Here is a 57,671-nt window from a genome sequence, read left to right as displayed (position 1 = left end):
CAATTAGCCGGTCAAGAGCAAGCTGGTACTTGGCTTAGTGAGCAGTCACTATCAAGAAACCTTCTATTCACTGCCGCATTTATTATTTTAACCGTCTCTATTATCTCTAAGGGCGTAGAAAACGGCATAGAAAAATGGTCTAAGCGCTTAATGCCTGCTCTGTTAGGGATTTTGTTTATGCTAATCATCTATGTAATGACGCAAGATGGCGCAATGGAAGGTCTAAAGGCGTATTTAGTGCCAGACTTTTCATCGATTTTAAACCCTGAGTTATTAGTGAATGCACTAGGACAAGCATTTTTCTCATTGTCGCTTGGTACCAGCGTAATGATCATCTACGGCTCATACATTAGCAAAAAAGAAAACCTAGTATCGTTAGGCGCTTATGTGACTTTAATCGATGTGTTCATTGCCTTTGTAGCCGGTTTACTCATTATTCCAGCTATGTATGTTGCTCAAGCTCAAGGCGTACAAATTTTCTCTGCTGAAGGCGCACTACTTTCAGAAGATACCTTAGTATTCCAAGTTCTGCCGGCACTATTCACTAGCATGGGTAATGTGGGTATTTTTGTTGGCTTTGCATTTTTTGCGTTAATGAGTATTGCAGCGTTAACCTCATCGATTTCGATGCTAGAAGCACCTGTTTCCTATGCTGTTGAACGCTTTGCGTTAAAGCGTGTGCAAGCTACATGGATCATTGGCGGTATTATTGCGCTCATTAGTTTTACAATTGTCTTTAACCTAGGCACCTTGTTTGGCTTTGTGATCACCTTAACCACTAAGATTGGTCAACCGATTCTAGGCTTAATGTGTTGTATTTTTGTTGGTTGGATTTGGCATCGCGCGTCACTGCTAAAAGAAATTCAACAAGGATGCCCTGAAGCTGCCAATAGCTTCTTCTGGAAAGTATGGCCATGGTATATCAAGTTTATTTGCCCACTAGCCATTTCGCTCGTATTTGCTAACTCTCTGTTAAGCTAACAAATGTTTATGTTTGAAGTGGCCATTTAGGCTACTTCAAACACATATCTTGATGTGGAATGCCATCTTCTAGGTAATCATCGCCCACATTTTCAAAACCAAATTGCTGATAAAACCCTGTTAAATAACACTGAGCACCAATCATAATCGCTTTGTCAGGCCAATGCTCTTTACATGTGTCTATCGCAGTTTGCACCAACTTACTCGCCAAACCTTCACCACGAAATTGCTTTGCTACCAGCACTCGACCAAATGCGCTAAATTGCTCACTCTTTTTATAGCATCGTGCATAGGCTGCCACCTGCTGACCTTTAAACAAGAACACGTGCTGGGTCAGTTCATTGTTATCCACTTCGTCAATTTCTGGGTAAGGGCAAGTTTGTTCTACCACAAATACATCAACCCGCGCCCGTAAAATGGCAAATAATTCATCTTTAGTGAGTTCACTATAACTTTTAACAGAAAACATAATGCTCCTTTATGAAGACAAAAAACCCAGCCGTAGCTGGGTTTTAACTCGCTATTCAGTCGTTAATCTTTAAGCAAATAATCGCTCTAGCTGATCACACAGCTGCGACAGATTTACATGATCATGCTCAATGGTTAAATCGACATAACCATCCCCTCTAAAGGCACGGTCAAGTTCAATCAATACATGAGTTTTGTGCGCTTCAGGCACAAACGACAACTCTATCTCTTGTAAACCAAATAGGCTTCGGCTATTTGGGCGATACTCTAGCTCTTGATAACATCCCGAATGTGATTGGAATGTAGGTGCTCTTAAGAAGCCTTTTTCAACATCCGCTTTCACTAGGCTAAAACCAAGCCGATCCATCGCTTCCATTAACGTGCTTACGGCATCATTAGGATAAATGTGAAGTGCATCACGATCAGTTGGATCAAGTGCTAAATCAATATCTAGGCCTGTTTCAAGCCACACATGTGATTGGTTATAACCAGCGTTAATTTCAGTGATCGGTGTTTCTGAATGCAGTCGCGCTTCAAATGGAATATGTTTTTCAGCACCTGCTGCAATCGTGCCGATATCTGTAATTCGCCACTTTTCAATTACATGGTTTGTAAAGTACTCACCATCTTCACCTTCGACTTTAACACGTGTCATCAGTGCTAAGTCTAAACCCGATATGTCTTGATCAACATCGCCGCCTTTAATAACAATAACGGCATTAAATTTTTGACCCGGTTGTAAATGCTCTGTCTCAAGTACAGTGTCAACTTTTGCTGCACCAATACCTACTGATGCAAGGATTTTCTTAAACATCTTTTCTCCTTAAGCCAGCTTCTAACCTATGGCTTAAATTCCTTTGTTAATGCATCTTAACCACAATTAAAAGCTAATGTCAGCGAAAAAATGATGCTTTTGGCGGATTAATCGATAAATCATGTATAAGTGCTTATTTTTTGAACTCTTACTGTCTGATATTGTTTTCCAACTACAAATATTTCGCTACACTTCTAACAAATGAAGTCAAAAGAAAAACTATGGAACTAATCTACTTTGCTACCGCGTTCGTTTGTGGCTTTGCTGTTTATCAGTTAAAGCTGCCACCTCTTATCGGCTTTTTATTAGCGGGTTTTGCACTCAACCTATATGGATATAAGACAACCGAGCTGCTGAATACGTTGGCAAGCTTGGGTGTTACTTTGTTATTGTTTAGCATTGGTCTTAAGCTCAAAGTATCAAACTTAATAAAACCACAAGTTTGGGCGCCCGCCTCAATGCATATTGTTTTAAGCAGTACGCTATTTAGTGGTTTTATGTTGTTGCTAGGTGCCCTTGCACTGCCTTTATTTAACGAACTTACTTGGCAAAGTGCATTGTTAGTCGGTTTTGCTTTTAGCTTCTCAAGCACCGTTTTTGCTGTAAAAGTGCTTGAAGAACGCGGTGAAATGGCTAGCCTCCATGGTAAAATCGCCATTGGTATTTTGGTTATGCAAGATATCTTTGCCGTTGTCTTCTTAGCCATCAGCACAGGTAAAGCACCTAACATTTGGGCTTTGGCATTATTAGTAGGTTTACCTATTTTACGCCCTGTGATGTTTTGGGTATTAAACCGCTCAAAGCATGGTGAGTTATTACCCCTGTTTGGTTTTTTCTTTGCGCTAATTATTGGCTATCAGGCCTTCGAATTTGCAGGTCTTAAAGGTGATTTAGGTGCGTTGATTATCGGTATGATGTTCGCATCCCATAAAAAAGCCGGTGAATTATCAAAGTCACTCCTTAATTTAAAAGACGTGTTGCTGGTTGGTTTTTTCTTAAATATTGGTTTGAATGCAGAGCTGACCAGCCATGCCGTGATTGTTGCACTCATCATTATTTTAGTTTTGCCTGTAAAAGTTGCACTTTATTATGTGCTGACAAACGCGTTTAAATTACGTGCTCGTACTTCACTATTAAGCGCGTTTAGCTTAGCTAACTACAGTGAATTTGGTTTGATTGTCTGCGCCGTTGCAGCCACCAGCAATCTAATCACGTCTGAATGGCTAGCAGTCATGGCTATCGCTGTGTCAATCACCTTTATACTCGCATCACCTTTAAATAAACGCTCGAATGAAGTGTATGTAAAAATTGAACATTGGCTACTAAAATTTGAAAGTAACAGCCGTCTTGCAGAAGAGCTGCCAGTGAATCTAAATGACACTAAAATCGTGATCTTTGGTATGGGTCGAATTGGTACAGGTGCCTATGAAACAATCAGCCAAACTCACCCTAACCTTGTCGCTGGTATCGATATTAAGCCGGATGTTGTTGATAAGCATATTAAACGAGGCCGCAGAGTGTTACTTGCTGATGCCACTGACCCTGACTTTTGGCAGCGGGTAAACCACTCACATGTCGGTATGGTGATGCTTGCAATGCCAAAACACATGCAAAATATTTTTGCCTTAGAGCAACTGCGTGCTTCTGGTTATGAAGGTCAAGTTACAGCGATTGCAAACTACCCAGATCAGCAAAAAGAACTAGAGGATATGGGTGTCGATTCTACTTATAACTTCTATTTAGAAGCTGGTAGCGGCTTCGCAGAGCATGTAAAACAAAAACTTTTCTCTTAATGTAAAAAATAATTCTCGGTACCTTTTCATGGTACTGAGAATTATTTTCACTGTATTCAGTTAGTTGGCTAACTAGTTTTCACGACAAACCAAATCAGTCCCTTTATTGGGTCAAGCTTATTTACAAAGCTTTACATCCAGATTAGCAATCAGGCTAAAAAAAAGAGTAGAATTAATTTCAAGGTACTTAGCTAAGTATCTATTTTTAACACAAAAAAGTTTAACAGTGTGGTGTAGTACCGCTGTTTTTAATTCAGCACTGTTAGATGGATTGAGGTTGTTTAAATGAAAGATAAGTTTACCAACGAATTTTTAGCAAACACGGATGACGCACGTGCTGGGAAACTTTCAGATATTCAGCAGCAACTTGATGAGTTACAAAATAATGGCATGACTGCAATGGATATCAGAACAGTGCTATTCAACAAGATGCTCGATGTATATCAAGTACCAAGTGATCATTTTCTTCGTGACGGTGAGACACCAGAACGAATCGACGACCCAGCTATTGTCGTTAAGCTAAATAAACTTGGCTTCACGAAAAAGCGTCGTCACCAGCTACACTAATACGCCGTAATTAATTAGTGGTTGTTATTCTGAGGGCCTACATCCCTCACTAAATAGGCTGTTTCTTGCCCGTCACAGCCTATTTTCTCTCCTCTTTTTACCGTATCATCTAGCTTTAAAATTTCTTTGAGATAAAGATGGATACAGCTCAACTCAAACGCGCCATAAATACTAAGATGCCATTTGGAAAGTACGCTGGCCGCCCTTTATTGTTGCTGCCAGAGCCTTATTTAGTGTGGTTTAAACAGCAAGGATTTCCTGATTCCCAGTTGGGTGCACAGCTAGCAATGATGTATGAAGTGAAGCTCAATGGCCTTGAAAAAATGCTAATGCCATTATTAGATGAAAAATAATTAAACTTTTTTCGAACTTTTATAATTAAGTGCGGTCTATTACTTTGCTACTTGTTTATTTTTGGTTTTAATCTTTAAAAAGCGCCCTAGGCGCTTTTTTTATGCCTGCAATTTAAAGCGAGTTACTTTTAAACAAATGGATAGTAAATTTAGCTCCACCTAATGGTGAGTCACACACCTCAGACTTCCCTTGATGCCAACTAACAATTTTAGCGACAATGGCAAGCCCTAACCCAAAGCCGCCAGTTTTCTTGTCACGACTTTTATCTAAACGAGTAAATGGCTTAAAAATACTTTGCCACTCAGATTTAGCGATCCCTGGGCCGTCGTCTTCAACACTTATTTGTATTGAATCCCCTAATTCTTCAAGACTTACATGAATTTTATGGTTTGCGTATTTTTGTGCATTGCCCAATAGGTTTTGAATACAACGCGCCATAAAATGCTCGTCACACTCGTAGTAAAGCTGCTTGGGTGCAGTCAATGCTACCTCTATATCTGTAGCAAACTCGAGTTTATTCACCACACTATTGATAAGCGCTGTTAGGTCACAGGAACGGGGCTTTAAGCTTGGTTGGTGTGAATCAAGTCGTGCGTATTCAAGCATTTCTGACACCAGTGCTTCAAGCTCTGTAATATCAGCCTGCATGTTATCAATGTAAGTATAGGATTTTTCATTCTCGATTTGCTCTTCGAGCATGGCAACAGCAAACTTTAAACGCGCAAGGGGCGTTCTAAACTCATGAGAAACGGAAGAAGTTAGTTCTTGCTGCGCAGCCAGTAAATACTGAATACGCTCTTGCATCGCGTTTAGGGTATCAGTAATCGGCAGAAAAAATGATTTTGAGGCATCGTGAAGCTCAAAGTCTTGCGATCCTCCTACAGCTTCACAGGCGAGCGTCAATTTATTAAAGTCACGCCAAAGCAATAGGCTCCAGAGTCCAATTGGCAAGCCAATCACGGTCAATAATAAAAAGTAAGGCCAAACAGAGCTAAAGTTTGGATTTTCAACTGAAAGTGGGCCTACATGTAAAAGCTGAGTGTCATTAAGGGCTATGTACCAAACCACTTTTTGTTCTTGATTGAACAAATACAGGTAATGGTCATTTTTAAGCTGTGTTTTTAGGTCTTCAGGAAGTGCTAGATCGGTGAGGTTAATTATCTCGCTTTCGAATTCTTGCTGGAGTGTCGCTAAACCATTTTCAGTTTGGCTTAATAACCACAGAGATTTACCAAATTCTTGGTCAAGGGCTATTTGTTGTTGGGTTTCTTCGTAGGGCCATAACTGCTCTATGACCCCACTAACTAGAAACAGAGAAACTATTATATAAAGATACAAGCTAGCAAATAGTTTCCCCATTAAAAATTACATATCCCATGCGTCAGATACAAAAAGGTAACCCTGTCCCCAAACTGTTTTAATTCGGTATGGTTTATCACTGTTATCACCTAATTTCTTACGGATACGCGATACACGTACGTCAACGGTTCGGTCTAAACCATCATATTGACGACCAATCATGTGTTGATGAACATGCTCACGACTTAACACTTCACCAGCATTTGACGCAAGCAACCAAAGCAGCTCAAATTCATGAGAAGTCAGGGTAATTTCACTGCCTTTAAGTGTAACAATGCGGCTAGTTTTATCAATGGTTAAATCGCCAAAGCTAAGCTCTTCTGGCGCTTTGTTTGTAGCTTGACCGCGACGTAACAATGCATTGATACGTGCTAACAATACACGAGGTTCTGCAGGCTTAATTACATAATCATCTGCGCCAAGTTCAAGGCCAATCACTTGGTCAAAGTCCTCACCTTTAGCTGTCAGCATTAAGATAGGTAAGCTAAATTTATCACGTACCTGACGGCAAACGCTAAAGCCATCTTTACCCGGTAACATGACATCTAAAATCATTAAATCAACTGGGTTGTTTTCAAGGTATTCAAATACTTCGTCGCCGCGTTCAAGGACCGCAACATCCAACCCATTATGTTGAAGGTAATCACGTGTTAACTGCTGTAAGCCGAGATCATCTTCAACAAGTAAAATCTTTGCCATTGGTTGCTCCTGAATTAAAAAAAGCTCCACGGTGAGCGTAATCTACGCCTCGTTGTTTTTGCTTCGGTGCTTTGCACTTCGACTTTTGCGGTCGCAATTTTGCTCCCCGTGTGCGGATTGACTAAGGAGTATATTGTTTCAACCTGAACCCGCGCTTTATGGCTGTAAAGCCCTTTTTTGCTGTCGTTCCAGCATTGAATTTGTTGGTTATTTTGAAACAAACACAGATCTTGAGGCAGCTGTGTTTGCCAGCTGATTTTTAACTCAAGATCACAAAATTCGTGCTGTTGTAATACAACACACACTTTTGGCGTGATATCAAACTGAGTCGCTTGCGCATGGCTTGGGGTAACCCAAATAACAGCAACAAACACACACAGACTAAAAACAAAATACTTCATATTAAAAAATATGATTGAATCCTATAAATGCAGTCATCGAGTACGTGTGTTCAAAAAGCGGACTGTCATCCACGGCTGAGTAGTCATAATATGCTAAATGAAAACGAAGAGAGTTAGCCTCACTCAGGGGCCAACGGGCGTCGATTTTAGCATAAGGTTGCCAACTACTGCCAACATCTATTTCCCCATATGAGGACTCTTTAGCCGATAAACCATAAAAATAATCATTTAGTCTGGCTGATTTGTACCAAACCCCTAAGCTAGGTGCGACAGATAGGTTTCCTATTCGGTGATGTGACTGCCATTGTAATGCACTACGAAGACCTTTATATACACCTGAAACATCGGCTAGTGCCTGTAAAGAAATCACATGATTATTATGAATATAGTGATAGCTTAAGCCAGCATCTAATGCCCATCGTCTCTTTTTAATATCGTTTGTCGATACCGACTTTTCTGCCAGTTCATTACTGGTGGTCGATTCAACAATAAAGCTATTCGATGTTTGCAGTGCAAAAACATTGCTTGGGTGAAAATCAATAAAAAAACGAGTCTCAGGGTTGAACTCGGTAACGAAATTAACAACATGAGTATCGCTTTCTTGGAATGAATAACCTAAACGGCCATTATCAAAGAACCATTTTTCACCATAAAAAGCGATTTCAGGCAGCACAATTAATGGTAAGTTATCACCACCATGAAGTGGGTTCGTGATCACCCCAGCTCCCGTATTAATACTTAGGTGCCACTGCTGGGTATCGATCTGTTGATTTGCCACACGGCTTTCACGTTCAGTGCGCGTTGAGTCATCGGCGCTTGCTTGACTTACTAGCATGCCTATCAAGACACAAACCGCTGCGCACATCCTGATCGTTTGAGATTTCATTGTTATTTTACGACCAAAGGGGTTTTGCAATAAGAGCATAATATCAAGATGTGAACAAACTGTCGTTGCAAGGTTACAACTATTCACAAATTTGATACATATATCGGTTAAGTTTGTTACTCTTCGACGATTTCGATACGATTTCGGCCATGCTCTTTGGCTAAATAGAGTGCTTTATCGGCTTTTGCTATGAGTTGTTCTGGATTACTATTTTTAGCTTTTATAGCAATACCAAAGCTAGCAGTGACTTGGCTTAACACCTTATTAGATTTAGGGTCTTTAATTTGTAATTTGGTTACAGCTTGACGTAATTGCTGAGTGAAGTTAGTCATGTCACTAATACTGGCAAACTGTGCGGTGAAGCAAAACTCTTCACCACCATAACGATAGGCCTGACCAACACTAGATACATGTTTAAGTAGTTTTGCCGAAACTGCACGCAAAACTTGATCCCCTTTTTGATGGCCAAAGGTGTCGTTAAACTGTTTAAAGTGATCGATATCGACCATAGTAAGAACGGCGACTTCTGCTAGGTCATTGGTTTGACAAAACCGCGTGATATCTTCATCAAATTTACCGCGGTTATATAGCCCAGTAAGCGGGTCTTTTTCGGCTTTACTTCGTGACCTAACAAGCTCTTGTTTTAATTCTGTAATTTCTGAGTAAGCCAGCGCAAGCTGATTTTGAAAATCTTGTGCACGACTTTGCAAAGCTGCCGACTCGTCACTTAAGCGCTCTACACAATCAAGTACATCATCAAAGCCGCTTTCCTGACTTATATCTGCACTAGTTAGTGTGTCACGGCATTCTTGCAGGGCTTCATTAAAATCTGCTGAGTAACTAAGTGCTTCATTGATATCTTGGTGAACTCTGCCTACAACATCATTAAAGCCGCCAGATAGCTGATAAAATAGTGCCAAGTCGTCCCGAGATAAATACTTGTTGAAAAGCTGCTTTGCCTGCTCATGGCTACAGGTATTGTGCTTTTTAATAATACCATCAAGCTCTTCGTTTAAGTCTTGGTTCTTTTCGCTAACATAACAATACCAAAGCGCATAATTAAGCGGAGTAATTGGCATTTTGTACTTAACCATTAGAGGAATTGCGAGCTTCAGACAGTGGCTCGAGTAGCTTAAAGAGTGTTCGGCTTGCGCTGAAAGTATCATGAGTCTAGGCCATGAAAGTTTTATTATTTTAAAATACGGTATCAACCCCATTAAAAAAATCAATGAAAAAGGATTTTACAAACGTAAAACCAGCAAAAACCACGAATATTTTTTACAAAAACCAATACTAAATAATTAATTTAAATTAAGCCATTTGTATCAACATAATATATTTAACAATAAAGTGTTAGTGACTAGCTCTTAAGCTAGATTGCTTGCTGAGTAAGCGATTGAGCAATACTCCAAATTGCGTTGAGTGCCGGATCATGGCGCTCTTTATTTAAAACAGCTAGACCAATTTCAAATCCTGCAATAGTCTGCTCCGCATCACTCACTATTTGTACTTTATCTTTAAGTGGGCTGTTATCCAGTACAATTTTGGGCACCATGGCAATGCCTAAACCTAAGCTCACCATAGAAACCATGGCTTCGTGGCCAGCAACCTGCGCATAAATTCGGCCATGGATATTTTTTTTACGCCACCACTGCTCAAGCCGCTGCCTAGATAACCCCTGCTCAGCAACAATAAATTCTAAATCTGACCAATCAATTTGTTCATTGTCAGAAAGCTTTTCACTGATCGGGCACACTATTTTTGGTGCTATCAATACTAATGGTGAGTAACCAACGCTGGTAAAGGCTATTTGCCCCGGTAACTTCATAGGTTTTGCAGCAATTGCCATATCTTCATGGCCATCTAAAACACGATTTATTGCAAGAGCAGGATCACCGGTATTGAGGGTAATTTCAATATATGGATGTTGCATTCGCAGTTGCTCAAGTATTTGGTGTAAAAAACTATAAGAGGCGGTTACTGAGCAATAAATACTGACATTGCCATAAACATGCTGTTGCGGCTCTTGCACATTAGCCTTAAAACGATGCCAGTTAGCCAGCGTCGCATTAGCGTACTCAATAAATGACTCACCCTCGCGAGTTAATTTGACGGTGCGATTATCCCGATTAAACAGCACTACCCCAACTTCTTCTTCAAGTTGCTTGATGTTGCGGCTCAAAGTTGGCGCACTGATATGGCAAAGCTCACTGGCTCTGGCAAAGTGCAGCGTCTTAGCTAACGCCAAAAAGTAATTAAGATGTTTGTGATCCATATCGCCACCATTTCATTTTATGAAATACTTTAATTCAAATATATCATTTTACGCAAGGTAAAAAATTGCATAGTGTTAATACATACAAAGAACACCACGTCGGTTCTTTGATTTTCTAACAAAATTGTATTTATAGGACACTAACAATGGCGAATTATTTTAATACTCTTCCTTTAAGAGAGCAGTTAGCGCAATTAGCGCAGTGTGAATTTATGGACCCAGCAGAGTTTGCTGATGGTGTAGACGCTTTAAAAGGGAAAAAACTCGTTATTGTCGGTTGTGGCGCACAAGGCCTTAACCAAGGTTTAAATTTACGTGATTCAGGTTTAGATGTTTCTTATACACTTCGTGAATCAGCGATTGCTGAGCGTCGTCAATCTTTCTTAAACGCATCTGAAAATGGTTTTACTGTAGGCACTTATGAAGAGCTTATCCCAACAGCAGATGTTGTATTAAACCTAACGCCTGATAAACAACATACGGCTGTTGTAACTGCCATCATGCCGCTAATGAAACAAGGTGCAACACTTGCTTATTCACACGGCTTCAACATTGTTGAAGAAGGCATGCAAATCCGTGAAGACTTAACAGTAATCATGGTTGCACCTAAGTGCCCTGGTTCAGAAGTACGTGAAGAGTACAAACGTGGCTTTGGTGTACCAACATTAATTGCGGTTCACCCAGAAAACGACCCTCAAGGCCATGGTTTAGCGCAAGCGAAAGCATATGCAGCAGGTACCGGTGGTCATCGTGCGGGTGTACTAAAATCATCATTCATTGCAGAAGTTAAATCAGACTTAATGGGTGAGCAAACTATACTATGTGGCATGTTGCAAACAGGTTCACTACTTTGCTTCGATAAAATGGTCGAAAAAGGCATTGATGCAAGCTACGCGTCAAAACTAATCCAATACGGTTGGGAAGTGATCACTGAAGCACTTAAGTATGGTGGCGTAACTAACATGCTTGACCGCTTATCAAACCCAGCAAAAGTGAAAGCATTTGAATTAAGTGAAGAGCTTAAAACAATTATGCGCCCGCTTTATAACAAGCATATGGACGATATCATCAGCGGCGAATTCTCTCGCGGTATGATGGCTGACTGGGCTGAAGATGACGCAAAATTACTAGCATGGCGCGCAGAAACAGCTGAAACTGCATTCGAAAAGCAACAAAATACCGACCAAGAGATCAGCGAGCAAGCATTCTTCGACCAAGGTATTTTAATGGTTGCAATGGTTAAAGCAGGTGTTGAGCTTGCTTTCGAAACCATGACTGCCGCAGGTATCATCGCTGAATCTGCTTACTATGAATCACTACACGAAACGCCGCTTATCGCAAACACCATTGCTCGTAAGAAGCTTTTCGAAATGAACCGAACTATTTCAGATACTGCAGAGTATGGCTGTTACTTATACAACCACGCGTGTTTACCACTTCTACAAGACTTTATGAAAGACATCGACACTGATGTGATTGGTAAAGGACTTGATAGTGCTAGCAACCAAGTTGATAACCAAACCTTGATTGCCGTGAATAAAGCACTACGCGAGCACCCGGTTGAAATCATTGGTAGCAAGCTACGTGGTTACATGTCAGCAATGAAGAAAATTGTTTAACCCTGGAAAGTAAGTTTCGCTTGTTAGAAACCAAGCCCAATTGCTTATATGCTTTGGGCTTTTTTTTTGTCCCTACATTGATTCGTCATCTGTAAAGTGTATGCTAAAATTACTGACTTAAATGTTGTAAACTAAGACACTTTCATGGCGTTAAATCAACTCACCATTACTAAAAAAATTACACTGCTTGGCAGTTCAATTGCCCTCATTGTTGCTGCGTTAATCGGCGCAACAGCGATATACAGTGCAAAACAAATCATCGAACAACGAATGATTGAATCTGAGCTACCTAGCAAACTTCAAGCAATTGATAACTATATTACTCACGATATAAATCAAATGATCAGTGCAGCTGAGCAACTCTCTAGTAACGAATTTGTATTAGAGTGGGCGCGTTCAGGCAATACTGATGATAAAACACTGCTAAAAGAACTTAACCGCCTTGTTAAGCAATACGATTTAGCAACAGCTTCGTGGGCTAATCGTGAAACTGCACAATATTGGAACCAAGACGGCTTCTTGCGCGTTTTAACGCAAGAGCAAGATGGTTGGTTTTTTGCGTTTACAAACACCGCACAGCCTTTTTCTATCAGTATCTATCAAGAGTCGCCGACTGATGTGAAAATGTTTGTAAACCACCAGCAAACCAACGGCATTGGTTTAGCAGGCCTTGCTAAAAGCATTGACGATATGCAGGCTATGCTGCAGCGCTTCCAAATCGAAGAAACCGGTTTTGTATTTGTTGCCGATAAAAACGGCCTCATACAGTTACATAAAGACGAAAATAAGGTCGCTAAAGCTAATTTGGATGACGTTTATAAAACGGGTATCACGCGTACTCTGCTAACACAAAGCGACTTCAATTTACAAGAGATTGTTCTCAACGGAGAAGCAACCTTAGTGGCAGCAAGTCCAATTAAAAACACCGATTTATTTGTTATTGCCCAAGTGCCTAAGCACGAAGTGTTTTCGAGTATTCAAGTTTTACAATGGCAAATTATTAGCTTTGCAATAGTGATTGCGCTGATCGCAAGTTTTGCTGGTTTAGTGCTTGCACGCACGCTTTCTTCGCCGCTGTCGAAAATGGCTGAGTTATTCACCCGTTTAGGCTCTGGTGATGCTAATTTAGCATATAGACTTCCTGACTCTGAGCAGCCAGAACTTGCTAACTTATCTGCAGGCTTTAACCAATTTATCTCTAAGATTGAAACTGCAATTAGCCAAGTAGCTCAAGAGAGTAGTGAAATCAGACAAAGCGCTGATCATGTGTTTCAGCAAGCACAAAAGAACTCAGAAGCGCTTGATAATCAAAAAGAGCAAACTATCTCGGTTGCTGCGGCGATTAATGAAATGGGTGCGACAGTGCAAGAAATTGCCTCAAGCGCAGCGAACACGGCTAAGCTCACTGAGAATAGTAAGCAGAACACTGAACAAAGCCATACTCAGGTAACGCAAAGTAAAGAAGCGATAATAGAGCTGGCATGTGATATCGATAATATTACCGAGCAAGTAAACGAGCTGGCAAATAAAACGCAAGCTATCGCCAGTATTGTTGACTCTATCAGGGGTATTTCTGAACAGACCAACTTGTTAGCACTCAACGCAGCGATTGAATCTGCTCGTGCCGGTGAGCACGGCCGAGGCTTTGCTGTTGTAGCAGATGAAGTAAGAGCACTTGCAAATCGCACTTCACAATCAACAACTGAAATTCAAACTATGATCAGTGAGCTTACCAGCACCTCTGATTTAGTGGTTAATCATATTAATCACTCAAAATCACAAGCTCAATTAAGCGTTGATGCAATGCAGAGCTCTGTTGAATTACTTAATGCCATTAACGATGCTGCCAATGAAATAAACGATATGGCAACCTTAATAGCAACTGCGACCGAAGAGCAAAGTAATGTAGTGGCAGATGTCGGTCGCAATATTGAACAAATAAGTGACATTAGTGACAACGTCATGCGTGAACAAATTGACAGTGAACAAGCAATCAAAGACTTAGCGAACAGTGCGCAAACCCTTGATGACCTTGTTGCGACGTTTGATAAACGCTGACACGTTTTGTAACAGTTAACCCTGACCCTTTTTTATTCACGGCCTATACTTAAATGGTATTAGGCCGTGAATTAAGAGGGTCAGATGAAATTATCTAGCATTGTTTTAGCCTCAAGCTTTTGCTTATTAACAGCGTGTAGTAGTACAGAAAATAATACCGCTCCCCCACCATTTGCTTTGACGCAAAGTAATACGTTTACTCAAACCCCAGTTGAAACTCAACAAGAGATTTTTGCATTAAGTGAACATGTTAAAGAGCAACTTGATAGTGCTTTTCCAAAAGACAGCCGTTCATTGCAAAGCACTAAACGTTTGCTGAAGTTCCTGTTGCAAAATGGCGATGCGTCTTTATCTTATCAATCTGGTGCTACCTTAACCGCTAATCAAGCCTACTCAAATTTAAACGCCAACTGTTTATCGTTATCGATTTTAGCCTATAGCCTTGCTGACTACCTTGGCCTTTCAGGACAATTTCAAAAAGTGCATATCCCAGAATATTGGGCACTTGATAATGGCTTTAATTTACTCACAGGCCATATCAACTTAAAAGTAAGTGAAGCTCAAAAACTGGTGGTAAATAGAAAAGTCATTTACCCAGAAGAGCGCTCTTTAGTGATAGACTTTGACCCTAACAGCCGCCAAGAAGCGTTTAAAACTAGCAACATCAATAAAGCCCGCATCACAGCAATGTTTTATAACAATAAAGGTGCAGCTGCGATGCTAAAACATGATTATGATACTGCTTTTAGCTATTACAAAGCAGCAGTTGATATTGATAGCAACTACTCAGGTGCATGGGGTAATCTTGGCGTGTTATTCAGATTAACAAATGACTATCAAAGTGCAGAAACAGCCTACCAATACGCGATTCGTTTAGATCCAGACAACAACACCGCATTAGGCAATTTAGCAAGACTCTATAACCTGACCGATCGTAAAGAGCAAGGTCAAGCTATATTAGCCAAGCTTGATAATAAACGCCAAGCAAACCCTTATTACCATATTTCTTTAGGAAACGACGCCTATACAACCGCCCGTTATCAAGATGCCATAAAGCACTACAAAAAAGCCCGTGACTTAAATCCAACCCTGCATGATACTGATTTTGGTTTAGCGAGAACCTACTATCAATTGGGTGACTTAAAGCTGGCTAAAAAGTATTTAACTATGGCTAACAATAAAGCAGACTTTGATCATGATAAACAGCGTTACGAGAGTAAATTACAAGCGCTTCGCTCGCATACTGCAAAGCTTATTGATTACCGCTAGTGCTTTACTGATAAGCATTGGGCAAGCATTTGCCAATACAGACTTAGAACACGACATCATAACGCTAACATCGGCTCAATTTGCTGGACGAAAAACGAATACCAAGGGCGCGAAATTAGCCGCCGACTTCATAGTAGAGCGCTTTGTAGCACTTGGCTATTCGGTTAATGAACAAGGTTTTACTTATCAATCAGGATTCTTTGGCAAGGCTACAGGACGGAACATTATTGCGTCCCAAAATAGCCGCTGTGAAAACTGTAAAAAAGTTATTTTTACTGCCCACTATGATCACCTAGGGCAAAAAGGCAGTCGGCTTTATCCTGGTGCTAATGACAATGCCAGCGGCGTTGCCGCTTTACTTTATTTAGCTAAACACTTTGCACAAAGCCCCCAGCCCTATCAATTAGTTTTTGTTGCAACCGATGCAGAAGAAAATGGCCTACATGGTAGCGAGTACTTGGTATCAACACTTAATAAAGACGAAATCAAAGTTAATATTAATTTAGATATGCTCGTTGTAAACCCACGAAAACCGCGTATCTATGCGTTTTTAGATAAGCAATCACTAGCGCAATATCAAACTGACATTAAAACCCTATCTGATGAGCAGCTAACCTTTATGGCAACTAGCTCGTCAGCGAGGCTGAATCGATTATTTGATCTCAAAGTTGATTGGCGCAGAGCAAGTGACCATTATTCATTCGCTAAAGCCGGGATCCCTTACATTTATTTTGGCATCGGACACGATAAACATCATCATCAAAGCACTGACACAGCGGCGCACATCGACTTTACATTGTTCGAATATGCCATGGCGAAGATAGCCCTATTTATTGAAAAGCTTCCAAGTTAGCTATTTGGGTAGTTCAGAGGTTAAAACAAACTGCCTTTTTTGTGCTTTGCTGAGCTTTTTTACGCTTATTTCAAGTTTAGTTGCTTCACTACGATTACCTATCTGCTGTTGATAGATAAGTGTTAAAGGCCCTTTGCCTTTGAGGTTTTTAGCCCCTTTTCCCGCTTGATGCTGCATAAAACGCTTTTCAACGTTAGTGCTGATCCCAGTGTACCAATGACCTAAACGTGTTTGCACTATATACAAATGCCACTGAGCCTCTGAATTTTCGTTGTTTTTTATAGGCTGCTGTAAACTTTCTGGGTTTGCTGTGGTCAAATCTGTGCCTCGTGATTGTTAATCGCATTTCAGTAAAAACAATTACTGAAAAGGGTTTTACCTTCTGTGACTAATCGGTATCATGCAGTGTATAAAAAATAAGGATTCAAACAAATAATGCAGTCGTTTAAAACTTTTTCTTTTTGGTTAGTACTTACCCTTACTTTAAGTGCTACGGCAGGGTGTTCAAGCTGGGTTTACCGAATCAACATTCCTCAAGGTAACTTCTTAGAGCAGTCAGATGTAGATAAGCTACGTGTAAATATGACTCGCGAGCAAGTACTGTATGTACTAGGCAAGCCAGTAGCTGAAGACTCATTTGATAAAAATACCTGGCACTACCTGTACGTATTCAACATTGGTCGCAATAACGAGCAACGTAAGTCACTCACTATTAACTTCGAAAACGATAAGCTTGTTTCGTTGTCGGGAGACTATGAACAACCTAGCGAATTTAATACACCTTTAGAACAAGAGTAATATTAATTCGAATTAAGTAAGGGTAGCCTAAGCTACCCTTTTTTATGCTTTATTTAAAGGACGACCGCCCGTCACTTTGTTGGCTCGGCCCTCTTCTTTGGCTTTTTCAGCCCGGCGTCTGCGTGCATCCTTTGGATCAGCAATAAGCGGTCGATAGATTTCTATGCGATCGCCATCTTTTACTTCTTGATGCAGTTTACAAGTACGATTCCAAATCCCAAGCGTTAGGTTATTTGCGTCTATTTCTGGGCACTTATCAATAATACCCGACTTAATCACCGCTTGCTCAGCTGTAGTACCTACTGGTACTTCTACCAGCAAACTGGTTGCCGTTGTTGGTAAAGCAAAAACCACTTCAACTGTGATCATGGGCGAACTCCATATACAGTTTTAGCACGTTGTGTAAATGCATTAACCATGTTCTTAGCGACTTCGTTAAATACTTTTCCGAAAGCCATCTCAATAAGTTTACTAGCAAATTCAAATTCAAGGTGAAGCTGAACTTTACATGCTTTATCGTCTAGCGGTAAAAAGTGCCATTTACCTTGCAGCTTTTTAAATGGGCCGTCGACCAAGCGTAGTGCAACAGTTTGCTCATCAATAAAGGTATTTTCGGTAGTGAACCACTTTTTTAAGCCGGCTTTTGAGATCTCTAAACTGGCCGTCATGCCACTGGCTTGTTGTGTAACGATTTTTGCATCTGAGCAATGTGGTAAAAACTCTGGATAAGCATCAACATCATTCACTAAATCAAACATTTCTTTGCTGCTGTACATTACCAGCGCACTTTTTTCTATTTGCGGCATATTCACTCCCAACTTTGTCGGCGAATTTTAGCAAGCTTTGGCTATTTCCCCAAATTTTAGTAACACGAAAATATCTGCAAAGCCTTAAAAAAGCGATGTAAAAACGCTGTTTTTACGTATAATATGAGCCACTATGGCTAAGAAAAAATCATCTAAATCGACAAGTAATACCATCGCGCTTAACAAAAAAGCGCGTCATGAGTATTTTTTACACGATAAGTTCGAAGCAGGGGTTGAACTACAGGGCTGGGAAGTAAAAAGTATCCGAGCTGGTAAAGTAAACATCTCTGAGACTTATATTCACATTAAAAACGGCGAAGCATTTTTACTTGGCAGTCAAATTCAGCCTCTCAACAGTGCTTCTACTCACGTAATTTGCGATCCTTTAAGGTATCGTAAGTTACTTTTAAATAAGCGTGAAATCGATCGTCTTATCGGTGCTACAGAACGCGAAGGTTTTTCATTAATCGCGACTGCAATGTACTGGAAAAAATGCTGGGTGAAGTTGGAGTTCCACCTTGCTAAAGGTAAAAAGATGCACGACAAACGTGAAGACGGAAAAAATAAAGATTGGGCGCGTGAAAAAGAACGCCTGATGAAACATAAAGCTTAATTTATGAAATGAGCCTAACCTTTTTGGTAGGCTCGTACCCCTTACCAGTCCTGACTTTCCCTACTTAAGAACCTTAACCCCTTAATAAACCCATACTTTTTTGCTATTTCATTCGTCACCATTTACATGATATCAATCTTTGTCGTGATTAATTCACAACACTTTCACAATTATACAAGGATTGAAATATATGAAGAACACCCATCGCTTTATACAACGACCTCTCTATGCATTTACAGTTGCAGCATTAGCAGGCACAAGTTTTATGTCAGCTGCTGCAGAGTCAGACGGAGCTGAAAAGGTCGAGCGTATTGAAGTTACAGGTTCTCGCATTAAGCGCTCTGACATTGAAGGGCCATCACCGGTTCAATCAATCAGTCGTGCAGACATCGATAACATGGGCTACGACAACCTACAACAACTATTAGAACGTATGCCAGTTGCAGGTAATGGTACTTTCTCTACTCGCGGTAATAACCAAGACTCTACAGCTAATGGTGCTGCAGCAGTCAGCCTTCGTGGTTTAGGCTCAGACGCAACATTGGTACTTATTAATGGCCGTCGTGTATCTATTAGCGCTTTTGCTGAAAGCATTACTAATTCGTTTGTTGATATCAACTCAATCCCTGTCTCTGCGATTGAGCGTATCGATATTTTAAAGGATGGCGCATCAGCTATTTATGGTTCTGATGCAGTTGCAGGTGTAGTTAATATTATCTTAAAAAAAGATATTAACGGCCTAGAGGTAAACCTTGGATATGGTGGCACTGACGGTCCTAACTACGAAGAAAAAACAGCAAGCCTAGTTTGGGGTACCAGTACAGAAAAAAGCAGCGCATCAATTATTATTGATTACTTTAACAACACAGCGCTCTCTTCTGATGAAATGGGCCGCCTAGGCACAGCAAACCAAGAACCATACGGTGGTATGGATTTTCGCTCATCGCGAGGTTTCCCGGGCTACTTCTATGTAGATGGTGAAAAAACCATTGATCCAGCCTGCCCGGCAGAAAATGCAACTGCAAGTGGCAGCTGCTTATTTGACTACGGCCCGTATGGCTACGTAACCCCAGCATCTGAGCGTGTCGGTGCTATCTCACAATTTGAATATAACTTCGACAATGGCATTTCAGCTTTCTTAGAGGTTGCAGTACAACATAATACGTCGCAAGCTGCAGGTGCACCAACGCCTCTTGATGAAGACGCAGGCCTTACAGTGCCAGCAAGCCATCCTAACAACCCGTTTGGCCAAGATATCGAAATTGGTCGCTACAGAACCGTAGATGCCGGCCCTCGCCAATGGGATATTGAATCAGATACACTGCGTTTTGTTGCAGGCCTAAAAGGTGAGATCAGCGACTGGAGCTGGGAAGCAGCAGTTCAAAAAGGTCGCAGTAAATCAATGCAAACCGGTGACAGAAGCCAAGGTTGGGTGCGCACTGATTTCTTACAACAAGAAATCGATGCAGGTAACTATAATCCATTTGGCGGCACCTATAATGACCAAGCAGTGATTGACCGTATCACGACAAGCTTAGTGCGCCGTGGTGAGTCTCATATGACCTCATTTGATGCAAATATCAGTGGTGAAGCATTTAGCTTTGGCGATGATGTAGTAATGATGGCTGCTGGTATTGAATACCGTGAAGAAGATGTAAGCGATATTCCAGACGACCAATTTCAACGTGGGTTAATCTTTGGTACTGAGTCTGTCTCAGCCGCTGCAGAACGCGATCAATACGCAGCGTATATTGAGTTTTCAATTCCGTTAGCAGATAACCTAGAACTGCAGTTAGCGGGTCGATACGATGACTACAGCGATTTTGGCTCAACAACAAACCCTAAAGTAGCTGTTCGCTGGGCACCTACAGATTCAATCACTGTTCGTGGTTCGTGGGCTCAAGGTTTCCGCGCCCCTTCATTGGCACAAATTGGTTTAGGTCCATCTGAAGAGAGTCAGTTCTTTGTAGATACATACCGTTGTCAGGCAACGGGACTTGACTGTAATGCGCTTGATTACAACATTCAATTTGCGGGTAACCCGAACCTTGAAGCTGAAGAATCAGAGTCATGGAATGTGGGTTTCATTTGGGCACCAACCGCTGAATTTGGTTTTGGAATCGATGTATGGAGCATTACCCAAGATAATAAGATTGACGAGCAAGAGTTCGGCCCTATCTATGATAACAACTGTAATGACCAAAACAGCACTGTGTGTGTGCGTTTAGCGCCACAAAATGGTCAGAGTTTAGGTGTAATCCAAAAAGTTTACAGCACCTTTGAAAACGTCTCATCACAAGAAGTATCAGGTGTCGATGTATCGGCTAACTACACGCATGCGATGAACGATTATGGCTTCTTAAAATTCAATTTAGAATGGGCTTACCAAAACGAATTTAAGAAAGATGGTCGCGATTACACTGGCGAGTATCGTTACCCTGAAAACCGTTGGATTTTCTCAACAAACTGGGAAATGGGTGACTTCAATACTAATGTAAACGTTAGTTACACTGGCGAGTTTGAAGATACGCCAGATATCGACTTTGACGGTAATCTAGACTTTGATAGCAACACATCACGTATGGTTGATTCACAAACGCTAGTAGATTTACAAACTGCGTATAACTTCTCAGAGAAAATCAAACTTTCTGTGGGTGTGAATAACGTGTTTGATGAAGATCCTCCGTTTGCAATCGGTGATGGTGATGGCGACTTATATGGCTATGTATCAAGCGTACATAACCCACGTGGTCGTTATTTCTATACTAAGCTAACAATGCGCTTTAACTAATATCGTTGAGCTTAAAAACAAAAACCCGCCAATTGGCGGGTTTTTTAATTCTTTAACTAAGGCCTAGATTATAGGTCGCCTTCGTTTTCAGAAAGGAATTTAGCAACACCTGCAGGGCTTGCGTCCATACCTTTTTTACCTTCAGTCCAACCAGCTGGACATACTTCACCGTGCTCGCTGTGGAACGCTAGCGCGTCAACCATGCGGATCATTTCGTCGATGTTACGGCCTAGTGGAAGGTCGTTAACTACTTGGTGACGTACGTTACCTTCTTCGTCGATTAGGAAAGAACCACGGAAAGCAACACCTGCTTCTGGATGCTCAACGTCGTATGCTTGACAGATTTCGTGTTTAACGTCTGCAACTAGTGCATATTTAACTTGACCAATACCACCGTCAGCAACGGCAGTGTTACGCCATGCATTGTGTGAGAATTGTGAATCGATAGAAACACCGATTACTTCAACGCCACGCTTTTGGAATTCTTCAAAACGCTTGTCGAAAGCGATTAGCTCTGAAGGACAAACGAAAGTGAAGTCTAACGGGTAAAAGAAGATAACTGCTTTTTTACCTTTGATAGTTTCTTTTAGGTTGAAGTTTTCAACGATTTCACCGTTACCAAGAACAGCTGCTGCAGTAAAGTCTGGTGCCTGACGGCCAACTAATACACCCATTTTTATCTCCAAATATTTGAGTTTATTTCCAATTGCCTATGCAATACTCACTTAGATATGGTTACTAAAAATCAAAAACCAAGAGTAAGTATTGATAATTTGCATGATAGTTTAATGAGGTTACAGACAAATGAACAATCGAAAAAAGCGATATGCTTAATCGGAAAAATTGATTCTCAATAAACGGGGTTTGAGATAACTCTATAATAGTGTGCAAATTGACCGACAGAACACAAAAAACCCAGCTTTTAGCTGGGTTCTTAAATGAATATCAATACAGAGGCTTAGTCCATGATATCTTCTGGCATATCACCACGGATTTGCTGCCAGATTTCACCGGTTTGATGACCGTATTTACGCATCATAGAAATCGCACCGTCATGCTCACGACGCTCAGCAAGCTCTGTTAGGTCTTTATAAAACTGACGCGCTAATTCACGTGTACGTGAATCAGAGAAGTAATGGCAGCCAATTTTTGAGTAGAAACCTTTAAAACCATTTAAGATAAGCACGTAAATGCGATTATTACCTGCTACTGCTAATTCATGGTGAACTTTATAATCGTAATCAGCAAATGCTTGGGCACTGTCTTCAAGCTCTTCACTTTGCGATAAAATTTCAATTACACGCTCTGGGGCAAGCTTAATAGCTGCACGAGTATAAATTGCGCTGATATTAGTGCGGGCAGAAAGTAATTGATCTGTAAGCTCTGGCATTTTGTCTTCATCAAGACGTGCTAGCGTCTCTAGAATGTTAAGACCCGAGGTTTCCCAGAAGTTATTTACACGGGTAGGTTTACCGTGTTGAATCGTTAGCCAGCCATCACGGGCTAGACGCTGAAGTACTTCACGTAAAGTTGTACGTGTTACACCAATCAGCTCTGACAATTCACGTTCAGCAGGAAGAATTGAGCCAGGCGGAAAGTCACCATTCCAAATAGATTCAACAATGTATTCTTCAGCAAAACCTGCTGGGCTTTTCGCTTTAAAAATTCTCATCCAATTTCCACTTGAGTTAGCAACTACTTATACCGCATTTGGTGTTCAACTCACTGATTGTACCAGATGATCAGCAACTAACAAGTAAACTAACTCCGCAGTGCATAAAAATCTACAAGATCTAGTTAGATAAATGACCTTTTGGATTAAAAGTACGCCAAATAACAATACTTTCGATATACTGAATTTCTAATTATTAACAATAACAACCAGCACTATTAAAAGGTACGGCCATGCAGCAGCGCGTTTTACCAGCAATATTTAAAAATTTTTTGGGGACTTCGCCACAGTGGTATAAATACACCATTATTGCGTTTTTACTAATCAACCCGGTGTTATTTCAACTTAACCCTTATCTGGCAGGATGGGTATTAGTGCTAGAGTTTATTTTTACACTCGCCATGGCACTTAAATGTTATCCGCTACAACCGGGAGGCTTATTAGCAATTGAGGCATTATTTATCGGCATGACAACCGCCGGCCAAGTTGAACATGAAATAGTGCAAAATATCGATGTGATCCTGTTACTTATCTTTATGGTTGCCGGCATCTATTTTATGAAAGACTTGCTTTTGTATATCTTCACAAAGCTGGTTGTTTCGGTGCGAAGTAAAACCGTATTGTCGCTGTCGTTCACGATTGCTGCGGCTTTTTTATCTGCTTTCTTAGATGCGTTAACGGTGATGGCCGTTGTTATTGCTGTCGCGATGGGCTTTTACAGTATTTACCACAAGGTGGCATCAGGAAAAGACTCTAGCAGCGAGCATGATATTAATGACGATAACCAAGTTCGCCCAGTAAACCGTCAAGAGCTTGAAGAGTTTCGTGCTTTTCTTCGTAACTTGTTAATGCATGCATCAATTGGTACTGCCTTAGGCGGTGTTTGTACCATGGTAGGCGAGCCACAGAACTTGATCATTGCTGAGCGTGCAGGCTGGTTATTTGGCGAATTTTTCTTCCGAATGTTGCCTATTACTTTACCCGTTATGATTGCAGGTATTGCCACTACTTTCTTACTCGAAAAAACCAAAGCCTTTGGTTACGGCGCAAAACTCCCTGCCCCCATCCACACGATTTTATCGGATCATGCTAAAAAGCTTGAGAAAAAACGCACCACACGCGACAAAGTGAACTTAGCGATTCAAGCTTTCATTGCTGTTTGGTTGATCATAGGTTTAGCCCTTCACTTAGCCACTGTTGGTTTAATTGGTTTGTCTGTCATTATTTTTGCCACAGCCAGTGCTGGTATTATCGAAGAGCATCAATTAGGTAAAGCATTTGAAGAAGCCTTACCATTTACAGCATTACTTTGCGTATTCTTCTCTATTGTTGCAGTTATTATCGACCAGCATTTATTTACACCTGTGATCGCATGGGTACTTACCTTTGAAGGTCAGCTACAACTGGTGATGTTCTTCATTGCCAACGGTATTCTGTCGATGGTCAGCGATAACGTGTTCGTGGGTACTGTGTATATCAATGAAGTGGCTGCTGCGTTACAGGCAGGTCAAATTACCCGTGATCAATTTGACCTATTAGCAGTGGCAATTAACACAGGTACTAATTTACCAAGTGTTGCAACGCCTAATGGACAAGCTGCCTTCTTGTTCTTGCTTACATCAACATTAGCCCCTGTGTTAAGACTATCTTATGGACGCATGGTATACATGGCGCTACCTTATACCATAGTGTTGACGATTGTTGGCTTGAGCATGACTTTATTCAGCCTTTCAGATATGACTGACTTACTTTATCAATGGGGCTTAATCAATCACCACAGCGGTGCGTTACCTGGCTCATTAGGTGGTCATTAATACCAATCCGCAATAATACTTAATCATTTTGAGGGATTAAACCTGTCGCTATCTGCGTTAAAAATTTCTGATTTAGAACAACTAAATAACGAAATTTTTGCCTTGCTATCAACGAGGTTTTATTGCCTCAAAATAGATCACTTAATTAAGCGAATTGGTATAAAACGATTATTTAAAACTAAAAAGCCCGCTTGATGCGGGCTTTTTGATAGTTTTTTTGTTAGATAAGAGCTGTTTAATCAAGCACTTTCGCGTCGTTTGCTTTATTGAGTAAGCTGCGGCTTTGCGTTAAGAAATGTGCAGTTGCATCAGAGAAGTATTCTTTTGCATCAGCAAATGCGGCAATCAATGATGCTTTATCCCCTTCTTTTAACTTTTCTAGCGTGTCTGCAAAAGTATCTTGGTAGTTGGCAAGCAGTGCTTCTACATCGTCGAATTGCGCTAACATGATGTCAGAGTAAAGCTCTGGCGATTGAGCAAATAAGCGCCCTACCATCATTAACTCTAATTGATAAATGGGTGATGAGCAGCTGCGAAGCTCTGCGAGTGTATGGCTTTGCTTGGCAAGAAACTGGCCATATACAAAAGTTGTTAAGTGGCGCATAACCTGAATGATCTGCATTGCTTCATCGTGTTTTTTAGCATCCATTTCAACTACTTGGCAGCCCCAAACTTGTAGTTGTGCCATTAACCCTTTAGCCACTTCATGATCTCGCCCTTCACACACCACAACCGTTTGTTTTACCCAATGTGAAATATCTGGGCCAAACATAGGGTGTAAGCCAACTACAGGGCCGCTATGAGCCGCCATAAGTGCTTTTAAAGGTTTTTGCTTAACAGAGGTAATATCAACCAGCAAACAGTCATCATCAAGTGTTGGTAATGCTGCGACAACTTGCTCAAGTGCATTAATTGGCACACTGACAAGAACCAATTTTGCCCCTTTTAATATCGTTTCACTTTGTGCTTGCTGTGCTTTATCTAAAATACGCACTTCATAACCTGAACGAGTAAACTGTTGAGCAAATAGCTGACCCATGGCACCTTCACCACCAACAATTACAATAGGTGATAACTGAGGCGCAACACAAGCAAGGCTACCTTGCTGATTCTGATAGGCTTCACGCATCATACGACGCAGGATATCTTCAACTAACTCAGGGTTAACCCCTTGTGCGATTGCTTCTTTACGACGTGCCGCGAGTAAATCAGCCTCGCGATCAGGTGCATGTAATGGAGCACCGATTTGTTGCTTAATTGCGCCTATTTTTTCTGTAATCCCATTACGCTTTGCCAGTAATGCCACCAATTGCGCATCACATTCATCTATTCCTGCTCTTAAATCAGCTAGATCATTCACTGTTACCACGTTACTACACCTCAAACCCTAAAAACGTAAATATTTATATACAAAAAAGTAAAGCTTTTAATACAAATTATAGTAACAGGATAATAGCCAAAGCACAAAGCCCTAGCGCTCTTGTAGCTTAGCTTATAAAGGGATAACAGATAAGTTAGAAGGGAGTACTTGGGTATTATACAGGGAGGTAAAATTATTTTAGTGGTATAAAAACCAAAACGGGTTGCAACCTAAGGCTGCAACCCGTTTTATTTTGCGTTGTAAAACAGCGCGTATTAGTTAAGTTTTTCTCTAATACGTGCAGATTTACCAGAACGCTCACGTAGATAGTAAAGTTTCGCACGGCGAACTGCACCGCGACGTTTAACTGAGATACTATCGATAAGAGGGCTGTGCGTTTGGAATACACGCTCAACACCTTCACCGCTCGAGATTTTACGAACTGTGAATGCTGAGTGAAGACCACGATTACGCTTAGCGATTACAACACCTTCAAAGGCCTGTAGACGCTCTTTGTTACCTTCTTTTACACGTACCTGTACAACTACTGTATCACCAGCGCCGAATGCTGGTACGTCTGTTTTAAGCTGCTCTTCTTCAAGCGCTTTAATAATATTTTGGTTTACTTTTGCCATTATATTTCTCACTTTCCTAGGTGTAACTGTCTTCTAGCCACAAGCTTGTTGGTACTCTTGCTGAAATTCAGCAAGGAGTGCCGCTTGCTCCTCAGTCAGAGCTAGGTTATGCAACAAGTCAGGACGACGAAGCCAAGTTCTACCAAGTGATTGCTTTGTGCGCCACTTAGCGATTTCTTGGTGGTTTCCGCTGAGTAATACAGCAGGCACCTGTTTATCATCCAATGTCTCTGGCCGTGTATAGTGAGGACAATCAAGCAAGCCATTCGAAAATGAATCCTGCTCAGCTGACTGGTTATGACCTAACACCCCTGGTACTAATCGTGCTACTGCATCAATTAGCGTCATCGCGGGTAGCTCACCACCACTTAAAATAAAATCACCAATTGACCATTCTTCGTCAACGTATGATTCTATGATTCGCTCATCTATACCTTCATAGCGACCTGCAATTAGAATCAGCTTTTCTGATTGTGCAAGCTCGCTTGCACCTTGCTGATCTAATTTGCGCCCTTGCGGGGACATATAAATTACTTTTGCACCATCACCTGCCGCTTTTTTGGCGTCAAGGATAGCTTGTTTCAATGGTTCAACCATCATTAACATGCCGGGACCGCCCCCGTAAGGACGATCATCCACAGTTCTATGCTTATCAGTGGCATAGTCACGTGGGTTCCAACAGTTAAAGTCGATTAGACCATTTTTAACTGCGCGACCTGTTACCCCTTGGGTGGTAATCGCATCAAACATGTCCGGGAAAAGGCTTATCACCCCTACCCATAGCGAACTCGTTTGTGACATTAAAACCCTGGGTCCCAGTCTACGGTAATTTCTCTTGCATCATGTTTAACTTCTTTAATAACAGAATCTGTTAAGAAAGGAATTAAACGCTCTGCTTGGCCAAATGCATCTTTTTTGTTTGCTTTCACAACCAAAACGTCATTTGACCCTGTCTCCATTAGGTCATCAACAGTGCCTAAGTTATAACCTTTATCAGTTATAACAGACATGCCGATCAGATCTCGCCAATAGAATTCACCTTGCGGTAATTCAGGTAGCTGCGCTGCATCTACTGAGATTTCTGCATTGGTTAAAGCCATTGCTTCGTCTCGGTCGTTTACTTGCGCAACTTTAGCGATAAAGCCTTTGTTGTGGCGACGCCAGTCGACCACTTCTAAGGTCTGCCATTTACCTTGCTGCCCTATCAACCATGGGCTGAAATCGAAGATCCCTTCGGGATCATCAGTAAATGAATGCACCTTAAGCCAGCCCTTTATACCATACGGGGCACCGAGCTTTCCTACTGTAATATACGAGGTGTTCTCTTGACTCATGGTTACTCTTACGCCTATTAAGCCGCTTTACGAGCGTCTTTAACTAACTTAGCTACGCGATCTGAAAGAGATGCGCCTTGACCTACCCAGTGATCAACACGAGATAAATCTAAACGTACTTTTTCTTCCTGACCAGAAGCGATTGGGTTAAAGAAACCTACTTTCTCGATGAAGCGACCGTCACGCGAGAAACGGCTATCCGCAACCACAATTTGATAGAAAGGGCGTTTTTTAGCGCCACCACGTTGCAAACGAATAGTTACCATACCGTCCTCTACATTAGATTGACTGTTTTCATTAATAAGATTTACTCCCCAATACGGGAAGCTGGGGAATTGTACGAGTTTTTTGCAACATTGCAAGTAAGAACTGCTGCAAAATGTAAGTTTAGTTGATTAAACACTGATCTGGGCTTTAAATCTTACATGCAGCTAACAACTACGCATAAATTATCTACAAAAAAAGGAGCTATATGCTCCTTTTTATACACTTAATAAACAGCACTATTAAAATTTAGGGCCGCCACCCATCATACCTGGTGGTAACATGCCTTTCATGCCGCGCATCATTTTCTTCATGCCACCTTTGCCTTTCATCTTCTTCATCATCTTCTGCATTTGCGTAAACTGCTTAAGCAGTTTATTGATTTCTTGCACCTGAGTGCCAGAGCCTGCAGCAATACGTTTTTTACGCGAGCCTTTGATGATTTCTGGGCGAGCACGCTCTTTTGGCGTCATAGAGTTGATGATAGCTTCCATTTGTACGAAAGTTTTATCACCCATCTGGCCTTTTACAGCGTCTGGTAGGTTTTGCATGCCTGGCAGCTTATCAAGCATCGACATCATACCGCCCATGTTCTTCATCTGACGAAGTTGCTCAGCAAAGTCATCTAATGTGAAACCATCACCTTTAAATACTTTTTCGGCAACTTTGGCTGCTTTTTCTTTATCTACTTTCATTTCGACTTCTTCGATTAATGAAAGTACATCACCCATACCTAGGATACGAGAAGCAATACGGTCAGGGTGGAATGGTTCAAGAGCATCAGTGCGCTCACCCACACCCATAAACTTAATTGGCTTACCGGTAATATGACGAATAGATAATGCAGCACCACCACGGGCATCACCATCCGTCTTAGTTAAGATCACACCACTTAGAGGAAGCGCCTCATCAAATGCTTTTGCAGTGTTTGCCGCATCTTGACCTGTCATCGCATCAACAACGAATAAGGTTTCGATTGGGTTAATCGCACTGTGAAGTGCTTTGATCTCGTCCATCATGGCGTTATCGACGTGTAAACGACCTGCGGTATCAACTAATACCACATCAATGAATTTCTTCTTCGCGTGCGAAATCGCATTGTTTGCAATATCAACCGGCTTTTGTGAAATGTCACTTGGGAAGAATTCAACACCCACTTCATCAGCCAGTGTTTCAAGCTGTTTGATTGCTGCCGGACGGTAAACGTCGGCACTCACAACTAATACAGATTTCTTTTTACGCTCTTTTAAGAATTTAGCTAGTTTACCAACACTGGTCGTTTTACCAGCACCTTGTAAACCCGCCATCATTACGACCGCTGGCGGCTGTGCATTAAGGCTTAGCTCTTCGTTAGCTTCACCCATGGCTTTTTCAAGTTCTTCACGAACAATCTTAATAAAGACTTGGCCGGGGCTTAAGCTTTTTGTTACTTCAACACCTACGGCGCGTTCTTTAACTTGCTTAACGAACTCACGAACAACAGGTAATGCAACGTCCGCTTCCAAAAATGCCATGCGGACTTCGCGTAATGTATCTTTTATATTGTCTTCAGTTAGGCGTCCGCGGCCACTGATATTTTTTAAGGTTTTACCTAAGCGTTCTTGGAGATTCTCAAACATGTAAAGGTTCCGATAAAACGTGTTGCACCTGCAATGTACATAAATCAAACAAGTTTGGCGACAATACAGGCAATATTAAAATTTAATTCCTAGCAGTATACCGTAAATGGTGGTCGACAATACAGTGTTCAAGTGTGCAGTTTGAGTTTCTTTTTACAAACTCTATGCTTTTGCCTTGCTATAAAATACAATGGCATCAAAGAGACAAGGATTTATCGATATAAATTAAGTGGCCAAAACACGATGATTATTAGTTTAACTATTATTGCTAGTTTGTTTTATGTGTTAGCAACGTCACATGTGCTATCACGCCTTTTTCACAAACAAGGTCCAAGCCAAAAACTCACAGTCATTCTTAGTACTGTGGCTATCCTTGCTCATATGCTATTACTGGTTAATTCAGTTTTTCGTGCTGACGGCCAAGATTTAAGTATCGTCAACGTTGCCTTATTAACCTGTTGGGTCATTGTGGTGTCGGTGACTGCTGTGTCTCTCAAATTCCCCGCGACTTTATTGTTGCCAGTTGTTTATGGTTTTGCAGCCTTACTGACCCTTGCCAGCTTGTTTATACCGCATCATGTGATTTTGCAATCAATCGATGTTGAGCTTGGTTTAGTTACTCACATATCCTTATCACTGCTAGCCTATTGTGTTTTGATAATCTCAACACTTTATGCGGTCCAGTTCTACTTTATTGATAAGCGCCTCAAACGCAAAGACTTGGCAATTGTACACAGCCACCTCCCTCCTTTAATGGTGGTTGAGCGTCAGCTTTATCAATTACTCACGCTGGGTACTATCTTACTGACTTTTGCTCTCCTTTCTGGGTTTATCTTCTTAGAGGGAATGTTTGCCAGTGAGTTTATCCACAAAACGGTTTTATCGTTAATTGCTTGGCTAATTTTCACTGTGGTCACTGTAGGTCACTTACGCCAAGGCTGGCGTGGTAAGCCTGTGGTATTTTCGATCATGATAGCCGCTTTTATCTTGTCACTTGCTTATTTTGGCAGCCGTTTCATCCAAGAAGTGGTTCTAAATAAGTTTTAACTTGACTCAGCAAGCTGTCTCTAGCTTAATATGCATTGATTTATAAAAAAAGGATCCATCCTTGGACGACATATCGACTAGTACCCTGTTTATTATATTGGGATTATTGATACTTATTTCTGCTTATTTTTCTGGTTCTGAAACTGGAATTATGTCAATCAACCGTATTCGCCTGCGTCATCTTGCTAAAGAAGATCATCGTGCAGCGAAGCGCGTCAGCAAACTATTAAGTCGCCCTGACAGACTCATTGGTCTGATCTTAATTGGTAATAACCTTGTAAATATCGCTGCAGCACAGGTTGCAACGATTATTGGTATTCGTTTGTATGGTGATCTCGGTATCGCTATTGCAACGGGTGCGCTAACGCTGGTTGTTTTAATCTTTGCCGAAGTAACGCCAAAAACACTTGCTGCGCTATACCCAGAGAAGGTTGCTTTTCCAAGCTCAATTGTGCTCAAAGGCCTATTGAAAATCCTTTTCCCGTTTGTGGTTATCGTAAACTGGATGACCAACGGCATGTTACGCTTGTTTGGTATTACCACAGCACAAATCGAAGAGCACAGCTTAAGTAAAGAAGAACTAAAAACTGTGGTGAACGAATCAGGTGCACTATTACCTGCTCGCCACCAAAGCATGCTGACTTCAATTTTAGATTTGGAGCAAGTCACTGTTGAAGATATCATGATCCCACGCAACGAAATTGTTGCTATCGATATCAATGACGATTGGAAGCTTATCAGCCGCCAACTTACTCATGCACAGCACACCCGAGTACTGTTGTATCGTGACCAAATTGATGATGCTGTTGGCTTTATTCACTCACGTGATGCACTGCGCCTATTAACTAAAGAGCAGTTTGATAAACCATCACTACTGCGTGCGGTACGTGAAATTTACTTTATTCCTGAAGGCACATCACTGAACACGCAACTACTTAAGTTCCAGCAATCAAAAGAGCGTATTGGCTTAGTTGTTGATGAGTATGGTGATATTCAAGGTCTAGTAACGCTTGAAGATATTCTTGAAGAAGTAGTGGGTGACTTCACTACAACGCAAACGCGTACACCGAGTGAAGAAGTAACAGAGCAAGATGATGGCTCAGTACTTGTTGATGGCGGTGCTAACATTCGTGATTTAAATAAAGAAATGGGTTGGGAGCTACCGATTGATGGCCCGAAAACACTAAGTGGTTTAATCGTTGAATACTTAGAGGACATCCCAGACTCAAACCTAAGTTTGCGTATTGCCGGCTACCCTATTGAAGTTATCGAGATAAAAGAAAATATGGTGAAGTTAGTTAAAGTTATTCCAAGTAAACGTACAGAATAATTTTCTACACCACCTAAACAAAAGGAGTAGCTTGCTACTCCTTTTTTGTTACTTATAGCTGAATTACCTCTGAAGATTCACATTTTATTAGCTATCCCGCACAACCAAACACGAATTCCTCTACTATTATTTCCTTTTGCATATATTGATATAAAAGGGAAAATAATGGACGAAATATCAATCGAGAAAATCTATAACCAAGCTATCGAATTGCTGATGCTTTACGGGCCAAAGTTTATTCTAGCAATACTGGTTTTAATTATAGGTTGGTGGTTAATTGGTAGAATTGCCAATATGGCCGAAAAATCAATGAATAAGGTCAAGTTCGAAGTTGGCCTTACGCACTTTTTAGTGTCCTTTATCTCAGTCATTTTAAAAGTACTGTTGCTGATATCTGTTGCTTCTATGATTGGTATAGAAACTACGTCGTTTATCGCAATGCTTGGTGCTGCTGGCCTTGCGGTCGGCATGGCACTTCAAGGTAGCCTTGCTAACTTTGCAGGTGGCGTGCTTATTCTGTTCTTTAAGCCTTTTAAAGTTGGCGATGTAATCGAAGCGCAAGGCTACATGGGTACAGTTGTTGAGATACAAATTTTTGTCACTGTTTTACTCACCTACGACAATGAAAAAATCATTATCCCAAATGGCACGCTCTCAAATGGCTGCGTTAAGAATAAGTTTTCAGAGCCAACACACCGCGTAGCTATCGAATTTGGCATTAGTTATGGCGATAATGTTCATAAAGCCCGTGATGTGCTTATGAGCGTGCTTAATGACTATGATTTAATACTAAAAGATATAGAAGATAAAAAACCATCGGTTCATGTTAGCCAGCACGGTGAAAGCCATATTGGCATGTTGGTATGGGCGTGGGTTGAGTCTGATAACTACTGGCCAGTGTATTTTGGCTTATACGAACGCGTTAAAATTGCCTTTGACGCTGCTGATATCACAATTCCATTCCCGCAAAGGGATGTCCATATTCACCAGTTTCCTGGTAAATAACTAACAAAAAGCCCGCTAATTGATGCGGGCTTTCTATTTATGCATTAACTAAATAAGCGTTCAAACCAGTTTTTGTCTAAATCGGCTTCACACTTTTTAAGTTGTGCACCATAGCGGCTAGCTCGATGTTTAACTTTATTAGCAACGCTCATTAGCCATTTTTTACTTTTATAAGTGCCTCGCTTATAGCCGCCCCACCCTTCGTGGTAATTTAGGTACTGCGCGTAGGCGTCCCATTTCGATATACCATTTACTTTATGAGTTTTGTAAACGAACCAAGCCATAAAGTCGATAGCATCATCAAAATCATCTCTGTCTGCACCGCTGTTACCTGTTTCACGAATGTAATCTGACCATGTTGGGGTTTTTGCTTGAGAGTAGCCATATGCAGAGCTAGCACGTCCGATTGGAATAACCCACAAGAAATATTCCATTGGTGGCGCTGCATCATGGCGGAATGAGCTTTCTTGATACATCATGCTCATTAGCACATGTTTTGGCGAACCCCATTTTTCTTGTGCATCACGAGCATCGTAATACCAGTCAGGTTTTTCTTCAAAAATCTTACATATATCATGAGGTTGCTCAGGGGGAGCCGTTGCACAACCAGCCAAAGATGCGGCCAGCGATAAAATAATTATACTTTTTTTCATTTTTTTATGGATCTCGCTGAACTTTTTCTCATCAGGTCAGTCTGAACTTATGAATGCAGCAGTATAGCATTGTTTCATCCCTGAAGAATCTTTGACGCAGCCTCCCTAGGCTGCGTTTTTTTATGCCTTCACAATACTAAGCTTTAGCAAAATAGTCATCTAAAAATGCAGTGAAAGATACACTATCTGCTGCTTTAACTTCACGCTCTTTAAGTACAGAGTCAGCCGCTTGCTTTGCCAAAAATGCTTGATCATAAAATTGGTAATCAGCATCAAGGTGGCTTTGCTTGTACTGCTGTGCAAGTGCTAAAGCGAAGTGACCATTATCTTGGTTCTCTTTTGCCAGCGCACTAACATATTTGCCAGAGAAAGTTTTACTTGGATTGTTCACCCAAGTTGCAAGCTCAGCTATGGTTTCGCTGTAATAACTCACGCCATATGCATTATCCATGTAACGAGCAACTTCAGATAGCTGAGTAAAAATTGTCTCAGCCCAATCTGTTAGACGCACCATCTCACCCTGCTTGTTAAGTAAAAGCTCTGGGTCTCGACCTTCATTGACAACCGCATCAAGGTTAGTGGTGCTTAACTTTTGCTCTTGCCAATCCATTTCTGGCGAGTCATTTAATAAGCAATAAGTTAAGAATACGTCTAAGAAACGAATTTGTTGTAAATCGATACCCGTTTCGCTAAACGGGTTAACATCAAGCGCACGTACCTCGATGTATTCTATACCGCCGCGAAGTAATGCATCGGTTGGTGTTTCGCCCGATGCTGCATTGCGCTTAGGACGAATTGGCGAGTAAAACTCGTTTTCGATTTGCAGAATATTTTTATTTAACTGCTTTGGCTCAGCACTCGTGTAGTCATCTATATGACCATAAATATCTGATGGTGTATGAATCGCCTCTTTTAAGCCTGCTACATATTCTTCGAGTGAGTTATACATAACACGTAAAGACGATTGTGCACTGTTAGTGTAACCAAGGTTACCCAAACGCAGTGCTGTGCCCACTTCTAAATAAAGAGTACCTTTACCTAGCTTTTTGAATGGTAAATCAGTTTCGCGCCCTTGTAAGAATGAACTACATAATGCTGGTGATGCACCAAATAAAAAGCTGATCAACCAAAGCTCACGCTTAAAGTTACGAATAAGCCCTAAATAGCCATTCGAAATAGACTCAGCTAATGTACCTTGGTTGCCGTTTAAGCTATACAGGCTTTGCCATAAGCTCTCTGGGAAAGAGATATTGAAATGCACACCGGCAATGGCCTGCATCATGCTACCATAACGGTTCTTTAAGCCTTCACGATAAAGTGTTTTCATGCGGCCAATGTTTGAGTCACCAAACTGTGCGAGTACAATGTCATCTTGATGTTCAATAAAGCATGGCATACTGATCGGCCATAACAGCTCATCGTCCATCTGCGATAAGGTGAACTTTTGCAAGTCTTTTAGCTGCGCGAGTGTTTGCTCTGCAGATGTACTAACCGGCGTGATAAATTCTAATAATGATTCTGAAAAATCAGTGGTGACATGATCATTCGTTAAAGCGCTACCAACGCCTTGTGGATGACCTTGCTGTGAGATAACACCACTTGGTTTTATCCTTAATGCTTCTCGCTCGATACCACGTTGAATCCCATTAATTGCGTTAGGAAATTGTGCCGTTAACGCTTCTAGCGTTTTATTTAAATCATGTTTTATCAAAAATGCTTCCTCGAGCCGCGTGGCTGTAATCCTAAGTGTATGGGGGCAAAAAACAATTACTCAAGTCAGAAATATCAGTTTCATTATTTACCCATACACTTGAAGCTCAATCTTGCCATTGTGAGTCACAATATACAATTGCTTTGGTGGCACTTCATTGTTGCTAAAACGGTTAAAAATACAATTTAGGCTTTTTCCTTGAGGATATTAGACCTTTTAACTAATATAAAAGAATGAGGCTAAACATAATAATTCAGGCAAGATATTGTTTTAGATCAAAGGGAAGATGAAATTATTAAAAGTTTCACAGTTAACACTATGTCCCCCCTTCCCTTACATTTTTCTGAGACTATAATCCGCACACCATAAAAAAGTATATTTCGAGGACTCATATGCGTCGTGGGCAAGAAATCGTCAATCAAGAAGTGACATACTCAGATAATCAAGAGCTTGTCTCTACCACAGATTTACGCGGTGTAATCACATACGTAAATAAGGAATTTTGTACTATAGCAGGTTACACCGAAGAAGAGCTTCTCGGAAAAAATCATAATATTGTACGCCACCCAGATATGCCTAAAGCGGCATTTAAAGAGATGTGGGAAAAACTTAAAGAGGGCCACTCTTGGCGTGGCATGGTAAAAAACCTCTGTAAAGATGGTCGCTACTATTGGGTCGATGCGTTCGTTACGCCTATTTATGAACATGGCCAATTAGTTGGCTATCAATCAGTGCGTACCAAACCATCTGAGCAATTAAAAACCCGTGCGATGGCACTGTACACTAAAATTAATGATGGAAAATCTATCGCATCATTTCGTGAGAATATTTCACTTAGACAAATAGTGTCTGCGATTTTATTGGTTGCAGGTATTGTTGGGTTAGCAATGACCACCTCATGGATGGTTGCTTTAACCGCATGTGTCCTTGTAGCACTACTTTTTGCGTTAAATTATGACGAACTCGTTGTTACGCCAAGCAACTTAAAGCAGCAACGTGCAGAGTTTGATTCAGTATCACGTTATGTATATTCAGGCTCTCATCCATTTAGTATTGCTGCCTATAATCAGCAAATGTTGTTCGCTAAGCTTAGAACTGTGTTGGGCCGTGTTAAAGACTCTACATACTCATTCAAAGACATTGCTACCAACTTAGATAAACAATCGTCACTCACCGAGCAAGGTATTGCTGCACAAGGTCAACGTTTAAGTGATATTGCTACGGCAATGACACAAATGAGTGCCACTATTGGCGAGATTTCAGCTAATACCCATCACACTGCTGATAAGGTTAAAACCACTTACCAAAGCTGTAACGATATCAAACTGCATATTGAAGATAATAGCAGCATGGTGTCTGATCTAGCTAACCAAGTAGAGCAAGCAGCCACTACCGCTAATTCTCTTGCTAGTGAAGCCGACAAAATAGGCCAAGTAATGAGTGAGATTGAAGGCATTGCTGAACAAACAAACTTATTAGCGCTGAATGCAGCAATTGAAGCAGCACGTGCCGGTGAGCATGGCCGTGGTTTTGCGGTTGTAGCAGATGAAGTACGCGCACTTTCTTCACGTACTCAAAATGCGACAGCACAAATTCACAGCTCAATTAAAGAGATCCAAGATACGTTATTTAGCTGGTCTAAAGTGATGCAATCAACTAAAGCACAAGCAGATAGTTGTGTTGATACGACTGCTCACACTCAAACGGAGCTTGCGAGCATCTTCGCGCAAATTGATGAAATATCAGGCCTTGCAACTGAAATTTCGACGGCTGCTGAGGAACAACAAGTTGTCAGCACCGATATACGCGAAAATGTAGAAAGCATTAAAGGACACAGCGAAGAGAACTTAAAGCTTAGCTACAACGTGGCTAAAGATGCAGCGGGGCTTGTTGAAGGCTCACGCAAAGTTAACGATATGCTGTTAACCTTTAAAGTTTAAACTTAACTGATACAAAAAAGCCGCATCATAAATGACGCGGCTTTTGTTTTTGGGGCTAATTAGCGACTCGAGAAAACAAGTCCATTCTCATCAGCATCAATATGGATGATGGCACCTGGTTGGTAATCCCCACCGAGCAGGCGCTGTGCTAATGGGTTTTCAATGGTATGTTGAATAGCACGTTTTAAAGGCCTTGCCCCATACACAGGATCAAAACCACTTTCAGCGATACGGTCTAAAGCTGCATCCGTAACTTCAAGAATGTAGCCTTTTTCTGTTAATCGCTCACGTAGCTTACTTAACTGAATGTCAGCAATTTCTTTAATGTGCTCATTCGCAAGTGGATGGAATACCACGGTTTCGTCAATGCGGTTAATAAACTCAGGGCGGAACTGACTGACTAATACGCCCATCACTTTTTCTTTTAACGTCGCATAATCATTTGAACCTGCTTGCTCTTGGATAATATCTGAACCCAAGTTAGAGGTCATGATGATCACGGTATTTTTAAAATCAACGGTACGGCCCTGACCATCCGTTAAGCGGCCATCATCAAGCACTTGCAGTAAGATGTTAAATACATCTGGGTGCGCTTTTTCGACCTCATCCAATAAAATGACGGAATACGGACGACGGCGTACAGCTTCAGTTAAATAGCCACCCTCTTCATAGCCAACATAACCCGGAGGTGCACCGACTAAACGTGCCACCGAATGTTTCTCCATAAACTCCGACATATCAATGCGCACCATGGCATCTTCAGTGTCAAACATGAAGCTGGCTAGTGCTTTGGTCAGCTCAGTTTTACCCACCCCTGTTGGGCCTAAGAATAAGAATGAGCCGATTGGGCGATTTGGATCAGCAAGCCCTGCGCGAGAACGACGAATTGCATTTGCAACAGCTACAACAGCTTCATCTTGACCAATCACTTTGTGGTGTAATTGATCTTCCATTTGCAGTAGCTTTTCACGTTCGCCTTGCAGCATTTTCGATACCGGAATACCTGTCCAACGCGATAAAATCTCAGCGATTTCATCTTCACCTACTTGGTTTTTAAGTAAGCTCATTTCTTGCATTTCTGCTTGTGAAGCAAGGTCGAGTTTGCGCTCAAGTTCAGGGATACGACCATATTGCAGTTCAGACATGCGCTGTAAATCGCTGGCACGGCGCGCCACATCTAAATCAAGACGTGCCTGCTCAAGTTCTGCTTTGATTACTTGCGTGCCTTGCAGTGAGGCCTTCTCAGCATTCCACACTTCGTCTAGTTCGCGGTATTGCGCTTCAAGTTCAGTGATCAGCTCTTGCATTTCGGTACGGCGCTTTTGACTCGCTTCGTCTTTTTCTTTCGCCAACGCATTGTCTTCCAGTTTTAACTGAATAATACGACGCTCTAGCTTATCTAAAGACTCTGGTTTTGAGTCAATTTGCAAACGAATTGAAGAACCTGCTTCGTCAATTAAATCTATTGCCTTATCTGGTAATTGGCGATCGCTAATGTAACGATGCGAAAGCTGCGCCGCAGCAACAATGGCCGGATCGGTAATATCAACTGAGTGATGCAGCTCATAACGCTCTTTTAAACCACGTAAAATCGCAATGGTGTCTTCAACCGATGGTTCATCAACAAACACCTTTTGGAAACGACGCTCAAGTGCCGCATCTTTTTCAATGTATTGACGATACTCATCAAGAGTTGTAGCACCCACGCAATGTAACTCACCACGGGCAAGTGCAGGCTTTAACATATTACCCGCATCCATTGCTCCGTCTGTTTTACCTGCGCCTACCATAGTATGAATTTCATCAATAAAGAGGATGACTTGGCCTTCTTCTTTGGCAAGTTCATTCAATACTGATTTTAAACGCTCTTCAAATTCACCACGGTATTTAGCACCAGCAACCAAAGCACCTAAATCGAGCGATAATACTCGCTTGTTTTTTAAGCCTTCAGGTACTTCACCATTGATAATACGCTGTGCAAGGCCCTCAGCAATCGCTGTTTTACCTACACCCGGCTCACCAATTAACACCGGATTATTTTTAGTACGGCGTTGTAATACTTGGATAGTACGACGAATTTCGTCATCACGGCCAATGACAGGGTCAAGCTTACCTTGCTCTGCTCGCTCAGTTAAATCGATGGTGAATTTTTTTAATGCCTGACGAGTTTCTTCAGCATTTGGGTCTTCTACTTTTTGGCCACCACGAATGGCTTCAATTGCAGATTCGATCTTGCTAGAAGTAATATTCAGCGCTTTAAAAATATCGCCTAAAGGGCCTTTATCATCACACGCGGCAAGAACAAACAACTCACTCGAAATGAATTTATCTTTTCGTTTTTGAGCATATTTATCGCATAAGTTAATTAATGAAATCAGGTTATTTGACAGCTGAACATCGCCACCAATACCTTCAACTTTAAACAGTTTCTCGATTTCTTGGGATAACTTAGTATTTAACTCATCAGCACTGACGCCTGCTTGTGCAAGTAACGCACGCACACTTGAACCATTTTGCTGAAGCAATGAATACATTAAATGCACAGGCTCAATAAATTGATGATCGCGCCCAAGTGCTAATGACTGCGCATCTGAAAGCGCAGATTGAAATTTACTTGTAAATCTATCTAAACGCATAAGGGTTTACCTATTAAAAAATCTAATTGCTTAATTAATGGGTATGCTTAGTGATTTGTTCAAGTAAAAGAAGAAAATTTAATCGCAAAAAAGGCGTATTAATTGCGCCAGATCAAGCTCGCCATACGGCCTGTTTGTCCGTCACGGCGATAAGAGAAAAACTGTGATTTTTCAGTAACAGTACAGTGCTCACCACCATACATTTTGACCACGCCTAATTGTGCTAATTGCTGACGTGCTAATAAATAGATATCAGCCATGTATTTTTCATGTTTGGCTGTAAAAGCTTGTTGATGCTCTGGGTTTTGTGAGCAAAAACACTCTTTAACTTCTTGCCCGACTTCAAATTGTAAAGGACCAATAGCAGGGCCTAACCAAGCAATAATATCGCTTGCTGGCGCTTGAAAGTGCGAAACCGTGTTTGCCAATATACCTTGCGCTAAACCACGCCAGCCACCATGGACAGCGGCGACTTCATCCCCAGAACTCGAGCAAAGCAATACTGGTAAACAGTCTGCGGTCATTATCGCCAGCGGCTGCTTTATTAAACGTGTGTAAAGCGCATCAGCAGAGCGTACTTGGCTTAAGTCAGACTGCTCATCAATTACGACTACATCGCTGCTATGTGTTTGGTTTAACCACACAGCAGGGTTTGGCAGCTGATTTGTAAGTAACGCGCGATTTGCAAGCACGGCTTGCTCATCATCACCAACATGTAAACCCACATTAAAACTATCAAAGGGTGCAACCGAAACCCCGCCCTGTCGGGTGGTACTCAGCGCGCTAACAGTGTTTGGGGCAGTCCATGCTGGTGTGATCATAACGCTTAAAACTCGATATTTGGGTTTGCTTTAGTATCAGCGCGCAAAGCTTCTGTCATAGCTGCCATATCATCTGGAATTGGCGCTTGCCAAGTCATTAGCTCACCAGTGATTGGGTGCGCAATTGATAGCTTTACAGCATGTAATGCTTGGCGTTTAAAGTCGCGTAGCATTTGAAACAGCTCAGGTGTAGCACCTTTTGGCGGGCGCGGACGACCACCATACAGTTGGTCGCCAACTAATGGGTGATTTAAATAAGCCATGTGTACACGAATTTGGTGAGTACGACCTGTTTCTAGGCGTAAACGTAGGCGTGTATGTGCACGGAATTTTTCTGCAACACGGTAATGCGTCACAGCTGGTTTGCCCATTTCATGCACGGCCATGTGAGTACGCTTTGTCGCATGACGACCAATTGGTTTTTCAACCATGCCACCAGCTGTCATTGTGCCGTTACAAATTGCTTCGTATTCACGGGTGAAGTTTTCACGCTTTTGTAATGCAGATACTAGGTGTGTTTGTGCCGGAATTGTTTTCGCCACGACCATTAAACCTGTGGTGTCTTTATCTAGACGATGCACAATACCTGCACGAGGCACATTAATGATGTCAGGGTAATGATGTAGCAAAGCATTTAATACCGTGCCATCTGGGTTACCCGCCCCTGGATGTACTACTAATCCCATAGGTTTATTGATCACCAAAATATCATCGTCTTCATAAACGATGTTTAATTTGATATTTTGTGCCTCATATTCACGAGGGGCTTCGATGGTTGTTTCTACACTCACCACTTCGCCACCGAGAAGTTTTTCGCGCGGTGTGTTTAATATTTCGCCGTTTACAGTGATTTTATCATCCAAAATCCACGTTTTTATACGTGAACGAGAATAATCAGGGAACAATTGCGCTAATACTTGGTCTAGACGTTTACCGCCAAGGTCAATTGGAACCTCGGCTTGGAGAGAAATTTGCTCTGACATTAGTAACTTTACCCAATTTACCAGTGCAAGCTGTGCTCGACTGGGTTAGAATCGCTTTAATATAATACGTATAGTTTACTCGGTTTTCCTCACTTGGCCTAGCCGAAGACATCGAAGGTAAGAAATAAAATGATAAATAAAATAGGGAAACGTGCGTTCGCCATAGTTTTTTCAGTATCTGTACTTGGCTTAGGTGCCTGTTCATCAGCACCAGATCAAGAAGATATCCAACGCGTTCCTAATAAATCTGCGCAAGCTTTATATGAAGATGCAAAACAAACATTAGATTCTGGCTTATATGCGCGTGCAATTGAGCTATTAAGTGCTATTGATTCTCGCTACCCTTTTGGTCCTCTATCAAAACAAGTACAAATGGACTTAGTGTTTGCGCATTATCAAGCAGGTAATACTGAACAAGCACTCGCAACTATCGACCGTTTCATTCGTTTAAACCCAAACCACAAAGATTTGGATTACATGTACTACATGCGTGGCTTGGTGAATATCAAAGCGGATGAAAACGCATTCCAAGAATATTTTGGTGTAGACCGTGCCGACAGAGATGCAAACCGTACTCGTGTCGCATTTACTGATTTATCAACGCTTTTAAAACGTTTTCCTAACAGTGCCTACGCACCAGAAGCGAAAAAGCGTTTAGTGTGGCTACTGAATAAAATGGCGCGCTACGAGTTAAAAGTTGCAGAATACTACTATGAGCGAGAGGCGTACCTTGCTGCAGCAAACCGTGGTAAATATGTGGTTGAGCACTACTCACAAAGCAGCTACCTTGATCAAGCACTGGAGATCATGGAAAAAAGCTATAACAAGCTTGGCTTACCTGAGCTAAGTGAACATGCTAAAGCAACGCGAGAAGCTAACAAGCGTTAAAATAGACTAAAAGAAAAAAGGCGCCTTAGGCGCCTTTTTTAATGTTTGCGGTTGAATATACCCAAACCACCTCAAGGTGCGAGTTTCAGTTGGAATTAAATCGCGTCTTCATCTTCTTCAGCGGTACGAATACGTACGACACGCTCAACGTCAGTGACAAAGATTTTACCGTCACCAATTTTACCTGTTTGCGATGTTTTAACGATAACATCGATAGCACGGTCAACATCTTCATCGCTTAATACGATATCTAATTTTACCTTAGGTAAAAAGTCCACCATATACTCAGCACCGCGATAAAGCTCGGTGTGTCCTTTTTGACGGCCAAAGCCTTTTACTTCGCTTACCGTCATACCTGTGATGCCCACATCTGATAATGCTTCGCGCACATCATCAAGCTTAAATGGTTTAATAATTGCTTCGATTTTTTTCATTTCGGATTACTTATTATTTCTCGATTGCCTCGATTTTAGACAATCCCATTGCTGATGGCAAACAAAGCTATGAATTACGGTGATTAAATCAGCAATCATGATATTATTAAACAAAGTGATTCAAAATAGAGACAACAATGAAATCATTACAACGGGGTTTTACATTATTAGAGCTAATGGTCACGCTTGCCATTGTGGGTATCGTTGCACTGATAGCACTATGGGATAGCTCAGACATGCTTGAAAATGACCGTGCAGAGAGCTATTTGTTAGAGTTAAAACGCACACTCAGTTTTGCACGCGCAAAAGCAACAAGTAGTGATGCAATTATTGTTGTTTGTAGTGGCAACACTTCAAGAGTTGAAAGTAACAGACGAGTTCCATGTTTAAACGATTGGAGCCAAGGTACTGTATTCGTCTTTTTCGATTCGAATCAAAATGGCGTTTATAACCCAAGAGTTGGCGATATCATTTTAAGAGTCATGGAAGAAGTTCCAGAAAGCAGTCAGTTAAATTTCACTGGAGATAATTCTATTATTTTTGATACCAGCGGTATGCTCACGTCAAGTCAAGGAAAGTTCACTTACTGCCCTTCAAAAGCTGATGACGATAATAACAAACAACTAGAAGTACTTACCTCAGGGACTGCTTTATATATTGGTACTACGACAGATGTCTGTAATTAAGCTTGGTAAATTGACAGCCCACACTCTCGAATTATAGTTAAATAAACAGTCGCAAATTTGGAGTCTTCAAGGATGAAGGCATTTACAACTCTGCGCAGCCTCAATGGGGCGACGTTAATTGAAAGCCTCTTAGTGCTATCAATTTTATCACTCCTGCTGCATATCGCCTTATTTGAATATAAGCCACTTCTGGCTACAAACCGTTTAGAAAGCAACATGCAAACGGTGAAAAGAGCACTGCAGTTTACTCGCCTAAAAGCGCAAACAAATGATGCCTATGTCACCTTCTGCGCCTTAAAACACAACAGATGCAACAAAGCTATATGGCACAAATCGTTAACCGTTTTTGTAGACAAAGGCGAACTAGGTGTATTTGAAAGTGGTGATACTAAACTAATGGAAATCGAAGCAATAAGTAAGTTCGACATGCTGACGTACCAGCGTCATGCAGTTACGTTTAGCCCTGCGGGTATGCCGATGGGATTAGGCAATGGCACTTTTACCTACTGCCCAGAATATAGTAAAGCAAGCCTCAAAGGGCTTGCAATTAGGGTCAGTCCGATAGGCCGAGTTAGATTAATTGATACAGATAGGTGCCAAACTGATAATTAATAAAGCTTATTTACCCCAACAGGTGCTTGAGTCAGCAGAACCTGTTGACGTTTTTAAACCTGTATCAGAAATAGACAATGTTTCACATTCAGCATCTTGTAATGGTGGGCCAGATTTAGGTGTTGCCTTAAATGTAAATGTACCTGCATCATTATCTACCTTAACACTAATGGTATAAAAGTTACTTTCTGTTGTCGTAGAAACACCTAAATCAGCAATTGTGCTTGTATATTCTCGGTTATCGACAAAGTATTGCTCTTGTTTATTAGCTGCATCTAATAACGAAGTAATTGCCTCAGTTCGAGCGGTACGTTTTACGTGCTCAAAATAACTAGGAATAGCAATGCTAGCGATGATCCCCAAGATAGCTACAGTAATCATCAGCTCGATTAGCGTAAAACCATTATGACTCTTTGTTCTTATAAAGTTCATATTTTAAAAACCTATATAATTGTTTTTTAGAGGAATTACCTCTATTTGTTCTTATCTTAGATGGCTAACAATAATTATGCAATTAAGGCGAGTATTTAAATAGCTACCACATGCTCTGCCTTAACATGTAAGGCAGAGCAGTCACTTAGTGTTTTATTGGCTATTATCGTTTCGCTCTTGCTTATAAATGAAAGTTTGTTGTGTTTTAAAGCCAAAGCCAATAGGTACTGCATCACTTACAAGTTTAATTTTACCATCTTCGATAACTAAACCTGGACCTTGGATCTCTTGTACTTTCAGTGGATTTTGCTCACCTTTGATACCTGGACCAATGGTTAAAAACTGGCTTTGCTCTTTAACCTTTTCATCTGTGTTGTCATCACAGTAACCATCGCTATTACCATCAACACAGCTGTCACCTACACCAAAATAAAGTTGAGGAGTATCAGGAACATCATTCGAGGTAGTAAATTTCAAGCTGTCATACACTTTTGTACCGTAATGTAAGTGGAAAGCGTATAAACTTCCTGAACCACCAGTTAGTGAACACTGATTCGCTGTTTCTGTAGATGAAGCTGGTGTATAGGTTGTGAAATAAGCGACACCACCGATAACTGTACTTGCTGCAAGGGATTTTTCACCTGCAGAAGCTAAATTGTAATACCAACCGTGATACTCACCTAACTCAATTTCTAAGTCAGTAAATTTATCAACGTCGTCCAGTGCATTTCCAAATGGATCAGAATCCATATTCATCAAGTCTGCTTGTGTAATTGCTGCGGGTACATCACTACCAAGGAATGGCTGAGTTACCGTATTGATATCACGGATCATAAATAACTGATCGTTGGTAACAGTGCCCGTTGGTTTAGAGCGATTACCACTGCCTATTAGCACAGCATCAAATGGCGTATCAATTCGTGTAGTTACTGTTTCACCATTGACGGCCGTTTCTGATACTTTGCTGAACATAGTTCTTGCAATCAAAGGCTTATAGAAGAAGCGGCGATCTTGGGTTGAAAGTGCACTCCCTAAGCTTGCTAATTTAAAATGTGTCCAGGGGTTTTCTGAATCTGTGGGGCTGTCAGAAGGCATATCAACACGCCACACATCACCGCCTGTATCCGTTGCATATAGCCTATCAATATAGCCATCATAGTCAGAATCTAAGATACTAATATCTGATGCAATACTATGCTTACCTAAAAAGCTATTCTCACTCGGCGTTAATGCCCACACTTTTTTACCCGTTTGCGCGTCAACAATAAAAATACCACGTCCATGAGTGTCGTCTGTACGAATAACATTGTCTTTGTTTGTATCATAACCCGCGCCAAAAATAAGCACTGGTCTATCTTTGTAACCGTCTAGATTCACATACGTCACTGTAGGTTTAGACCAAGTTTGCCCTAATTCTTTAAAGTCGCCTGTGCCACCTACAATTGGTTGATCCCACAGTAGACTTGGCGAGTCTGGGTTAGTTATGTCGAGTCCGTAGTAGTAATTTCCACCGCGTCTTAAGCCAAAGAATGCCCAAACTCGGTCTGAGCCATTTACTACTCCATCACTATTTTTATCATCAAAGAATACTGAGATTGGCCCGTCAACACCATAAACCTTGGTATCTGCTTGGTTATCACGAAGTGGCTTTATTATTTTATACAAGCTTCTGGGGATAAACGCCCAGCTTTCACTTAGCACATCATTTTTATCTTGGAACATGTGCAAGTAACCGGCATTAGTGCCTATTAAAACTCGGATATCATCATTACCATAATCAATTGTTACAGGTTTTGAGTGCAGCGGATCACCAAATATGTCTTTACGTGAATCCGTTGTCGATCCATCTTTGTCTTCATCATCAACATCAAGACCTCTTGACCAATTAATAAGATCTTCAACTTCATCCGGATCAGCTTCAAAATCAACGGCAGCCTTGTCTATAGTCCCGTAATGGAATACAACCCGATAACGGGTAAAGTTAAGCATGCGACCGTTGACATTTGTCAGTACTTTACGCCCTTCATTTGGCACGCTAGAAGAGTTAGACAAATACAGGTTTACACCACCTAACTCAACTGAATTACCATCAGCGCTCTCACCACTAGGCAGCCAAAAAGTTTTAGCGTCTTTATCGATTAAACCATCTTCATTTAAAGCAGGTTTACCATCTCTATCGATAATTTGATCGCCAGATACTTTTAGCTTTTTCAGATTTCCGCGCCAACGAGCCCCTGTTTTAGGATAAAACATCGCATAATAAATTGATTCGCGGCTGCGTGTTTGGTCAACATTGTTACTTGCTATAGATGGTGCCGTGAACGTATCGTTCACTTCTCGAATTTGAGTAATCGTATTTTTAAGGGCTTCAGAAAGTTGCTCTGCAGTATTGGCATGTAGGTACTTACCGCCACCTTCAGCTGCTGTTTCTGATAGTAAGCGCTTACCATTATCACTCATTCCAGAACCAAAACCTATGGTATAGACACGACCTGTTTCGTGAATGTCTGTCGTCGTTGGCCTTAAATCAACTTCAACATCATCAGTACCGTGAATAATCTTTGCAAGCTTGTGTAAATACACTCCGGCAATTTTATCGCTATCACTTAAATAACTACCAAAATACGAATTGTGTAACGCACTAATATTAGAGTCTTGTTCATTATCAGAACCCGCTGACGGGTCACCGTCAGTCATGTAGATTACGTTGACTGAGTTATCACAGCGCTTTACTTCTTCTGAGTTATCAAACGGTGAAATATATGAATAGGTATATTCAATGCGTGGCTCGTACCAACAAACTCTTCTCCACCCCTTACCTGAGCACACCTTAACGGATGTCGTATAAGGCGTTCCTCTTTCTATTGTGGTATCACGAAGTGCGGCATTAACTTTTTCGCCGTAGAAAAGGCTTTGCCCTGTTATATATAGGTAAGCTTCCCATAGTGTTTCAGTCAGTGGTGTCCCGCCATCGGCTGGCAGCCCCGCAATTGTAGTCTTTAAGGCAGATATATCTGACCCAATGCCAGCAAGCACATAGCCACCATTGGTGCTATTAAAACGCATTAAGCCAAAATCGATATCATCGTTACCATCAACCAGTTTAGTGATAGCATCTTGCGCAACGCCTAAACGACTATCTGAACATGGAATGTATAAACCATTTGAGAAGCCACAACTGTTACCTGAACTAGTTGAAAAAGCCATACTACCTGAGGTATCAAAAACAATAAGAACCCGAGGTTTTTCATCTAGATTGGCATTGTGATTGACATATAATTCAATATCTTCAGCGTGACCCAAAAAACTAAACACTGCTAAAGAAGTTAGCAGTATACGTTGAGTTATTTTTTCTAAATTCATCACTTTTCTCCACTAACCACCGGTATTGAGGCTAGCCATTTCTTGGGCAACGCCTGTGCTGATCGTTAAGGTATGTTTACTCTTAGTGCCATAAGTAATAGTGGTATCTACTTGGACCATGTTACATGACACACCGGCGGTAAAGTTAAATTTACGTGGGCATGGTAAATCTAGCGCACCATTATTTAGATTTGTCATAGTATTAGATGCGCCATCCATATCATCCATACCAAAACCGCCCTCAGGTATTTCAGATGCCTTCATTAAAAAAGCACTATTGCCACCTGCTGCCGCTTCATTAGCAATAACTTTTTGCACTGTACCAATTAAGCTATTTTCTGCAGTCTCACGCTCTTGAGCTGAGTTTGTAATTTTTATATCTACACTGCTGCTATTCATTAAAGTCACAGCTATACCTGTCACAGCAACGACCATAATCAAAGCAATAATAAGCACAATGCCTTGCTGTTTTCGTATATTAGGAACACTGTTTTTTCTATTTCGATTAATTGAAAAGTTTTTCATAGCAAACCTTCGTGTTGATATTTCATCTACATCTCGCCTAGTAATATCCAAGTCAGCAAAACAAAATCAGGTAAAAGTGTTTTTAAATTTAAAACACGCAACCAATTAATGCTAACTAATTAGTATTATAATAAATACACAACATCATTCCAGTTATTTATTAAAATATTTAAAGATTTAATAAAAGAAAAAGAAGAAAGTTAAAAAATAAAATCTCAATCAATTTAAAATGTTACAAGACGCCTAGAATCAAGGGAAAAAATCAACCAAATTACAACAGGTTAAATGTAAACTTTTCAGGACAAAGTTACGACAGGAGATTATAAATACTAGATAACCAGCAATAAAATAGCGATTATAAAAAACATTCAACCCAGACAAATTTCCGGGTTGAAAACACATTCTCAATAAAGAAAAAATTAAATATAAAAATTAAAAAACAAACAGTTTAATCATAAGCTATTATCATTTCTTTCTTGCTTATAAATATAACTTTGATGAACTTCTAATTTAAGTGGTTCCTCATCATAAAGCTGAACATTGCCATTTTCATCAACGCTAGGAGTTGGCCCATTAACTACTTTAGCCGCAATTTTCTCACAGTTTTCAGTACAATTTGGGTCTTTATTTGGTAATGGAAATATATACACATCACCATCTTCAACATACATAGTTGGTGTATCTGGTAACTCTGCCGCTGTTGGGGTTCTTAACCAATCATACACTTTGGTTCCATAGTGAAGATGAAATGCATAAAGATAACCTTGTCCTTCTGCAATTGAGCACTGTGAATCCGATGATGAACTGGTATCTGGTTTATAGGTAGTAAAGTAAGCAACGCCTCCTAACACGGTAGCCTTCGAAGTTGCCTTTTCACCCCACCCTAAATTATAAAACCAACCATCTTTTTCAGCTAAATCAGCTTCTAATTCAACAAAGTCTTCCAAACTGTCAGTAACTTTGGCAAATGGGTCACTATTTACATTCATTAAATCTGATTGCCAAATTAAATCTGGTATTTCTTCCTCTTCAAAGCTTCGAGTTACTGTATTTACATCTCGAATCATATAGAGCTTATCAGCAACTTTTAAATTCAATGGATCTGTGCGATCACCACTACCAATCAGTACTGCATCAAATGGGGTATCAATTCTTGAGTAAGTTGTTTCATCACCAAGTGTTGTTTCTGTTACTTTACTGAACAGAGTTCTTGAAACATATGGCTCATAAAAAAAGCGGCGGTTATTATTACCTAATTTTGCAAGTTGAAAGTGCGTCCAATTTTTTTTGTTGTTTGTTGCCAAGTCAACTCGCCAAACTCCACCACCAGTATCACTTGCATACAATCTGTCAGTGTAACCATCGTAATCAGAATCAAGTAAATGTATGTCTGACGCTATACTGTGCTGCCCTTTAAAGCCACCTTCTGAGTTTGTTAACGCCCAAACTTGTTTTCCAGTTTCTGCATCAACAATGTATAAGCCTCGCCCTTTAGAATCTGTTGAGATTGAATTATCTTTATTCGTGTCGTAGCCAGCACCAAAAACCAATAGCGGTCTATCTTCATAGCCTTTAAGGTTGATAAATGTAATTTGAGGTTTAGACCATGTTTGTGCTAATTCTAAAAATTTTCCATCACCACTTTTTAATGGCCCTCCCCACATCAAAGAAGGTGAATTAGGGTTAGTTATATCTAAACCGTAATAGCTACTACCACCTCGACGTAATCCGAAAAATGCCCATACCCTGTCATCATTATTAACGATGCCGTCTTCGTTTTTATCATCAAAATAAACGGTTATAGGGCCATCCACTCCATACACTTTTGTGTGTAACTTTTTATCGCGTAATGGCTTAATAATTGAGTACAGTTCCGCAGGCATAAATGCCCAGCTTTCGCTTAATACATCGTTTCTGTCCCTAAACATATGTAAATAGCCCGCATTAGTACCAATAAGAATACGAACATCATTGTAGCCGTAATCTATCGTAACAGGCTTAGAGTGCAGTACATCACCAAAAATATCATGGCGAGAATCATCTGTTGAACCGTCCTGATCTTCATCATCAACATCAAGTCCACGAGACCAGTTTATAAGATCAAAGACTTCATCGGGGTCTGAATCAAAATCAACTGCAGCCTTAAATCGATTTCCATAATGGATTATGACTCTGTAAGCCGTAAAGTTGAGCATTCGACCACCAGATAAGTTTGTGATCACTTTCCGGCCTTTATTTGGAATACTCGATTGTTCAGCTAGATAAGTATTTACACCGCCTTTCTCAACATATCCACCATCAGCAATGAGATTGCTGTTGGATTGCCAATACGTTTTTGCTGTTGATAAAATCGCCCCGTCATTACCAAGGGCGGAGGCAAGGTTGGCATCAACTACGACACCACCAGATACTTTTAGCTTTTTAAGGTTCCCTCGCCACCGAGCATCGTTTGAAGGTAAAAACATAGGAAAATAAACTGCATCACGATGTGATAATTTATCTGAATTATTTGATGCTACCGATGGCGAAGAAAAAGTTGAGTTGACCTCTCTGATATCGGTAAGAACATCATCAAATGCATCACTTAGCGCTTTTGCAGACTCTGCGAAAATATAACTACCCCCACCATTATCAGCAGTCGCCTGTAAAATGTCTCCTGCGTTTTTAACTAAGCCTTTACCAAAACCAATCGTGTAAACATTTGCGCCATCTACAACACTTGTTTCAGGGTATATATCCCTATTTTCTTTCTCTTTACCATGAAGAATTGTTGCCATTGAGGGTAAATGACTATTACCCACTTTTTTAGGTGAAATGCCATAAATACTTTTATATAAGTTTTCTATATATTTATCCTGACCGACATCATAGTAAGGTTCACCGTCTGTCATCAATATAATATTTACGCTATTATCGCATCGTACTGGATCACCTGAGTTCTGCTTGAAAGGAGAAATATACTTACCATTTGATTCTGTTGAACTATCTCTTTTAGCTGGTTCAACCAGATTCGCGAAAAAAAGGTCATCTCCTATTAAGTATCGCCATGTTTCAGTAATAGTTTCAACTAATGGGGTTCCTAATTCTAGATCAGTGATGTCCCAATTTCTGAGAGTATTTTTAATCGCATTATGATTTGTTCCAATCCCATGGACAATATAACCACCAGTACCTTTAATAAGCCGCATTAAACCAAACTCAATATCAGTATTGTCATTGATTAATTTAATCATCGCCTCCTGTGCGACTTCTAAACGACTTCCTTCAGGGCATAGTATTAGTTTTCCTTTATCTCTACAGGCTTTGCCCGTTTCTATAGAGAATGCCATGCTATTTGATGTATCAAAAACAAGTAAGACCCGTAATTTTTCGTCTTCCGCTACGTCATAATTTACATATAGATCTATATCTTCAGCATAAAGGTTTTGGCAAAATACACATGCAAAAATAAAAAATAGGCTGTTTAACTTCATTTTCATACTCGCCTTACTCCATTAATTTCCACTATTTAAGCTCAGCATTTCTTGAGCAATCCCTGTTGTAATAGTGAGGTTATGCTTACTTTTAGAGCCATATTCAATCACTGAATTAATCTCAACCATATTGCATCTTAAGCCTGCAGTATCATCAAAACGTCTTGGGCACCTTAAAGCCATAGGGCCTTCATTTTTGTTAAACATGGTATTAGATGTGTCATTTGTATTACCTAGATCGAGGCCTGTTTCAGGAACTTGCCCTCTACTAAAGAAAAACCGGCTGTTACCTAATTTTTTTGCTTCATTAGCAATGACGTTTTGTACATCACCAATTAATTCATTCTCTGCCGCTTCTCTCTCTTGAGCGGCATTTGTGATTTTAATATCTACACTACTGCTGCTCATCAAAGTCACAGCAATACCGGTTATCGCAATAACCATGATCAAAGCAACGATTAATACAACACCTTGTTGCTTATGCATCATAGTTAAATGCGCCATAAGTTTGCCCCAACATTGTTCAAGCGGATAGTGGTCGTAAATAGTGCGCGTCGGTAGTTATCGTCAAATGTAAGAACGCGGCTATTTGCGTCTTCACCCAATGTATAAGTTTGATTTTTCAACTTAAGGTTTGAATCTGGTAAAAGCGATCTCACAAGTAAGAATACTTGCACTGTCAAAATACCACGGCGATTTTCCCAATCAGTGTTGGTCATCTGGCTGATACTTTTATATGTATCAACACGACTGTTATTTGTAGTATCAAGACCAAACACAAAGTGCATATTTTCTACCCCTTCCATAACCGTTTCAGTTGTCATGCCCCCAGAAGGAGTTAAGCGTTTACGTCTAAGTAAAGGAACAGACACTCTTTGGTCATTAATGGTGTAGGTTTGCTTTGCTATGTAATAAACATGATGTCGATAACGCCAAATCGTAGCATTACCATTTACAGCTGCTGCCGCGATTGGGCCGCGCTGAAACTCAGCAAGCTCTTGCTCGGCAATAAAATAGTAATAGTTATCGCTAGTATCGACAGGTTGAATTTGTAAGCCTTCTAAAAACTTAATTTGCAGTACATCTGTATTTTTCTCAACATTGTTTATACATCCAAGGGCTGAGTTACCGGTTGTTTGCACTGCATAAACGGAGCGAAAATTACTGGTTGCAGCTGTATCTGGAAAGCTGCCATTATTAAGGCCTTCTGAACAATCATTACCGGGATTTCCTAAACTGTTTGTATTTGCATCTGAGAAAGAGTCTTCATAAAACGTGCCCCAAAAACCAATCTGTTCAATATCACGTTGCATGATATTCATAGCCAGTCTACCAGTTTCTTGTAGCTCACCAATTGTCATCGTGTCACGAGTTGTTGATTTCATGCTTATATAGGTAAACATCACCCCGCCGAGCACCACACCTCCGATGAATAAAGCAACCATCATCTCGACGAGAGTAAATCCATTATGCTTTTTCATATCAAGACCTTAAATAAATATAGCTTTGTAGAACAATCAAACGTCGCTTATCGCCTTTAGAACCACAATCAATTGCAGCTGTATCTTTATTAGCACTAAGTTCTTGACGTCCTTGCCAACTGATCACAACCTCAATATTGAATTCGCTGGCATTGCCTGCAGCAACGGGAGTACTACTAATGCACACAGTTGCATCGTCTAAAGCGCCGGTGTTTTCACGAGCCTGAATTGCACGCACCCACTGTTGTTTATCTAATTCTGCCAATTGCTGAGCACTACATGCTGAGTTATAGCAACTCAAACTCGTATTTAGAGCTGTATCACTATCGAAAGTGCCATTATATAACGCTGCAAAGCCAGGTGAGTCGTTCGCTCGCATACGCTGGATAATGTCATTACCAAGTGCTACAGCAGCTGCACGCTGCATAGAATCAAAGCTTGCCTGCTTCGCTTTTGCTTGCAGGGCCACAGCGCCTAATAAACCAAAGCTTAAAATAACAAAGGCAATAAGCACTTCAATAAGCGTAAAGCCTTGCTGCTCAGAATGTTTAATCATGATGAAGTTCATAGATACTTTTACATACCGTAAGAATATTACGGCACAAATAAATAACAATCTGTATATGGACGAGCGGTCAAAATGCGCGATAAACGGTACTTAAACTTTGCTCAAAGTTAGATAATGACTACTAAAGAAAGTAATTATTGAAGATAAGATGCTGCAATGAAGATTGTTATTATTTACCCATTACCGCTTTAACATTTTTAAGCTCTCGACGACTAACTGCCAAAGGCTCTTCATACTGCTTCATCGTAACTGTATGCCCACCTGAAGATGGGCTATTAAGGCTAACAATATGTTGCTTATTCACAAGTGTATTACGGTGGACTCTAAGTAGCTGCAGCGGATAGGTTTGCTCTAGTTGCTTTAAACTTTGCTCAACAAGTGCCTCACCTCCAAAAAACACTACTCGAGTATATTTTTGCTCTGCGATACAGCAAACCACATCATCTACATTAACTCGTCGTATTACACCTGCAAGTTGATAACTAATGTAGTTATTTTCGGGGGCAGTTACTTGAGTACGGTTTAATTTACTCAGTTGCGTCATTGCTTTGGTTAATGCCTGCTCAGAAACAGGTTTAACTAAATAGCCATCAACAGCGAGCTCAAATGCCGTTAATGCGTGCTCTGAATGGGCTGTTAAAAACATAACTGCAGGCGGGATCGAAAACTGTTTTAGCTCTGCGGCCACTTCAAGGCCAGACTGCTTAGGCATATTAATATCAAGCATTACTAAATCGGGCTGGAGCTGCTTACAAAGTTCAATTGCTTGCTCACCATTACTTGCTTCACCAACAATAGTGCAACCCTCATTTGCAGCTAATAAACGTTTTATACGTGCCCTTGCTAGTGGTTCATCATCAGCAATCAAAACTTTTATCATGCATCCCTCTGCTTTGGTATTACCAGCTTCACTCTAAATACATCATCACGAATTGTGGTCGTCAGCTGTGCTTTTTGTTGATAGAAAAGTGCCAAACGTTGGCGGATATTATCCAGTGCCATCCCATTTCCTGTTCGTGAGTTATTCACTTCTGCAGCTACAGGATTCGTTATGATAAAGGTATAAGCTTTATCCGATTGATGCATTTCAACAGAAATATTGCCCAGCTCTGCGGGCTCGACGCCATAAAATACCGCATTTTCAATAATTGGCTGTATTGTTAAACACGGAATATCAATGTCTGGCAACTCGTCAGGTAATTGCCAGCTTAATGCTAGGCGTTCGCCATAGCGCCAACGCTCAAGGGCTACATACTGTTGGCATAAAGTGATTTCATCAGTAAGCTTTATGGCTTTACCACTGCGCATAGCAGCCTGTGACAGCGCCGCCAGCGCTAAAATTGCTTGTTCAGCCGCGTCAGCATCATAATGTGTCAGCTCAGCAGCAGTGTTCAAACTATTAAACAAAAAGTGAGGACGAATTCTTGCTTGTAAGGCATCAAGCTCAGCCTGCGCTAACGCTTTAGTTTGCTGCTCTTTTTGATTATGAATAAGCAAAAATTGGCTGAATAGCGCCGTTACCAAAAATATGATCAGTAAATTGCTGACAATAAAGTTAGCCCTCGACTCCATAGCAAACACATCTGAAAACACTGACAAAAACAGCCAACTAAAAACAGACGTTAATGCCAGTAAAGTGGATATCAAAATAAATAACTGCTTTGAATGTGACAGCTCTGTAAGTAAGGCTCGGCACACATACAGTAACGACAAGCTAGAAAGAAAGATTAGATGTAAAAAGCAGCTAAATATAGCCAGGCGTAACCAAACATCACCTAAACTCATGGGTGAGAAGGCGAGTAAAATAGCAATGACTTGGCTGACGATCAGTGTGGCAAGGACACCACGAGATTGAAAAAGAGCCGCAATCAGCAAGCCGTTCGAATTTGGCTGTTTGCTCATGGGCTCCTCTTTTAACTGTTGACTACTATTTGCTTAGATTAGCGTAGCTCAACAGGAACGGCAAATACTATGTTCTCTTCTTCACCAGGATTTTCAATAACTTGATTGCCACCCAATTCTTTTAGACGAGCAATTACTTGTTGAACTAAAACTTCTGGTGCAGATGCACCTGCAGTCACACCCACTGCATTGACACTGTTGAACCAATCCGCTTCAACATTACTCGCATCATCAATTAAATAAGCAGTGGTGCCCATTTTGTCAGCAAGTTCTCGTAAACGATTTGAGTTAGAGCTATTTTTAGCCCCTACTACAAGCAGCACATCCACTTTATCTGCTAAGTCACGGACTGCATCTTGACGGTTCTGCGTAGCATAACAAATGTCATCTTTACGCGGGCCATCAATTGCCGGAAACTTAGTACGAAGTGCATCAATTACATCTGCCGTATCATCTACAGATAACGTCGTTTGGCTACAGTAAAACAGGTTTTCAGGGTTTTTAACCGTTAGGCCAGCAACATCTTCAGGGGTTTCTACTAAGTAAATACCACCCGCTTCGTTGTCGTACTGCCCCATTGTGCCTTCTACTTCAGGATGACCATGGTGACCAATTAACACGCACTCAGTGCCTTTACGACTTGCGCGTGTTACTTCCATATGCACTTTTGTTACCAGTGGGCAAGTGGCATCGAACACTTTAAGGTCGCGACGCTTTGCTTCACTACGAACAGCTTGCGATACACCATGCGCACTGAAGATAACAATGCTGTCGTCAGGAACCTGATCTAGCTCTTCAACAAACACAGCACCGCGATTTTTTAAGCCATCAACAACATATCGGTTGTGAACGACTTCATGGCGCACATAAATTGGCTTTTCAAAGATATCCAGTGCACGCTCCACAATGCTAATTGCACGGTCTACACCTGCGCAAAAGCCACGTGGATTCGCTAATAAAATGTCCATTAACCTGTTACCTCTAAAATATCAACTTCAAAGGTTAAGCGCTGCCCTGCAAGAGGGTGGTTAAAGTCAATCGTGACTGAGTCACCTTGAACTTCACGAACAAGACCCGGA

Annotated in this window: 55 protein-coding genes (2 of these 55 cut by a window edge); 19 read left to right on the top strand and 36 right to left on the bottom strand. The window is 40.9% G+C overall.

Going from position 1 to position 57,671, the window contains the following annotated elements; translation table 11 throughout:
* On the top strand, positions 1-981 hold the 3' portion of the coding sequence (locus EXT43_RS11395; protein ID WP_063529127.1) for a sodium-dependent transporter. It extends 372 nt beyond the left edge of the window; only the last 981 of its 1,353 coding nucleotides appear in the window; its start codon lies off the left edge, out of view; the stop codon is at positions 979-981.
* A 31-nt stretch (positions 982-1,012) separates the two neighbouring features.
* On the opposite strand, the gene EXT43_RS11390 is transcribed toward EXT43_RS11395, so the two are convergent.
* Both EXT43_RS11390 and EXT43_RS11385 read right to left on the bottom strand, forming a co-directional pair.
* On the bottom strand, positions 1,013-1,450 hold the full coding sequence (locus tag EXT43_RS11390) for a GNAT family N-acetyltransferase (RefSeq protein ID WP_130167011.1): 438 nt from the start codon (positions 1,448-1,450) through the stop codon (positions 1,013-1,015).
* Positions 1,451-1,519: 69 nt separating this feature from the next.
* Positions 1,520-2,263: a sporulation protein gene (locus EXT43_RS11385; RefSeq protein ID WP_054561870.1), complete on the bottom strand. Its 744-nt coding sequence runs from the start codon at positions 2,261-2,263 to the stop codon at positions 1,520-1,522.
* Positions 2,264-2,484: 221 nt separating this feature from the next.
* On the opposite strand from EXT43_RS11385, the gene EXT43_RS11380 reads away from it, so the two are divergent.
* The 3 genes from EXT43_RS11380 (at position 2,485) to EXT43_RS11370 (ending at position 4,976) form a co-directional block, all read left to right on the top strand.
* Positions 2,485-4,056, top strand: coding sequence for a cation:proton antiporter family protein (locus EXT43_RS11380; RefSeq protein ID WP_063529129.1), 1,572 nt, complete (start codon positions 2,485-2,487; stop codon positions 4,054-4,056).
* Between the two features lie 285 nt (positions 4,057-4,341).
* Positions 4,342-4,623: a hypothetical protein gene (locus tag EXT43_RS11375; protein ID WP_058585448.1), complete on the top strand. Its 282-nt coding sequence runs from the start codon at positions 4,342-4,344 to the stop codon at positions 4,621-4,623.
* Between the two features lie 137 nt (positions 4,624-4,760).
* Positions 4,761-4,976 carry a DUF3820 family protein gene (locus EXT43_RS11370; protein ID WP_062564309.1) on the top strand — a complete coding sequence of 72 codons (216 nt, stop codon included), beginning with the start codon at positions 4,761-4,763 and terminating at the stop codon, positions 4,974-4,976.
* A gap of 112 nt (positions 4,977-5,088) precedes the next feature.
* On the opposite strand, the gene EXT43_RS11365 is transcribed toward EXT43_RS11370, so the two are convergent.
* The 6 genes from EXT43_RS11365 to ilvY all read right to left on the bottom strand — a co-directional run bounded on the left by EXT43_RS11365 (position 5,089) and on the right by ilvY (position 10,597).
* Positions 5,089-6,336: an ATP-binding protein gene (locus tag EXT43_RS11365; protein ID WP_130167010.1), complete on the bottom strand. Its 1,248-nt coding sequence runs from the start codon at positions 6,334-6,336 to the stop codon at positions 5,089-5,091.
* 6 nt (positions 6,337-6,342) lie between these two features.
* Positions 6,343-7,035 carry a response regulator gene (locus EXT43_RS11360; RefSeq protein ID WP_054562019.1) on the bottom strand — a complete coding sequence of 231 codons (693 nt, stop codon included), beginning with the start codon at positions 7,033-7,035 and terminating at the stop codon, positions 6,343-6,345.
* Between the two features lie 14 nt (positions 7,036-7,049).
* Positions 7,050-7,436, bottom strand: coding sequence for a DUF3019 domain-containing protein (locus EXT43_RS11355; RefSeq protein ID WP_054561875.1), 387 nt, complete (start codon positions 7,434-7,436; stop codon positions 7,050-7,052).
* A 1-nt stretch (position 7,437) separates the two neighbouring features.
* Positions 7,438-8,271: a MipA/OmpV family protein gene (locus tag EXT43_RS11350; protein ID WP_055197444.1), complete on the bottom strand. Its 834-nt coding sequence runs from the start codon at positions 8,269-8,271 to the stop codon at positions 7,438-7,440.
* Between the two features lie 167 nt (positions 8,272-8,438).
* Positions 8,439-9,488: a GGDEF domain-containing protein gene (locus EXT43_RS11345; protein ID WP_130167009.1), complete on the bottom strand. Its 1,050-nt coding sequence runs from the start codon at positions 9,486-9,488 to the stop codon at positions 8,439-8,441.
* Positions 9,489-9,694: 206 nt separating this feature from the next.
* A complete protein-coding gene (gene ilvY, locus EXT43_RS11340) occupies positions 9,695-10,597 on the bottom strand; it encodes an HTH-type transcriptional activator IlvY (protein ID WP_063528050.1) in 903 nt (300 codons plus the stop codon).
* 146 nt (positions 10,598-10,743) lie between these two features.
* Here ilvY and ilvC point away from each other — a divergent pair, with 146 nt between their 5' ends.
* The 4 genes from ilvC to EXT43_RS11320 all read left to right on the top strand — a co-directional run bounded on the left by ilvC (position 10,744) and on the right by EXT43_RS11320 (position 16,396).
* Positions 10,744-12,216 carry a ketol-acid reductoisomerase gene (gene ilvC, locus EXT43_RS11335; RefSeq protein WP_062564305.1) on the top strand — a complete coding sequence of 491 codons (1,473 nt, stop codon included), beginning with the start codon at positions 10,744-10,746 and terminating at the stop codon, positions 12,214-12,216.
* A gap of 144 nt (positions 12,217-12,360) precedes the next feature.
* Positions 12,361-14,274 (top strand): methyl-accepting chemotaxis protein, encoded by a 1,914-nt coding sequence (locus EXT43_RS11330; protein ID WP_130167008.1) that lies wholly within the window; start codon positions 12,361-12,363, stop codon positions 14,272-14,274.
* 84 nt (positions 14,275-14,358) lie between these two features.
* Positions 14,359-15,543 carry a tetratricopeptide repeat protein gene (locus EXT43_RS11325; RefSeq protein ID WP_130167007.1) on the top strand — a complete coding sequence of 395 codons (1,185 nt, stop codon included), beginning with the start codon at positions 14,359-14,361 and terminating at the stop codon, positions 15,541-15,543.
* On the top strand, positions 15,530-16,396 hold the full coding sequence (locus EXT43_RS11320; RefSeq protein ID WP_165385099.1) for a M20/M25/M40 family metallo-hydrolase: 867 nt from the start codon (positions 15,530-15,532) through the stop codon (positions 16,394-16,396). The genes EXT43_RS11325 and EXT43_RS11320 overlap by 14 nt, the downstream gene beginning before the upstream one ends.
* Here the strand turns inward: EXT43_RS11320 and EXT43_RS11315 are convergent, their stop codons facing one another.
* A complete protein-coding gene (locus EXT43_RS11315) occupies positions 16,397-16,714 on the bottom strand; it encodes a GIY-YIG nuclease family protein (protein WP_130167005.1) in 318 nt (105 codons plus the stop codon). It abuts the gene before it with no gap.
* A gap of 117 nt (positions 16,715-16,831) precedes the next feature.
* On the opposite strand from EXT43_RS11315, the gene bamE reads away from it, so the two are divergent.
* Positions 16,832-17,194, top strand: coding sequence for an outer membrane protein assembly factor BamE (gene bamE, locus EXT43_RS11310; RefSeq protein ID WP_130167004.1), 363 nt, complete (start codon positions 16,832-16,834; stop codon positions 17,192-17,194).
* Between the two features lie 42 nt (positions 17,195-17,236).
* Here bamE and EXT43_RS11305 read toward each other — a convergent pair whose 3' ends face one another.
* Together EXT43_RS11305 and EXT43_RS11300 are read right to left on the bottom strand one after the other, a co-directional pair.
* The gene (locus EXT43_RS11305) at positions 17,237-17,563 is read right to left on the bottom strand and encodes an RnfH family protein (protein ID WP_055197025.1); all 327 of its coding nucleotides are present in this window, start codon (positions 17,561-17,563) and stop codon (positions 17,237-17,239) included.
* Positions 17,560-18,000 carry a type II toxin-antitoxin system RatA family toxin gene (locus EXT43_RS11300; protein WP_054561884.1) on the bottom strand — a complete coding sequence of 147 codons (441 nt, stop codon included), beginning with the start codon at positions 17,998-18,000 and terminating at the stop codon, positions 17,560-17,562. The genes EXT43_RS11305 and EXT43_RS11300 overlap by 4 nt, the downstream gene beginning before the upstream one ends.
* A 133-nt stretch (positions 18,001-18,133) precedes the next feature.
* On the opposite strand from EXT43_RS11300, the gene smpB reads away from it, so the two are divergent.
* Both smpB and EXT43_RS11290 read left to right on the top strand, forming a co-directional pair.
* Entirely contained in the window at positions 18,134-18,613 is a 480-nt protein-coding gene (smpB, locus tag EXT43_RS11295) for an SsrA-binding protein SmpB (RefSeq protein WP_054551727.1), read from the top strand.
* Positions 18,614-18,878: 265 nt separating this feature from the next.
* Positions 18,879-21,404 (top strand): TonB-dependent receptor, encoded by a 2,526-nt coding sequence (locus EXT43_RS11290; protein ID WP_235575475.1) that lies wholly within the window; start codon positions 18,879-18,881, stop codon positions 21,402-21,404.
* A 68-nt stretch (positions 21,405-21,472) separates the two neighbouring features.
* Here the strand turns inward: EXT43_RS11290 and EXT43_RS11285 are convergent, their stop codons facing one another.
* The gene (locus tag EXT43_RS11285) at positions 21,473-22,078 is read right to left on the bottom strand and encodes a peroxiredoxin C (RefSeq protein ID WP_054561886.1); all 606 of its coding nucleotides are present in this window, start codon (positions 22,076-22,078) and stop codon (positions 21,473-21,475) included.
* A 284-nt stretch (positions 22,079-22,362) separates the two neighbouring features.
* Positions 22,363-23,076 carry a fatty acid metabolism transcriptional regulator FadR gene (gene fadR, locus EXT43_RS11280; RefSeq protein WP_054561887.1) on the bottom strand — a complete coding sequence of 238 codons (714 nt, stop codon included), beginning with the start codon at positions 23,074-23,076 and terminating at the stop codon, positions 22,363-22,365.
* Positions 23,077-23,309: 233 nt separating this feature from the next.
* On the opposite strand from fadR, the gene nhaB reads away from it, so the two are divergent.
* The gene (nhaB, locus tag EXT43_RS11275; RefSeq protein ID WP_054561888.1) at positions 23,310-24,890 is read left to right on the top strand and encodes a sodium/proton antiporter NhaB; all 1,581 of its coding nucleotides are present in this window, start codon (positions 23,310-23,312) and stop codon (positions 24,888-24,890) included.
* A gap of 235 nt (positions 24,891-25,125) precedes the next feature.
* Here the strand turns inward: nhaB and tyrA are convergent, their stop codons facing one another.
* From tyrA to ffh, 6 genes are all read right to left on the bottom strand, one after another.
* Positions 25,126-26,259, bottom strand: a complete 1,134-nt coding sequence (gene tyrA / locus EXT43_RS11265) for a bifunctional chorismate mutase/prephenate dehydrogenase (RefSeq protein ID WP_130167003.1) — start codon at positions 26,257-26,259, stop codon at positions 25,126-25,128.
* A gap of 266 nt (positions 26,260-26,525) precedes the next feature.
* Complete coding sequence (gene rplS, locus EXT43_RS11260) at positions 26,526-26,885, bottom strand: 50S ribosomal protein L19 (RefSeq protein ID WP_054551733.1); 360 nt, start codon at positions 26,883-26,885, stop codon at positions 26,526-26,528.
* Between the two features lie 33 nt (positions 26,886-26,918).
* Entirely contained in the window at positions 26,919-27,686 is a 768-nt protein-coding gene (trmD, locus tag EXT43_RS11255) for a tRNA (guanosine(37)-N1)-methyltransferase TrmD (protein WP_054551734.1), read from the bottom strand.
* The gene (rimM, locus tag EXT43_RS11250) at positions 27,686-28,219 is read right to left on the bottom strand and encodes a ribosome maturation factor RimM (protein ID WP_054551735.1); all 534 of its coding nucleotides are present in this window, start codon (positions 28,217-28,219) and stop codon (positions 27,686-27,688) included. The genes trmD and rimM overlap by 1 nt, the downstream gene beginning before the upstream one ends.
* Positions 28,220-28,236: 17 nt before the next feature.
* Positions 28,237-28,485 (bottom strand): 30S ribosomal protein S16, encoded by a 249-nt coding sequence (rpsP, locus tag EXT43_RS11245; RefSeq protein WP_054551736.1) that lies wholly within the window; start codon positions 28,483-28,485, stop codon positions 28,237-28,239.
* A 240-nt stretch (positions 28,486-28,725) separates the two neighbouring features.
* A complete protein-coding gene (ffh, locus tag EXT43_RS11240; protein WP_130167002.1) occupies positions 28,726-30,102 on the bottom strand; it encodes a signal recognition particle protein in 1,377 nt (458 codons plus the stop codon).
* Positions 30,103-30,345: 243 nt separating this feature from the next.
* On the opposite strand from ffh, the gene ccsA reads away from it, so the two are divergent.
* The 3 genes from ccsA to EXT43_RS11225 all read left to right on the top strand — a co-directional run bounded on the left by ccsA (position 30,346) and on the right by EXT43_RS11225 (position 33,484).
* Positions 30,346-31,149: a cytochrome c biogenesis protein CcsA gene (ccsA, locus tag EXT43_RS11235; RefSeq protein ID WP_054551738.1), complete on the top strand. Its 804-nt coding sequence runs from the start codon at positions 30,346-30,348 to the stop codon at positions 31,147-31,149.
* A 61-nt stretch (positions 31,150-31,210) separates the two neighbouring features.
* Positions 31,211-32,479 carry a CNNM domain-containing protein gene (locus EXT43_RS11230; RefSeq protein WP_130051057.1) on the top strand — a complete coding sequence of 423 codons (1,269 nt, stop codon included), beginning with the start codon at positions 31,211-31,213 and terminating at the stop codon, positions 32,477-32,479.
* 165 nt (positions 32,480-32,644) lie between these two features.
* Positions 32,645-33,484: a mechanosensitive ion channel domain-containing protein gene (locus EXT43_RS11225; RefSeq protein ID WP_054561892.1), complete on the top strand. Its 840-nt coding sequence runs from the start codon at positions 32,645-32,647 to the stop codon at positions 33,482-33,484.
* Between the two features lie 44 nt (positions 33,485-33,528).
* On the opposite strand, the gene EXT43_RS11220 is transcribed toward EXT43_RS11225, so the two are convergent.
* Positions 33,529-34,137 carry a hypothetical protein gene (locus tag EXT43_RS11220; protein WP_054551741.1) on the bottom strand — a complete coding sequence of 203 codons (609 nt, stop codon included), beginning with the start codon at positions 34,135-34,137 and terminating at the stop codon, positions 33,529-33,531.
* A gap of 136 nt (positions 34,138-34,273) precedes the next feature.
* Positions 34,274-35,848 carry a glutamate--cysteine ligase gene (gene gshA, locus EXT43_RS11215; RefSeq protein WP_130167001.1) on the bottom strand — a complete coding sequence of 525 codons (1,575 nt, stop codon included), beginning with the start codon at positions 35,846-35,848 and terminating at the stop codon, positions 34,274-34,276.
* A 392-nt stretch (positions 35,849-36,240) separates the two neighbouring features.
* Here gshA and EXT43_RS11210 point away from each other — a divergent pair, with 392 nt between their 5' ends.
* Entirely contained in the window at positions 36,241-37,788 is a 1,548-nt protein-coding gene (locus EXT43_RS11210; RefSeq protein WP_063527434.1) for a methyl-accepting chemotaxis protein, read from the top strand.
* Between the two features lie 59 nt (positions 37,789-37,847).
* On the opposite strand, the gene clpB is transcribed toward EXT43_RS11210, so the two are convergent.
* The 3 genes from clpB to rluD all read right to left on the bottom strand — a co-directional run bounded on the left by clpB (position 37,848) and on the right by rluD (position 42,228).
* Positions 37,848-40,424: an ATP-dependent chaperone ClpB gene (gene clpB / locus EXT43_RS11205; protein ID WP_063530032.1), complete on the bottom strand. Its 2,577-nt coding sequence runs from the start codon at positions 40,422-40,424 to the stop codon at positions 37,848-37,850.
* Positions 40,425-40,522: 98 nt separating this feature from the next.
* Complete coding sequence (gene pgeF, locus EXT43_RS11200) at positions 40,523-41,245, bottom strand: peptidoglycan editing factor PgeF (protein WP_063530031.1); 723 nt, start codon at positions 41,243-41,245, stop codon at positions 40,523-40,525.
* Between the two features lie 5 nt (positions 41,246-41,250).
* Positions 41,251-42,228, bottom strand: a complete 978-nt coding sequence (gene rluD, locus EXT43_RS11195) for a 23S rRNA pseudouridine(1911/1915/1917) synthase RluD (RefSeq protein ID WP_058585463.1) — start codon at positions 42,226-42,228, stop codon at positions 41,251-41,253.
* A gap of 129 nt (positions 42,229-42,357) precedes the next feature.
* On the opposite strand from rluD, the gene EXT43_RS11190 reads away from it, so the two are divergent.
* Complete coding sequence (locus tag EXT43_RS11190; RefSeq protein WP_054561898.1) at positions 42,358-43,116, top strand: outer membrane protein assembly factor BamD; 759 nt, start codon at positions 42,358-42,360, stop codon at positions 43,114-43,116.
* A 95-nt stretch (positions 43,117-43,211) separates the two neighbouring features.
* Here EXT43_RS11190 and EXT43_RS11185 read toward each other — a convergent pair whose 3' ends face one another.
* Positions 43,212-43,550 (bottom strand): P-II family nitrogen regulator, encoded by a 339-nt coding sequence (locus tag EXT43_RS11185; RefSeq protein ID WP_054551748.1) that lies wholly within the window; start codon positions 43,548-43,550, stop codon positions 43,212-43,214.
* A gap of 137 nt (positions 43,551-43,687) precedes the next feature.
* Between EXT43_RS11185 and EXT43_RS11180 the strand changes: the two genes are divergently transcribed.
* Together EXT43_RS11180 and EXT43_RS11175 are read left to right on the top strand one after the other, a co-directional pair.
* Positions 43,688-44,236, top strand: a complete 549-nt coding sequence (locus tag EXT43_RS11180; RefSeq protein ID WP_130167000.1) for a GspH/FimT family pseudopilin — start codon at positions 43,688-43,690, stop codon at positions 44,234-44,236.
* Between the two features lie 72 nt (positions 44,237-44,308).
* On the top strand, positions 44,309-44,848 hold the full coding sequence (locus EXT43_RS11175) for a GspH/FimT family protein (RefSeq protein WP_130166999.1): 540 nt from the start codon (positions 44,309-44,311) through the stop codon (positions 44,846-44,848).
* A gap of 6 nt (positions 44,849-44,854) precedes the next feature.
* Here the strand turns inward: EXT43_RS11175 and EXT43_RS11170 are convergent, their stop codons facing one another.
* From EXT43_RS11170 to fkpB, 11 genes are all read right to left on the bottom strand, one after another.
* Positions 44,855-45,280, bottom strand: coding sequence for a type IV pilin protein (locus tag EXT43_RS11170; RefSeq protein ID WP_058585466.1), 426 nt, complete (start codon positions 45,278-45,280; stop codon positions 44,855-44,857).
* A gap of 153 nt (positions 45,281-45,433) precedes the next feature.
* Positions 45,434-48,643, bottom strand: coding sequence for a PilC/PilY family type IV pilus protein (locus tag EXT43_RS11165; RefSeq protein ID WP_130166998.1), 3,210 nt, complete (start codon positions 48,641-48,643; stop codon positions 45,434-45,436).
* Positions 48,644-48,655: 12 nt separating this feature from the next.
* Positions 48,656-49,168 carry a pilus assembly protein PilX gene (locus EXT43_RS11160; RefSeq protein ID WP_130166997.1) on the bottom strand — a complete coding sequence of 171 codons (513 nt, stop codon included), beginning with the start codon at positions 49,166-49,168 and terminating at the stop codon, positions 48,656-48,658.
* 452 nt (positions 49,169-49,620) lie between these two features.
* Positions 49,621-52,647 carry a PilC/PilY family type IV pilus protein gene (locus tag EXT43_RS11155; protein WP_240701492.1) on the bottom strand — a complete coding sequence of 1,009 codons (3,027 nt, stop codon included), beginning with the start codon at positions 52,645-52,647 and terminating at the stop codon, positions 49,621-49,623.
* A 15-nt stretch (positions 52,648-52,662) separates the two neighbouring features.
* A complete protein-coding gene (locus EXT43_RS11150) occupies positions 52,663-53,145 on the bottom strand; it encodes a hypothetical protein (RefSeq protein WP_058585470.1) in 483 nt (160 codons plus the stop codon).
* Positions 53,133-54,122, bottom strand: a complete 990-nt coding sequence (locus EXT43_RS11145; RefSeq protein WP_062564286.1) for a PilW family protein — start codon at positions 54,120-54,122, stop codon at positions 53,133-53,135. The genes EXT43_RS11150 and EXT43_RS11145 overlap by 13 nt, the downstream gene beginning before the upstream one ends.
* Before the next feature lies 1 nt (position 54,123).
* Entirely contained in the window at positions 54,124-54,678 is a 555-nt protein-coding gene (pilV, locus tag EXT43_RS11140) for a type IV pilus modification protein PilV (protein WP_062564361.1), read from the bottom strand.
* A gap of 181 nt (positions 54,679-54,859) precedes the next feature.
* Positions 54,860-55,570 (bottom strand): LytTR family DNA-binding domain-containing protein, encoded by a 711-nt coding sequence (locus EXT43_RS11135; RefSeq protein WP_181447710.1) that lies wholly within the window; start codon positions 55,568-55,570, stop codon positions 54,860-54,862.
* The gene (locus EXT43_RS11130) at positions 55,567-56,592 is read right to left on the bottom strand and encodes a histidine kinase (protein WP_130166996.1); all 1,026 of its coding nucleotides are present in this window, start codon (positions 56,590-56,592) and stop codon (positions 55,567-55,569) included. Before EXT43_RS11130 ends, EXT43_RS11135 begins: the two co-directional genes overlap by 4 nt.
* 38 nt (positions 56,593-56,630) lie before the next feature.
* A complete protein-coding gene (gene ispH / locus EXT43_RS11125; RefSeq protein ID WP_130166995.1) occupies positions 56,631-57,560 on the bottom strand; it encodes a 4-hydroxy-3-methylbut-2-enyl diphosphate reductase in 930 nt (309 codons plus the stop codon).
* Positions 57,560-57,671: the end of an FKBP-type peptidyl-prolyl cis-trans isomerase gene (gene fkpB, locus EXT43_RS11120; protein WP_055020954.1), read on the bottom strand. 329 nt of this gene lie beyond the right edge of the window; only the last 112 of its 441 coding nucleotides appear in the window; the start codon falls outside the window, past its right edge — the gene reads right to left on this strand; its stop codon occupies positions 57,560-57,562. Before fkpB ends, ispH begins: the two co-directional genes overlap by 1 nt.

Origin of the sequence: Pseudoalteromonas sp. CO109Y, from assembly GCF_004208935.1 — a bacterium.
GTDB classification, from domain to species: Bacteria; Pseudomonadota; Gammaproteobacteria; order Enterobacterales; family Alteromonadaceae; genus Pseudoalteromonas; species Pseudoalteromonas shioyasakiensis.
Note: the sequence above shows the minus strand (reverse complement) of the source record. Positions and strands in the feature narration are given on the sequence as shown.

What these genes read in the sequence shown, in the direction of transcription:
- EXT43_RS11390 (WP_130167011.1), bottom strand. Translation starts at nt 1,450, where the DNA reads ATGTTTTCTGTTAAAAGTTATAGTGAACTCACTAAAGATGAATTATTT.
- EXT43_RS11385 (WP_054561870.1), bottom strand. Translation starts at nt 2,263, where the DNA reads ATGTTTAAGAAAATCCTTGCATCAGTAGGTATTGGTGCAGCAAAAGTT.
- EXT43_RS11380 (WP_063529129.1), top strand. Translation starts at nt 2,485, where the DNA reads ATGGAACTAATCTACTTTGCTACCGCGTTCGTTTGTGGCTTTGCTGTT.
- EXT43_RS11375 (WP_058585448.1), top strand. Translation starts at nt 4,342, where the DNA reads ATGAAAGATAAGTTTACCAACGAATTTTTAGCAAACACGGATGACGCA.
- EXT43_RS11370 (WP_062564309.1), top strand. Translation starts at nt 4,761, where the DNA reads ATGGATACAGCTCAACTCAAACGCGCCATAAATACTAAGATGCCATTT.
- EXT43_RS11365 (WP_130167010.1), bottom strand. Translation starts at nt 6,336, where the DNA reads ATGGGGAAACTATTTGCTAGCTTGTATCTTTATATAATAGTTTCTCTG.
- EXT43_RS11360 (WP_054562019.1), bottom strand. Translation starts at nt 7,035, where the DNA reads ATGGCAAAGATTTTACTTGTTGAAGATGATCTCGGCTTACAGCAGTTA.
- EXT43_RS11355 (WP_054561875.1), bottom strand. Translation starts at nt 7,436, where the DNA reads ATGAAGTATTTTGTTTTTAGTCTGTGTGTGTTTGTTGCTGTTATTTGG.
- EXT43_RS11350 (WP_055197444.1), bottom strand. Translation starts at nt 8,271, where the DNA reads ATGCTAGTAAGTCAAGCAAGCGCCGATGACTCAACGCGCACTGAACGT.
- EXT43_RS11345 (WP_130167009.1), bottom strand. Translation starts at nt 9,488, where the DNA reads ATGATACTTTCAGCGCAAGCCGAACACTCTTTAAGCTACTCGAGCCAC.
- ilvY (WP_063528050.1), bottom strand. Translation starts at nt 10,597, where the DNA reads ATGGATCACAAACATCTTAATTACTTTTTGGCGTTAGCTAAGACGCTG.
- ilvC (WP_062564305.1), top strand. Translation starts at nt 10,744, where the DNA reads ATGGCGAATTATTTTAATACTCTTCCTTTAAGAGAGCAGTTAGCGCAA.
- EXT43_RS11330 (WP_130167008.1), top strand. Translation starts at nt 12,361, where the DNA reads ATGGCGTTAAATCAACTCACCATTACTAAAAAAATTACACTGCTTGGC.
- EXT43_RS11325 (WP_130167007.1), top strand. Translation starts at nt 14,359, where the DNA reads ATGAAATTATCTAGCATTGTTTTAGCCTCAAGCTTTTGCTTATTAACA.
- bamE (WP_130167004.1), top strand. Translation starts at nt 16,832, where the DNA reads ATGCAGTCGTTTAAAACTTTTTCTTTTTGGTTAGTACTTACCCTTACT.
- EXT43_RS11305 (WP_055197025.1), bottom strand. Translation starts at nt 17,563, where the DNA reads ATGATCACAGTTGAAGTGGTTTTTGCTTTACCAACAACGGCAACCAGT.
- EXT43_RS11300 (WP_054561884.1), bottom strand. Translation starts at nt 18,000, where the DNA reads ATGCCGCAAATAGAAAAAAGTGCGCTGGTAATGTACAGCAGCAAAGAA.
- smpB (WP_054551727.1), top strand. Translation starts at nt 18,134, where the DNA reads ATGGCTAAGAAAAAATCATCTAAATCGACAAGTAATACCATCGCGCTT.
- EXT43_RS11290 (WP_235575475.1), top strand. Translation starts at nt 18,879, where the DNA reads ATGTCAGCTGCTGCAGAGTCAGACGGAGCTGAAAAGGTCGAGCGTATT.
- EXT43_RS11285 (WP_054561886.1), bottom strand. Translation starts at nt 22,078, where the DNA reads ATGGGTGTATTAGTTGGCCGTCAGGCACCAGACTTTACTGCAGCAGCT.
- fadR (WP_054561887.1), bottom strand. Translation starts at nt 23,076, where the DNA reads ATGAGAATTTTTAAAGCGAAAAGCCCAGCAGGTTTTGCTGAAGAATAC.
- nhaB (WP_054561888.1), top strand. Translation starts at nt 23,310, where the DNA reads ATGCAGCAGCGCGTTTTACCAGCAATATTTAAAAATTTTTTGGGGACT.
- rplS (WP_054551733.1), bottom strand. Translation starts at nt 26,885, where the DNA reads ATGGCAAAAGTAAACCAAAATATTATTAAAGCGCTTGAAGAAGAGCAG.
- trmD (WP_054551734.1), bottom strand. Translation starts at nt 27,686, where the DNA reads ATGTCACAAACGAGTTCGCTATGGGTAGGGGTGATAAGCCTTTTCCCG.
- rimM (WP_054551735.1), bottom strand. Translation starts at nt 28,219, where the DNA reads ATGAGTCAAGAGAACACCTCGTATATTACAGTAGGAAAGCTCGGTGCC.
- rpsP (WP_054551736.1), bottom strand. Translation starts at nt 28,485, where the DNA reads ATGGTAACTATTCGTTTGCAACGTGGTGGCGCTAAAAAACGCCCTTTC.
- ffh (WP_130167002.1), bottom strand. Translation starts at nt 30,102, where the DNA reads ATGTTTGAGAATCTCCAAGAACGCTTAGGTAAAACCTTAAAAAATATC.
- ccsA (WP_054551738.1), top strand. Translation starts at nt 30,346, where the DNA reads ATGATTATTAGTTTAACTATTATTGCTAGTTTGTTTTATGTGTTAGCA.
- EXT43_RS11225 (WP_054561892.1), top strand. Translation starts at nt 32,645, where the DNA reads ATGGACGAAATATCAATCGAGAAAATCTATAACCAAGCTATCGAATTG.
- EXT43_RS11220 (WP_054551741.1), bottom strand. Translation starts at nt 34,137, where the DNA reads ATGAAAAAAAGTATAATTATTTTATCGCTGGCCGCATCTTTGGCTGGT.
- EXT43_RS11210 (WP_063527434.1), top strand. Translation starts at nt 36,241, where the DNA reads ATGCGTCGTGGGCAAGAAATCGTCAATCAAGAAGTGACATACTCAGAT.
- clpB (WP_063530032.1), bottom strand. Translation starts at nt 40,424, where the DNA reads ATGCGTTTAGATAGATTTACAAGTAAATTTCAATCTGCGCTTTCAGAT.
- pgeF (WP_063530031.1), bottom strand. Translation starts at nt 41,245, where the DNA reads ATGATCACACCAGCATGGACTGCCCCAAACACTGTTAGCGCGCTGAGT.
- rluD (WP_058585463.1), bottom strand. Translation starts at nt 42,228, where the DNA reads ATGTCAGAGCAAATTTCTCTCCAAGCCGAGGTTCCAATTGACCTTGGC.
- EXT43_RS11190 (WP_054561898.1), top strand. Translation starts at nt 42,358, where the DNA reads ATGATAAATAAAATAGGGAAACGTGCGTTCGCCATAGTTTTTTCAGTA.
- EXT43_RS11185 (WP_054551748.1), bottom strand. Translation starts at nt 43,550, where the DNA reads ATGAAAAAAATCGAAGCAATTATTAAACCATTTAAGCTTGATGATGTG.
- EXT43_RS11180 (WP_130167000.1), top strand. Translation starts at nt 43,688, where the DNA reads ATGAAATCATTACAACGGGGTTTTACATTATTAGAGCTAATGGTCACG.
- EXT43_RS11175 (WP_130166999.1), top strand. Translation starts at nt 44,309, where the DNA reads ATGAAGGCATTTACAACTCTGCGCAGCCTCAATGGGGCGACGTTAATT.
- EXT43_RS11170 (WP_058585466.1), bottom strand. Translation starts at nt 45,280, where the DNA reads ATGAACTTTATAAGAACAAAGAGTCATAATGGTTTTACGCTAATCGAG.
- EXT43_RS11165 (WP_130166998.1), bottom strand. Translation starts at nt 48,643, where the DNA reads ATGAATTTAGAAAAAATAACTCAACGTATACTGCTAACTTCTTTAGCA.
- EXT43_RS11160 (WP_130166997.1), bottom strand. Translation starts at nt 49,168, where the DNA reads ATGAAAAACTTTTCAATTAATCGAAATAGAAAAAACAGTGTTCCTAAT.
- EXT43_RS11155 (WP_240701492.1), bottom strand. Translation starts at nt 52,647, where the DNA reads ATGAAAATGAAGTTAAACAGCCTATTTTTTATTTTTGCATGTGTATTT.
- EXT43_RS11150 (WP_058585470.1), bottom strand. Translation starts at nt 53,145, where the DNA reads ATGGCGCATTTAACTATGATGCATAAGCAACAAGGTGTTGTATTAATC.
- EXT43_RS11145 (WP_062564286.1), bottom strand. Translation starts at nt 54,122, where the DNA reads ATGAAAAAGCATAATGGATTTACTCTCGTCGAGATGATGGTTGCTTTA.
- pilV (WP_062564361.1), bottom strand. Translation starts at nt 54,678, where the DNA reads ATGATTAAACATTCTGAGCAGCAAGGCTTTACGCTTATTGAAGTGCTT.
- EXT43_RS11135 (WP_181447710.1), bottom strand. Translation starts at nt 55,570, where the DNA reads ATGATAAAAGTTTTGATTGCTGATGATGAACCACTAGCAAGGGCACGT.
- EXT43_RS11130 (WP_130166996.1), bottom strand. Translation starts at nt 56,592, where the DNA reads ATGAGCAAACAGCCAAATTCGAACGGCTTGCTGATTGCGGCTCTTTTT.
- ispH (WP_130166995.1), bottom strand. Translation starts at nt 57,560, where the DNA reads ATGGACATTTTATTAGCGAATCCACGTGGCTTTTGCGCAGGTGTAGAC.